This is a genomic window from Buchnera aphidicola (Macrosiphum euphorbiae) (assembly GCF_005237295.1).
Taxonomy (GTDB): Bacteria; Pseudomonadota; Gammaproteobacteria; order Enterobacterales; family Enterobacteriaceae; genus Buchnera; species Buchnera aphidicola_AP.
On the sequence record NZ_CP033006.1, the window covers coordinates 1 to 57,671 of the forward strand.

A 57,671-nucleotide genomic window follows, 5' to 3' on the forward strand; every position below is an offset into this window, starting at 1 on the left:
TTTTGTCTTTACTAATAATAATAATAATTAATATTATTTTTTTTATCTTTTGAATTTAAATCTTAAAGAAAAGAAAAAAGATCTTTCTTTTAAGATCTTATTTTTAATATTAACATGTGTTATCTTGAATGAAAGATGAATGTTATTTAAATATTTTTAAATTTTGAAAAAGGTTTTTTACATGTTGAACTTAAAAAATTTTGATGTCATTGTTATTGGAGCAGGACATGCTGGTACTGAGGCTGCGATGGCTTCAGCAAGAATGGGTTGTAAAACATTATTATTAACTCAAAAAATTACAGATTTAGGTGTGTTATCATGTAATCCAGCAATTGGTGGAATAGGAAAAAGTCATTTAGTAAAAGAAATAGATGCATTAGGTGGGGTAATGGCTGAAGCTATTGATTATTCAGGTATTCAATTTAGAATTTTAAATTCTAGCAAAGGTCCTGCTGTAAGATCTACTAGAGCTCAAGCTGATAGATTCTTGTATCATAAAACCGTTAAAAGAATATTGAAAAAACAGAATAATTTATTGATTTTAGAAGAGGAAGTTAAAGATTTAATTTTTAAAAATTATACTGTTATTGGTGTATTAACACAAAATGAAATTAATTTTTATTCAAGATCAGTTGTGTTAGCAACAGGTACTTTTTTAGGTGGTAAAATACATATAGGATTAAATAGCTATTCTGCTGGCAGAATGGGAGGGAAATCTTCTGTAGATTTATCTGTTCGTTTAAGAGAATTATCTTTGCAAGTAAATCGATTAAAGACTGGAACACCACCTCGAATTGATCTTAATAGTATCAATTTTGATGATTTATTTATTCAAAATGGTGATGTTCCTGTTCCAGTTTTTTCATTTATGGGAGATGCTTCACATCATCCTAAACAGATACCATGTTATCTGACACATACTAATGAAAAAACACATGATATAATACGTGAAAATTTACATAAGAGTCCAATATATAAAGGTTTTTTAAAGGGTTTAGGACCTCGTTATTGTCCTTCTATTGAAGATAAAGTTGTACGCTTTCCTGATAGAAAATCACATCAAATATTTTTAGAACCTGAAGGATTATCTAGTATTAAAATATATCCTAATGGTATTTCAACTAGTCTTCCATTAGAAATTCAAAAAAAAATAGTAAATTCTATAAAAGGTTTAGAAAGATCTAAAATTATAAGTCCCGGATATGCTATCGAATACGATTTTTTTGATCCAAAAGATTTAAATTTAACTTTAGAAAGCAAATTAATTAAAGGATTATTTTTTGCTGGTCAAATTAACGGTACTACTGGTTATGAAGAAGCGGCTTCACAAGGATTATTAGCAGGTTTAAATGCAGGATTAAATTCTATGAATTCTGAAGGTTGGTTTCCTAGGCGTGATCAAGCTTATTTAGGTGTTTTAATAGATGATCTTACAACTCAAGGGACGAAAGAACCATATCGAATGTTTACTTCACGTGCAGAATATCGATTAACATTAAGAGAAGATAATGCAGATTTACGTTTAACTGAAATTGGTTATAAGTTTGGTTTGGTAAATAATTTAAGATGGATTCGTTATAATGAAAAAGTATTAAATATTAAAACGGAAAAAAAGCGTTTGAAAAAAATGAAAATACGTCCTTTATCTTCTGATGCTCATACCTTAAATCAAGTATGTAATATCAATGTAATCAAAGAAACAAGTATAGTTGAATTATTAAAACGACCAGAAGTTAGATATAGCAATTTGCAAATTTTAAAAGTGTTCGAAATCGGCATTTCTGATTTAGAAGCTATAGAACAAATAGAAAATGAAATTAAATATGCGGGTTATATTAAACGACAATCAGAAGAAATTGAGCGACATTTAAAAAATGAAAATACTTTCTTGCCACTTACTTGCGATTACAATAAAATAAAAGGTTTATCTTCTGAGGTAGCTAAAAAATTGAATGATTATAAACCTGTTTCTATTGGTCAAGCATCACGAATTTCAGGTATTACACCAGCTGCTATATCAATTTTATTAATTTATTTAAAAAAAGAATCTTATAAAAATTTTTTATAGTATATAATTATTGAATGTGTATTTTTTAATCAATTTTACTATAATGTTTAAAAATTAAAATTTGATTTTAAGCAATTTAAAATACATAATAATTTTCCAAATTTGTTTTAAACCCTTAAATATTAACGGTTTGCTGAATGTATTTTTGTTATTGTATAATTTTTTTTAAAATTATAAAAATATGAGAGAACACTATGATTTTAGAAAAGATATCTGATCCTCAAAAATATATTAGTCATCATTTAAATCATTTACAGATAGATTTACGTTATTTTCAAATTGTTAAACCAGGCACGTTTTCTTCTCATTATTGGACTTTAAATATTGATTCAATAATTTTTTCTCTTGTGCTTGGCAGTTTGTTTTTAGGTGTTTTTTATATAGTAGGAAAAAAAATTACTAGAGGTGTACCAAATAAATTGCAAACTGCAATTGAATTAATTTTTGAATTTGTAAATTCAAATGTACAAAGCATGTATCAAGGTAAAAATTCTCTTATTGCACCTTTGTCATTAACAGTATTTGTTTGGGTTTTTTTAATGAATTTAATGGATTTAGTACCAATTGATTTTTTTCCATTTATTTCTGAAAAAGCATTTGATTTGCCAGCTATTCGAATTGTACCTTCTGCTGATATTAATATTACATTATCAATGTCACTTGGGGTTTTTATTTTGATTTTATTTTATACTATTAAAATAAAAGGATGTATGGGTTTTTTCAAAGAACTTACTTTACAACCTTTTAACCATCCTGTATTTTTTATTTTTAATTTCATATTAGAATTTGTATCATTGCTTTCTAAACCAATTTCTTTAGGATTGCGATTGTTTGGAAACATGTACGCAGGTGAAATGATTTTTATTTTAATTGCAGGTTTGCTTCCATGGTGGTCACAATGTTTTTTAAATGTACCATGGGCTATTTTTCATATTTTAATAATTTCACTACAGGCTTTTATTTTTATGGTATTAACTATTGTATATTTATCAATGGCTTCTCAATCTCATAGAGATTAAAATCTATCGTGATTTTATTAAAAACTGGAGTTTCTAATGGAAAATTTAAATGTTGACATGCTTTATATAGCAGTGGCTATAATGGTTGGATTAGCATCAATTGGAGCAGCAATCGGCATTGGGATTTTAGGTAGTAAATTTTTAGAGGGAGCTGCTAGACAACCTGATTTAGTTCCGTTATTAAGAACACAGTTTTTTGTTGTTATGGGATTAGTTGATGCGATTCCAATGATTGCTGTAGGTTTGGGTTTATATATGCTTTTTGCTATTTCATAATTTTTTTATTGTGATTTTTTTTGTAAAAAATATATTATATTAGATTACTATAATAAAATCTTTACGTTTTTTTAGATAACGTAAAGATTAATTTTTATCTTGATATAAAAGGTGCATTATTGTGAATCTTAATGCGACAATTCTTGGACAAGCTATTTCATTTGTTTTATTTGTCTGGTTTTGTATGAAATATATTTGGCCTCCTATTATTTTAACTATTGAAACTAGACAAAAAGAAATTGAAGAATCATTGATCAATTCAAAAAAAGCTCAGGATGAATTATGTATTCTTGAAAAAAAAATACAGAAAGATATCATTGAGGCTAAACAAAAAGCATCGAATATTTTAAACGAAGCAAATAAACAAAAAACGTTAATTTTAGAAGAAGCAAGAAAAGATGCTTTAGAAGAAGCTAAAAAGATTCTTTCAAATGCTCAGTCAGAAATCGAAATTTCTATTATGCATGCACGTAAAAATTTACATAAAGAAGTAGTAGATTTATCTGTTTCTATAGCAGAAAAAATCATTAAAAAAAATATTTCTAAAGATGATAATCAAAATTTATTAGATCAATTAATTGTTTCTTTATCACAGGTGAAAAATTAATGTCAGCAATAGATACTGTTTCTAGACCTTATGCTCAAGCAATTTTTGAAACTGCTATCGAAAATAATAAAATTGAAGAATGGAAAAATATTTTAATTTTTATTAAAATGATTGCTTCTTGTAAAAAAGTCAGAAATTTTTTATCAGGTTCGCTTTCGCCTCAATATTTATCATTAGTATTTATTACAATTAGTAGTGATGTAATTAATGAAAATGCAAAAAATTTAATAAAATTATTAGCTGACAATCAACGTCTTAAAATATTAGATAACATACTAGAACAATTTCTAAAATTAGAAGCGTGTCATAAAAAAATTATAATTATTGAGTTAAGATCGGCATTTTTTTTAAAAGAAAAACAAATTGTTAAAATAAGAAAAATATTAGAACAGTTCTTTTTAAGAAAAGCTAAATTAATATGTAAAGTGGAACCTGATATGCTTGATGGTATAATTATAAAGGTGGATGATACTGTTTTTGATCTATCTGGTCAAAACCATCTTAAACAATTATCTGATGCTTTAAATTTTTAAGAGAATAATAATACATGAGATTAAATTCTACAGAAATCAGTAAATTAATTAAAGAAAGAATAGCTCAATTTGAAGTTTTTAATCAATCATATACTGAAGGTTCTATTATTTCTGTAAGTGATGGTATTTTAAGAATAAATGGTCTTTCTGATGTCATGTTAGGAGAGATGATTTTATTGCCTAACAATGAATATGCGATTGCTTTAAATATAGAAAGAGATACAATCGGTGCCGTGGTCATGGGACCTTATGTTCATATTACTGAAGGAACTAAAGTACAGTGCACAGGGAAAATACTAGAAGTTCCGGTTGGTTATAATTTCTTAGGTCGAGTAGTAAATGCATTAGGTTTTCCTATTGATGGAAAAAGTGCTATAAAAAATGATTGTTATTTTCCAATAGAAGCAGATGCACCTGGTGTAATTGATAGGCAATCGATTAATGAGCCAATACAAACAGGTTATAAAGTTATTGACGCAATGATTCCTATTGGTCGAGGACAACGTGAATTGATTATTGGTGATAGACAAACAGGAAAAACAGCACTTGCAATAGATACAATTATTAATCAGAAAAAGTCAGGTATTAAATGTGTTTATGTTGCTATTGGACAAAAACTTTCTACAATTATTAATGTGGTTAGAAAATTAGAAGAAAATGATTCTTTATCTAATACAGTTATAGTAGTAGCTTCTGCTGCAGAAGCAGCAGCTTTACAATATTTAGCTCCATATTCTGGTTGTGCAATAGCAGAATTTTTTCGAAATCGAGGAGAAGATGCTTTAATTGTTTATGATGATCTTTCAAAACATGCAATAGCTTATCGTCAAATTTCTTTATTATTACGTAGACCACCTGGTAGAGAAGCTTTTCCAGGAGATATATTTTATCTTCATTCCCGTTTATTAGAAAGAGCATCTCGGATTTCTGCAGAATATGTACAAAAAATAACTAAAAATAAAATTATTGGAAAAACAGGTTCAATTACAGCTTTACCTATTATTGAAACACAATCTGGAGATGTTTCTGCTTTTGTTCCTACTAATGTAATTTCTATTACTGATGGTCAAATTTTTTTAGAATCAAATTTATTTAATTCAGGTATTCGTCCTGCCGTAAATCCTGGTATATCAGTTTCTCGGGTAGGAAGTGCTGCACAAAGTATAATAATTAAAAAATTGTCTTCTGGGATTCGTACAGCATTAGCACAATATCAAGAACTTGCAGCATTTTCACAATTTGCATCTGATTTAGATGATACGACTAGAAAACAATTAGATTATGGTCAGAAGATCACAGAATTATTAAAACAAAAACAGTATTCACCTATTTCTATAGCTGAACAAGGTCTGATACTTTTTGTTGCAGAAAACAATTTTCTTGATGATGTTTCTATAGATCAAATAACTAGATTTGAAAGAGAAATATTGATATATGCTAAGAACCATTATTCTGATTTAATAAGACGAATTAATAAAACAGGCGATTTTAATATTTCTATAGAAAAAGAATTTATAAAATTAATTACTGATTTTAAAAAAAATAAATTTTAAAAAAATATAATTAATAAGTTAAAAAGAGAAAATAGTGACTAGTACAAAAGAAATAAGAAATCAAATTATTAGTGTTATTAATACGAGAAAAATTACTAAAGCTATGGAAATGGTTGCAGTTTCTAAAATGAGGAAAACTGAACAAAGAATGAAATTTGGTCGACCATATTCTGATATTATTAGAAAAGTCATTGATCATGTTACACAAGGAAGTTTAGAATACAAACATTGTTATTTAGAAAAAAGAAAAACTAAACGTATTGGCATAATTGTAATATCTACTGATAGGGGATTGTGCGGAAGTTTAAATACTAATCTTTTTAAACAAGTACTATTTAAAATTCAAGAATTTGCTAGAATAAATATTCCATGTGATTTGATATTATTTGGTTTAAAAAGTTTATCTGTATTTAAACTATTTGAAAGTAATATTCTTGCAAAAGTAACTAATTTGGGAGAAAATCCTCGATTAGAAAAATTAATTAATTCTGTTGAAATTATATTAAAAGCATATGAATATAAACAGATTGATAAAATTTTTATTGCTTATAACAAATTTCATAATAAAATGCTACAGTATCCTAGAGTTACGCAGTTATTGCCATTTTCTAAAAAAAATGTTAATGATATAAGAAGTAATAATTGGGATTATTTATACGAACCGGAATCAAAATTAATTTTAGATACATTGTTTAATCGATATATAGAATCTCAAGTATATCAAAGTATTTTAGAAAATATAGCAAGTGAACAAGCTGCTCGTATGATTGCAATGAAAACAGCTACAGATAATAGTGGCAATCGTATTAAAGAATTACAGTTAGTCTATAATAAAGTTCGTCAGGCTAATATTACTCAAGAATTAACTGAAATTGTTGCAGGTGCATCAGCAGTTTCAATGGATTAAAATTAGTTAGAGGTTTTAAAATAATGGCTACTGGAAAAATTATCCAAATTATTGGTGCTGTAGTCGATGTAGAATTTAATCAAGATTCAGTGCCGAAAATATATAACGCCTTAGAAGTTAAAAATCAGCAATATAAACTAATTTTAGAAGTACAGCAACAATTAGGTGCAGGTGTTGTACGAACTATTGCCATGGGTTCGTCTAATGGTTTAAAACGAGGTTTAGTTGTTACTGATCTTGGACACTATATAAAAGTTCCTGTAGGAGAAGCAACACTAGGGCGTATAATCAATGTATTGGGTGAAACAATAGATAATAAAGGATCATTGAAAAATAAAGATTTTTCTGAAATTGAATATTGGGAAATTCATCGTTCACCTCCAATTTATAAAGAACAAGCTAGTTCTAGAGAAATATTAGAAACTGGAATAAAAGTCATTGATTTAATTTGTCCTTTTTCAAAAGGTGGAAAAGTTGGTTTATTTGGAGGGGCAGGTGTAGGAAAAACAGTTAATATGATGGAACTAATTCGGAATATTGCTGTGGAACATTCTGGTTATTCAGTTTTTACAGGAGTAGGTGAAAGAACTCGAGAAGGAAATGATTTTTATCATGAAATGAATGATTCTAAAGTTTTAGATAAAGTTTCTCTTGTATATGGACAAATGAATGAACCTCCAGGGAATAGATTACGAGTTGCTTTTACAGGTCTTACTATTGCAGAAAAATTTCGTGATGAAGGGAAAGATGTCTTATTATTCATTGATAATATATATCGTTATACATTAGCAGGTACAGAAGTTTCTGCCTTACTTGGTCGTATGCCATCTGCAGTAGGTTATCAACCGACTTTAGCAGAAGAAATGGGTCTTCTTCAGGAAAGAATTACATCAACAAAAAAAGGTTCAATTACTTCTGTTCAAGCTGTATATGTCCCTGCTGATGATTTAACAGATCCTTCGCCAGCAACAACATTTGCACATTTAGATTCTACAGTTACATTAAGTCGTCAAATAGCATCATTAGGAATCTATCCTGCTATTGATCCATTAAATTCAACAAGTCGTCAATTAGATCCTTATATTGTAGGAGACGAACATTATGAAACCGCATTAGGTGTACAGTCAATATTACAAAGGTATCAAGAATTAAAAGATATTATTGCTATTTTAGGTATGGATGAACTTGCAGAAAAAGATAAATTATTAGTATCACGAGCACGAAAAATACAAAAATTTTTATCTCAGCCTTTTTTTGTTGCAGAAGTTTTTACTGGTTCTCCAGGTAAATATGTTTCATTGAAAGATAATATTCGCGCTTTTAAAGGGATTATAGAAGGTGAATTTGATTCTTTACCAGAACAAGCATTTTATATGGTAGGTTCTATTGAGGAAGTGATAGAGAAAGCAAAAAAAATATAATTTTTTAAGATGAATAGGATATTTTATGGATTTTTATTTAGATATAGTGAGCGTAAAAAAACGTATATTTTCTGGTTTTGTAAAAAAAATACGAGTTTCTGGAAGTGAGGGAGAACTCGGTATTTATCCCGGACATACTCAATTATTGAGTATAATTAAACCTGGAATAGTATACATTTCTCATAAATCAGATAAAAAAGAAGAATGTCTTTATATATCAGGAGGTATATTAGAAGTTCAACCTTCTATTGTATCTATTTTAGCAGATGTTGTTATTCGTGCTGTTGATTTAGATCGGAACCGTATTTTAAAAACAAAAAAAAACGCTGAAAAATATATTAAAAATAAAGACATAAACATTAATAGAGATGACATTTTATTGCAAATTTCTAAAGAAATTGCAAAATTAAGAGTACTTGAAATGATGGATAAATTTAAATGACAAACAATCTTTCGCGGCTGGTTTTTTCCTGCCGCAAATATTTTAAAAATTTATATTTTAAATATTAAAAATCTTTTTAAACATCAATATTTTCTGCTTTTAAAGCGTTGTTTTCTATAAATTTTCTCCTAGGTTCTACTGCATCTCCCATAAGAGTATTGAATAAATTATTAGCAGAAACTGCGTCTTTAACAGTTACTTGAAGCATATTTCTAGTTTCAGGATTCATCGTTGTATTCCATAATTGTTCTGGATTCATTTCTCCTAATCCTTTATATCTTTGTATAAATACCCCGCGTTTAGATTGTTTAATTAACCACTCCAGTGTATTTTTTATATTATCTATTTTATAGAAATATCCTGATTTTTCCACTAGAACTTCATTTGAAAAATATTTTCTAAATTTTTCACCTAAATTAGTAATTAATAAGTATTCCTTGCTCTTTAAAAATTCTTCTTTAAATTCATATTTTTTATGGTATGCATATCTAGATATTTTTATAGTAGGTTCAAATATATTTTGATCAAAATTCTTTTTGATTTCTGTTGAATAATAACTATTACTTTTATCATTTTTGTTTAAATTTTCTGCTAGTTTTTTTATCCATTCTTCTACTATTTTAATGTCTTTTAAATCAGATAAATGAGTATGATAAATTAGTTCGTTAAATACTAATTTTGGAAAATAATGTTTACTTTTTTCCATAAAAATTTGCATAAAATGATATTCGGATATGATCTTTTTAAATTTTTTTAGGTTTTCATTAATATCAGAATTATTTTTGCTTTTTAAGGTAAGATCTTTTAAAGCATTTTTAATTTGATACTTATTCATCTCTGTATCGTTTTTGATATATTCTTCTTTTTTTCCTTTTTTTAGTTTATATAATGGAGGTTGTGCAATGTAAATATATCCTTTTTCAATTAACTCAGGTAATTGACGATAAAAAAAAGTTAAGAGAAGTGTACGGATATGTGCACCATCTACATCAGCATCTGTCATTATAATAATATAGTGATACCTTAATTTATCTATATTATATTCGTTTTTACCAATTCCACATCCTAATGCAGTGATAAGAGAAGCGACTTCTTGAGAGAGAATCATTTTATCGAATTTTGCTTTTTCAACATTTAATATTTTTCCTTTAAGAGGAAGAATAGCTTGATTTTTTCTATTTCTTCCCTGTTTAGCAGAACCACCTGCTGAATCACCTTCCACTAAATAAATTTCAGAAAATTTAGGATTATTTTCTTGACAGTCAGATAATTTTCCAGGTAAAGCACCTAGATCTAATATATTCTTTCTTTTGTTGATTTCTCTAGCTCGTCGTGCTGCATCTCTGATTTTAGCAGCATTAATAATTTTTTGAATAATAGATTTTGAGTCAGAAGGATTTTCTAAAAGATATTCAATAAGGTTTTCATTAATTAATGATTCTATGACTGATCTTGCTTCAGAAGAGACTAACTTATCTTTAGTTTGAGATGAAAATTTTGGATCAGGTATTTTAATTGATATAATAGCTGTTAATCCTTCACGTACATCTTCACCTATTATAGTAGTTTTACTTTTTTTATTATATCCTTCTCTTTCTATATGTAGATTTAATGTTCGTGTCATACCAGAACGAAAACCAGCTAAATGTGTTCCACCATCTTTTTGCGGTATGTTATTTGTAAAACACAATATATTCTCTTGATGGGAATTACTCCATTGCATAGCAATTTCTAGCTCTATTTGATCTTTTATAGATCGAAAATAGAATATGTGCGAATGAATAGGTGTTTTTTTTTTGTTTAAGAATTTAATAAATGCTTTGATACCTCCTTTATAGTGGTAGCAATTTTTAATATTAGTTCTATTATCTTCTAAATGAATAGCAATATTTGAATTAAGAAAAGATAGTTCGCGTAAACGTTTAGACAAGATTTCATATTGAAATTTAATATTATTGGTAAAAGTTTTATAGCTTGGCCAGAATCTTATATATGTACCTGTTAAATCAGTTGCTCCAATAGCAGAAAGAGGATTTTCCGGTTTTCCATTTCTATATATTTGTTGATATTTTTTTTTATTTTTATAAATTATCAATTCTAATTTTTCTGATAAAGCATTAACAACTGATATTCCTACACCATGTAATCCTCCTGATATTTGATATGAAGAATTATCAAATTTTCCACCTGAATGTAAGACTGTCATAATTACTTCTGCAGCTGAAATATTTTCTTCAGGATGAATATCTGTAGGTATACCTCTACCATTATCTTTTACAGAAACTGAATTATCTGAATGAATAGTTACTATTATTTCCTTGCAATAACCTGATAATGCTTCATCTATGGAATTGTCTACTATTTCAAAAACCATATGATGTAACCCACTACCATCATCTGTATCTCCAATATACATGCCTGGTCTTTTACGAACAGCATCTAATCCTCTTAAAATTTTAATATTAGAAGAGTTATATGTATTCTTCATAATTTTTCCTATGATCTTTTTAAGCAAAATAATAATCAATTAATTTTATATTGTTATAAAAAAGAAATGATATTGAAATTATTCTGAATTATTTTTTATATTTTACATGCAGTGTTTACAATATTTAACGTTTTAATAACATTACAACATATAATGTTGAATCATCATTTTCTGCTTCAATTTGTATTGAATTATTAGAATTATTTAAAAATAAAATAATATTTTCACTAGTAATAGAATTTAATATTTCTAGTATATAATACACATTAATTGATATTTCTACTTCATCTCCAGTATAATTTATATTAAATGTATCTTCTGCTGTTTCTTCTTCTTGATTATCAGATAATACTTTAAATTGATTATTTCTGATATGAATTTCTACTCCACAAAATTTTTCATGAGATAAAATAGCCGCACGTAATAGTGATTGTTTTAATAATTTAGAATTAAAGGTAATAAAATGATTTCTTGTTTGAAGCAAAACACTTTTATAATCAGGATATTGTCCTTCAATTAATTGTGCAGTAAAAATGAGATCTTCTATATATATTCTGATATTATTTTTTCCAACTAAAATTCGTATTAGTTGCGTTGGAATATTTAATAATCTATATAGTTCGATAACTCCTTTTCTCGGGATAATTATTGAAAAAGGAACTGTATTTTCTTGTAGAATGGTTTTTGAAATTCCAAGACGATAACCATCTGTAGCTACTGTATAAAGTGATTTATCTGTTATTTCTAATAACATGCCATTAAGGTAATATCGTACATCTTGTTTACCCATAGAAAATTGAGTTTTTTCTATCATTTCTTTTAAAACGTTTGAAGATATAAAAAATTCTGCAATATGATGAAAGTTATGATTATTTGGAAAGTTATCAGAAGGCAAGGTGGTTAATATATAACTGCTGTTATCAGAAATAATATGCATTTTATTTTTATTTAGTTGCATTTGTATATCTGATAAATCCAATGAATTTCGACAAATATCTAAAAGTTTTCGACCTGAAATTGTTGTGCTGCCTGCTATATAGTCTGTAGATAATTTAATAGTAGCAATTAATTCTATTTCTAAATTAGTAGCTGTTAATGATAAAATTCCATTTTTTACAGTAATTAATATATTTTCTAAAACAGGAAAAGAATTATTTTTTATAAGCAAGCGACTTATTTTTTGTAAATGTTTAATTAAAATATTTTTTTTTATAATAAATTTCATATGATTACACTGATAGAGTTCTGATTAAATTTAAAAAATCTTTTTTAATATCGTTACTTTCTTCTCGTAATTGTTCGATTTTACGACATGCATGTAGTACTGTTGTATGATCTCTACCGCTAAAAGCATCTCCAATTTCAGGCAAACTATGATTAGTTAATTTTTTTATCATTGCCATTGCCATTTGTCTTGGACGAGCTATTGAACGTGAACGTTTTTTCGATAATAGATCAGTAACTTTAATTTTATAATATTCTGCAACTGTTTTTTGAATATTATCAATGGTAATTAGTTTTTCTTGTAGAGCCAGTATATCTCGAAGCGCTTCACGAACAAAATCTACAGTAATAGCACGATGAGTAAAACGAGAGTTAACAATAACTCGATTAAGAGCACCTTCTAATTCTCGTACATTAGAACGTAAATTTTTAGCAATAAAGAAAGCTACTTCATTAGATAATGAAACATTATTTTCGTCAGCTTTTTTTATAAGAATAGCGACTCTTGTTTCTATTTCTGGTGGATCTATAGCAACAGTAAGACCCCAACTAAATCTTGATTTAAGACGATCTTCAACTCCATTAATTTCCTTAGGATAACGGTCAGAAGTTAAGATGATTTGTTGATTTCCTTCTAATAGAGCATTGAATGTATGAAAGAATTCTTCTTGTGAACGTTCTTTATATGCAAAAAATTGAATGTCATCAATTAATAATGCATCAACAGAACGATAATATAATTTAAATTTTTCAATAGCATTATTTTTTAACGCTTTTACCATATCTTGTACAAAACGTTCGGAATTCATGAAAATGATTTTAATGTCATATTTATATGCTAAGATTTCATTTCCTATAGCATGCAGCAAATGAGTTTTTCCTAGTCCTGTTGCACCATATAAGAATAATGGATTATAAGAATTTCCAGGGTTTTTTGCTGCTTGAAACGCTACAGATCGTGCCAGTTGATTAGATTTTCCTTCTATAAAATTTTCAAAATTATGTTTTTTATTAATATTAGAACGATAAGGAAAATTTTTACATGCTGGGATCTTAGACCAGATTAGTTTTTTATTAAAAGAATTCTTCGAAATATTTTTTTTTAGTTTTTTTTCTTTATAAATTTGATATATTTCAAATTTTATTGATGGAGAATTAGAACCGCAAACATCTTGCAGTATTTTTTTAAAGCGAATTAAGTATTTATCTTTTACCCAATCCAAAACAAATTTATTTGGAGCATATATTTCTAAAATGTTATTGTTTAGTTTGGCCTTCAGAGAGCGTATCCACATACTAAACTCTGTAGTTGGTAGCTCATTCTGTAACCGGTCAAGACACTGTTTCCAAAGACAAAGTGACACGGTAGACTCCAAGCGAACACAATTAATAAAAAATAAAATTTGAAAGTTATTGTTTTTTATACTTTTACTTTGATATACATCATCTTAATTTTATATAAGTTTTTATATAAAATTATATTTTTTTACATTAAAAGCTATACAATCTAAGATTGGTGAGTATAACGAAAAGGATATAATATATTTTTGAGATATTTTTTTATCTAAAGAAGTGATTTTTAGATCTACTGTTATATTTATAAATAAAATATAGTTATCATACCAGAATACAAAATTAAAAATATTTTTTTAGATAAGTCAATGTTGAATGTATTTTAATGAATAAATATTATTATTAATTTTTTTCCATATTTAATGATTTTAACAAAGTTCATTGACTATATCATTGAGAATAATTACTCTTAGTAAAAGTGAATCTTATAAATTATATTTAATATAAAATAGTCAGGTAAACATTAAAATGAAACGAACTTTTCAACCATCAGTATTAAAACGCAATCGTTCACATGGATTTAGAATTCGTATGGCAACAAAAAATGGTCGTTATATTTTATCACGAAGACGTGCTAAATTAAGAACTCGTTTAACTGTTTCTAGTAAATAGCAGGTTAATATTGTGCTTAATTATTTCTTTAAAAAAAAACTACGATTATCTAATTCCATAAATTTTCAAGATGTTTTTAAAAAACCTTTAAAAAAAAAAATACTTTAGAAATAAGTATTTTAGGACGTTTTAATTTATTAGGATATCCCAGATTGGGTCTTAGCATTCCCCGAAAAAATATTAAATATGCTCATAATCGAAATTTAATTAAACGATTAGTTCGAGAAACTTTTCGTTTATTGCAATACAAATTGCTTTTCATGGATTTTGTGGTGATAGCGAAAAAAAATATTCTTTGTTTAAATAATAAGAACATAATAGATATGCTGAATAGTTTGTGGGCGAATTATTATAGATAATTTGATTTTTATTCAATAGAAATTATCTCGGTATAAATATAATATAAAATTTTTTATTCTGTATATTTTGAGTATATTATTTAGTTTCAATGTAATTTTAATGATTCTATGGTAATTAAAATAACATCCTTTAGATATAGGTGAATAAAATTATTTACCTTTAAATATTAAAGATAAAAGTGAATATTAATTATGGAAGTACAACGTAATTTTTTTATTTTTGCTTTTTTATTTGTTTCTTTTTTACTTTGGCAAGCATGGCAAAGTCAATCATTTTTAAATAACAAAACAAATGAAAAAACAGTTCCCATGTTTCATTCTATTGATACCAAAAAAAATGAAAAGCAAATTTTTATTAAAAACAATGTAATCAGTTTAGTGGTTAATATGTATGGTGGAGACATAGAAGAAGCATCTTTACTTGCATATAAAGATAAACTACATTCATCTAAACCTTTTAAATTACTTGAAACTGCATCTGATTTTGTTTATCAGGCACAAAGTGGACTCATTGGAAAAGATGGTCCTGATAATTCAGTAAATCATAGTAGACCATTATATTTTTCTAATAAAAAATTTTTTTCATTAGAAGATAATAAAAAAGAATTACGTGTCCCTATAAAATGGGTGGGTAAAAATGGTGTGATTTATATAAAAACCTTTATTCTCAAACCCAATAGATATGATATAGAAATAGAATATGATATTTATAATTCAAGCAAAGAAACTTTGAAAGTAAATATGTTTGGACAGATAAAACAAACAATTAATCTGCCTAAAAAACGTAATATTTATAGTGGTAATTTCGCTCTTCAAACTTTTCGTGGAGCTGCTTATTCGAGTGTTGATAATAAGTATGAAAAATATAAATTTGATATGATTTCTAATAATAAAAACTTGCATATTATGACTGAAAATGGATGGATAGCAATGTTGCAACAATATTTTGCAGTTGCTTGGATTCCTCAAAATTTAGGTCAAAATACAATATATACCTCTAGTCTAGATCATGATATCGCTGCAATTGGATATAAGTCTCCTTCAATTAGTATCTTACCTAATACTAGATCTATTATAAAATCAAAACTATGGATTGGTCCTGAAATACAAAATGAAATGAAATCTATTGCACCAAATTTAGACTTGACAGTTGATTATGGTTGGCTCTGGTTTTTATCTCAGCCATTGTTTAAATTATTAACTATATTATATAATATTGTAGGGAATTGGGGTTTTTCTATCATTTTAATTACCTTTATTATGAAAGCTATAACTTATCCTCTAACAAAAGCACAATATATTTCTATGGCAAAAATGCGTGCATTACAACCAAAAATAAAGGAGATAAAAGAAAAATTTTCAAATGATAAACAACGTATTAGTCAAGAAATGATGCTTTTATATAAAAAAGAAAAAATAAATCCTTTGGGTGGATTTTTACCTATTTTTATTCAAATGCCAATTTTTTTATCTCTTTATTATATGCTTATAGGATCTGTTGAATTACGTCATGCTCCTTTTTTATTATGGATTCATGATTTATCGAGTCAGGATCCATATTATGTTTTGCCTATAATAATGGGTTTAACAATGTTTTTCATTCAAAAGACATCGTCTACTAATCACATTTCTGATCCATTTCAAAAAAAGATTATGAATTTTATGCCTGTGATTTTTACCGTATTTTTTTTATGGTTTCCTTCAGGATTAGTTTTATATTATATAATCAGCAATTTAGTGACTATTATACAACAAAAGTTTATCTTATCTAAATTAGAAAAAAATAGATAAATTTTTTAAATAATCATTGTTTAAACTTATTTAATTTCTAATCTACACGAAGAAAATATTTTATGATTTATAATGAAACGATTATTGCTCAAGTTACATGTCCAGGAAAAAGTGCTGTTGGAATAATAAGAATATCTGGTGTTCAAGCAAAGATAGTTGCTATAGAAATTTTAGGAAAAATGCCTTCAGCAAGATTTGCTACTTATTCAGATTTTTTAGATAAGGAGGGAAAAGCATTAGATAAAGGTATATCTTTATGGTTTCCTGCTCCTTGTTCATTTACAGGTGAAGATGTATTAGAATTACAAGGTCATGGTAGTCCAGTAATAATTGATTTATTAATGAAAAGAATTTTATCTATTAAAAATATTAGGATGGCTAAACCGGGAGAATTTTCTGAACGTGCTTTTTTAAATGGAAAAATGGATTTAATTCAAGCCGAGTCTATAGATGATTTAATTAATTCGGAAACAGAATTATCTATTCGAGCTTCATTAAATTCATTACAAGGGAATTTTTCTTTTTTTATTACAGAACTAATAAATTCAATTATTAAATTACGTATTAATATAGAATCTAGTATAGATTTTTCAGAAGAAGAAATTAATATTAATATTAAAAATATAGTTGATGTAAAATTTAGAAAAATACATAATAAGTTCGCAAAATTAAAAAATATAATTTTAGATGGAAGTTTATTAAGAGAAGGGAAAAAAATAGTAATTGCAGGTCTTCCTAATGCAGGAAAATCGAGTTTATTAAATATTTTATCGCATTCTGATAGAGCTATAGTAACTGATGTACCCGGAACTACACGAGATCTTCTTTATGAGCATATTAGCATCAATGGTATTGTTTTTGAATTAATTGATACTGCTGGTTTACGAAATACAAATAACAAAGTAGAAAACATTGGAATTATCCGTGCTTGGGAAGCAATCAGAAAATCTGATCATGTTCTTTTTGTTATTGATAAAACATTGAGTAAACGAAAAAGAAAAAAAATATGTGATGAATTTAGAAAAAATATTTCTAATGATAGTATTCCAGTAACGTTTATTTTAAATAAAAATGATTTAGTAAAAGATGAATTTGGCATAAAAAATATAGATGGTTTGTCGTTTATAAGTCTATCAGCACATACAGGTCAAGGTGTTGATATATTACGTGAGCATATTGCAAAAATTGAAAAAAATATAAACAAAGAAAGTGTTTTTATTGCTCGTCGTCGTCATGTTAAACAATTAGATTTAGCATATAACGAGTTCTTATTCGCTGAAAATAATTGGAAAATTTCTGAAAATATTGAATTGTTAGCAGAATCTTTAAATAGTATGAATAGATTTTTAGGTGAAATAACTGGTCGGTTTACTTCTGAAGATTTATTAAAAGATATTTTTTCTAGCTTTTGCATTGGTAAATAGACTATAAATTATAATATGCCCGGAGGCGGAATTGAACCACCGACACGGGGATTTTCAGTCCCCTGCTCTACCAACTGAGCTATCCGGGCTTTTTTTATATTAAATCATCAAATATAAAAGATTGTCAATGTTTTTTATTATGAAAATACTATAATTATTTTTTTATTTATATCAATTAATAATTAGTTTTTAAATTTTTAAAAAATAAATTTTAATAAACAAAACAATAAAAAAATAATTTTTACCCTTGAAAGTTTTAATAAAGATCCCTATATTTATAAGAGAACATATTAAATTAAAAAATAATTTTTAAAATAATTAAGGAAGATTATTCACAGGAGCATTATCATATGAAAATTCGTCCATTGCATGATCGTGTGCTTGTTAAACGTCAAGAAGTTGAATTAAAATCTGCAGGCGGTATTGTGCTAACAGGTTCTGCTGCAGGAAAATCGACTCGAGGAACAGTCACTGCTGTAGGGAAAGGTCGCGTTTTAGATAATGGAGAAATTAAACCATTAGATGTTAAAGTTGGTGATACTGTTATTTTTAATGAAGGTTATGGTGCAAAAACTGAAAAAATTGATAATGAAGAATTATTAATTTTGACTGAAAGTGACATTTTAGCAATTGTTGAATAGTAAACTATATGCTATATCCATTGAAAAATTTATTTAAGGGAATGTCAAATGGCCGCTAAAGATGTGAAATTCGGAAACGAAGCCCGAATTAAAATGCTTCGTGGAGTTAATGTTTTAGCAGATGCAGTTAAAGTAACTTTAGGGCCAAAAGGTAGAAATGTTGTTCTAGATAAATCTTTTGGAGCGCCTAGTATTACTAAAGATGGTGTATCAGTAGCTCGTGAAATTGAATTAGAAGATAAATTCGAAAACATGGGAGCTCAAATGGTAAAAGAAGTTGCATCAAAAGCAAATGATGCAGCAGGTGATGGTACTACAACAGCGACATTATTAGCCCAATCTATAGTAAATGAAGGCTTAAAAGCAGTAGCAGCTGGAATGAATCCAATGGATCTTAAACGTGGAATTGATAAAGCTGTTATTAGTGCTGTAGAAGAGTTGAAAAATTTATCTGTACCATGTTCTGATTCTAAAGCAATTACGCAAGTTGGAACTATATCTGCAAATGCAGATGAAAAAGTTGGCTCTTTAATTTCAGAAGCAATGGAAAAAGTTGGTAATGATGGAGTAATTACAGTAGAAGAAGGTACTGGTCTTCAGGATGAACTTGAAGTCGTTAAAGGTATGCAATTTGATCGAGGTTATTTATCTCCATATTTTATTAACAAGCCAGAAACAGGCATTGTTGAATTAGAAAATCCGTATATTTTAATGGCTGATAAAAAAATATCTAATGTTCGTGAAATGTTACCAATATTAGAATCTGTTGCAAAATCAGGAAAACCATTATTAATTATTTCAGAAGATCTAGAAGGTGAAGCTTTAGCTACATTAGTAGTTAATTCTATGAGAGGAATCGTAAAAGTAGCCGCAGTAAAAGCTCCTGGATTTGGTGATCGTCGGAAAGCTATGTTGCAGGATATTGCAATTCTTACTGGCGGTTCTGTTATTTCTGAAGAATTAGCTATGGAATTAGAAAAATCTACTTTAGAAGATTTAGGACAAGCAAAACGTGTTGTTATTAGTAAAGATACTACAACCATAATAGGTGGTGTAGGAGAAAAACACTCAATTCAAAGTCGTATTAGTCAAATTCGTCAAGAAGTTCAAGAAGCTACTTCTGATTATGATAAAGAAAAACTAAATGAGCGTTTAGCTAAATTATCAGGAGGAGTTGCAGTACTTAAAGTGGGTGCAGCTACAGAAGTAGAAATGAAAGAAAAGAAAGCTCGCGTTGAAGATGCTTTACATGCTACTCGTGCAGCCGTAGAAGAAGGAGTAGTTGCCGGGGGTGGTGTTGCATTAGTACGCGTAGCAGGAAAAATATCTAATTTACGTGGTCAAAATGAAGATCAAAACGTAGGTATTCGTGTTGCTTTACGTGCAATGGAAGCTCCTTTACGTCAAATTGTTTCCAATTCTGGTGAAGAACCTTCTGTAGTTACTAACAACGTTAAAGATGGAAAAGGTAACTATGGTTACAACGCTGCTACAGATGAATATGGTGACATGATAGATTTTGGTATATTAGATCCTACTAAAGTTACACGTTCTGCTTTACAATATGCTGCTTCTGTTGCTGGTTTAATGATAACAACAGAATGTATGGTAACTGATTTACCAAAAGAAGATAAATCTTCTGATTCCAATTCTTCTCCTGCAGGAGGAATGGGTGGCATGGGCGGAATGATGTAATAAAAAATTTATTTTATTAAAACAGTTTTGAATCAATTTTAAAGTATCTTTCCTCAGAATAACTATTCTGAGGAAAGTTTTTTGTTTTTACTTGATATAAAAGTTTTTAATTAAATAATTAGAAATTATTTTAATTTAATTCAAAGTTTGGTTTTATGTGATAAATTTTTTTCATATAAAATTAATTTTTAATTTTATTAAAAAAAAATCATTATTAAACAATTTGATAATTAAATCTAATTAATAACATGATATTATATTTTTTAAAACATAGTAAATTAATGTCTAAATTATTATTTATTTTTTCTCATTCTAAAGTTTATTTTTATTTTAAATCTTAGTATTAGTGTTTATTGTAATTTATAATATTTCTTGTTGTAAAATTTTTAAACATAACATCTATAATTCATGATATAATTTTTTTATGGTCAATAATATTTATATCGCCTTCATTTATATATTTTTTTAAATATAATAATTTATTTTTTATAAAAATATTTAATTAATTATTAAGTGTTTAAAAATTCTTTTTAGTTTTGACCTGTGCGTTATTTTTATAAAAATTTTGTATATACTGTGAAATTTTCAAAAAAACATGTGTTATACACAATAAAAAAATTTTATTTAAAAAATAATATTTTTTTATTAATATAAATTAATAATTTTATATATAAGTAGTAATCTTTTTATAGAAATAGAGGTTTCATGAGAGTTTATCATACTAATAATTTTCGTTCAGGTTGTAAAATTATTTTTGAATCTGAACCGTGTTTGATAGAGTCTAGTGAATTTGTTAAACCTGGAAAAGGTCAGTCTTTTGTTCGTGTAAAACTACGAAAACTATTAACAAAACAACTTATAGAAAAGACATTTAAATCTACAGATTTTTTAGAAGTAGCTGATATTAAAGAATATTTACTATCTTATTTATATAATGATGGTCGTTTTTGGTATTTTATGAATAATAATACTTTTGAAGAATTATCAGTAGAAGAAAAAATTATCGGGATTCATAAAAAATGGTTGTTAGAACAAGACACATGTACCGTGACTTTATGGAATAATCAACCAATTTCAATTACACCTAATAATTTTGTAAATCTTAAAGTTACAGATGTACAGGTAACTATTAAAGGTGACACTATCAATACCAGTGGTACTAAGTTGGCTACATTAAGTACTGGTGCTATTGTAAAAGTGCCTTTATTTATTCAAGTCGGTTCATTAATTAAAGTAGACACGAGATCAGGTGAATATGTATCTAGAATAAAATAAAAAATTTTCTTATCTATATTAATATTCATTCCCATTAACATATTGTCTGTAACTGTCCCATTCAAAAGTTAGCCATAAACTATTTCCTAAACGCATTCTATCGATAACTCTTTCACCTAATAAACTTTTCATTCCTTTATGGTCTAAATTAGATAACATGCCAGTAGAACGTTTAGATGACGATCTTCTATCAACTATTTGATTGATGATTACTTTTTCATAACGAGATTCAGTTTGCATACCAATTTCATCAATCATTAATAAATCAACACTGCTAAGATTATGTAATAAATTTTCTTCGGTAATATTACTAGTACCGCTAAATGTTCCTTTCATATTAGACATCAAATCTGCTACTGTTACAAGTAAAATGCTTTTTCCATGTAATATTAAGTAATTACCTATAGCGGATGCTAAATGATTTTTTCCCGTTCCAGGTTTTCCCGAAAAAATAAAACTAGCGATGTTTTCATTAAATTCTTCTGCATATCGTTTTGAAGCTTTCAGAACTTTTTTTTGGCCATCATGTTCAATTTTATAATTATCAAATGAGCAGTTCATGTATAATTCTCGAATACCAGATCTACCTAAAACACGTTGCATTTTCATTGCTTTGTTTTCACGTAGTATAGATTCAGAAGATAATCTTCCCTGTTCTTGGTTCCAAGCTAATAACGCTTCATCATTATCAAATTTAGGTTTAATGTTTTTAGGCATAAGACGTTGAAGACGTTTGAAGAATTCAGTATAAAATGTCATTATTTACCTCTAAATCCACTTGGTGTAGTTTGATCAGGTGTTGGAATATATGTAATATCTCGTTTTTTTTGTGACATGCAAATAATAGATCTGCTTTTTTGTAAACTTCTAGCTAATTTTTGTTGCCATTGTATATGATGAAAAAAACAACCTTCTGCTTGCCAATAAGAAATGAAAGATGCAAGTTCAGATTTTGATATTTCTTCAGTTAACATAATTCCCCATAATGCTGCTTGACGAATAAAATCTTTATCAGGAGTCCATTCTGGATGCATTGAAAATTTTTTTATAATTTTCTGTTGTATTGTATCGTGTTGCAATAAGCAATGATCAAGATCAAATATTTTTTTTAATAAATGAGGCGTAATTGCGTAAAAAATAGGAGAATTATTTTTTAGTACCGCTATAATTCCTTTATTAGATTTTTCTAAAATTTGCATCGGATTTTTACAAAATAAATCAAGGGATACATTATCAGAAACTAAAACTTTCATAAATATTTTTTCCTATTTTAATTTTCAAGAACTTATGTATTCTATATTATTAAACTTTTTAACACAAAATATTATAATTTTTATTGGTCTTATATATTAAAAATATATAGATAACATTGTATTTTATTTGTAATTTTTTTTTTATATAAAACCCAGTTTTTTGATAATGTCAGAGGTTGTTTTTTTTCTTGTTCTATATAAACGAAAGAATTTTTTTTAATCCATTTATTATTTTCTAACAAATCAATAGTTTTATTGATTAAACCTTCATGATAAGGAGGATCAATAAAGATTATATCATATGGTTTTCCAGGTTTTTTTAACCAATTAAGTGTGTTAGTACGTATAATTTCTACATTACATATTTTTAATTCTTTTATATTTTTTTTTAGATTAAAAAATGTTTTTTTTTCTATTTCTAGTAAAGTTGAAAATGCAGCATGGCGAGATATGGATTCTATTCCTAATGCGCCACTACCTGCGAAACAATCAAGACATCGCGAGTTTTTAATGTATTTAGATAACCATTCAAATAGTGTTTCTCTTATTTGATTAGTAGTAGGACGCAAGTTTGAGATGTTACTAAAAGATATTTTTCTTCCTTTAAGTTTTCCAGAAATAATATAAATTTTGCCATTTTTTTTAAAAAAAGAATTATTCATTTTGTTAGATTATTTGTGTTAGTGATATAATTTATTTAAATATTAATATTAATAAAAAATTAAATAAATATTTTTTAATGATTAATTTTTAAAAAATATATTTTTTATTTATAAACTATAAGGTAAATAATATGACAGATAGCAAAAAAAATGGTTTTTTTTCTTGGTTAAGTTCTAAAATAAAAAAAAAGAAAATAACAGATGTAATACAAAATAATCAAGAAGAAAAAAATAGTTTTAATAATAAAACAGAAGATACTTCAGAAACTATATTAATTAAAAAAGATAATATAGAAATATTAAACAACTCTAGTAATAATATAGAAAAAAGACAGAATACAAAAAAAAATTTTTTTTCACGTTTAAAAAAAAGTTTAAAAAAAACACAGAAATTTCTTGGTGAGGGAATTAGTCATATTTTTTTATCTAAAAAAATCGATAGTGTACTTTTCGAAGAATTAGAAGAAAAAATGTTACTTGCTGACATTGGAATTAATACCACTAATCGAATTATTAGTGATTTAATTAAAGATGTTAATCGTAATGATTTAAAAAACTCTGAAAAACTATATTTTTTGTTAAAAAAAAATATGTATAACATTCTAAAAAAAGTGGAAGTGCCTTTAGAAATATCTAATCATACTCCTTTTATAATTTTAGTAGTAGGAGTTAATGGTACAGGAAAGACTACAACGGTTGCTAAACTAGCACAGAAATATAAACTAGAAGGAAAATCGATAATGTTAGCTGCTGCAGATACGTTTAGAGCTGCAGGTATAGAACAATTACAAGTATTAGCAAAATTAAATAAAATACCAGTAGTAGCACAGCGTTCTGGTTCAGATCCTGCAGCAGTAATATTTGATGCAGTTAAATCAGCAAAATCAAAAAAAATAGATGTTTTAATTATTGATACAGCTGGTAGATTACATAATAAATCACATTTGATGGAAGAGTTGAAAAAAATAATTAGAGTAATTAAAAAAATAGATTTATCTGCACCGCATGAAAAAATATTAATTATCGATTCCTGTAATGGACAAAACACAATACAACAAACAGAAATATTTCATAAATCATTAGATTTAACCGGGATTATAATTACAAAATTAGATGGAACAGCAAAGGGAGGAGTTGTTTTTTCTTTAGCTGATCAATTTAAAATTCCTATTCGTTATATTGGAATTGGTGAAAAAATACAGGATTTAGGTGTTTTTAATAGCCAAGAATTTATTGAGTCTATATTTACATAAAAAAGAAAATATCATTAAACATTAATTTAATAAAATTATTAAGAATAGATGAATTATTTTATATAAATCTTTGATTTATATTTTTAATTAAAGTATTATAGATGTGTCCCACATGTTAATAATTCAGTATGTATAATTCATTGATGCGGGAATTAAAATGATTAACAAAGTACAGATTTTATCTGTAACACCACCAGGTAATTTAGATGCTTATATTAGAATAGCTAACTTATGGCCGATGCTATCCATCGAAGAAGAAAAAATACTCACTAAACGATTACGTTATAATAGCGATTTAGATGCCGCAAAAACTTTGATTTTATCCCATCTCCGTTTTGTAATCCATATTTCACGCAACTATTCAGGATATGGTTTGCTTCAAGCTGATCTTATACAAGAAGGTAATGTCGGATTAATGAAAGCAGTTCGTAGATTTAACCCAGAAATAGGAGTTCGTCTTGTTTCTTTCGCTGTACATTGGATTAAATCTGAAATACATGAGTACGTTTTACGTAATTGGCGTATCGTCAAGGTTGCAACTACTAAATCTCAAAGAAAACTATTTTTTAATTTGAGAAAAACCAAAAAAAGATTAGGTTGGTTTAATGAGGAAGAAATTCAAATAGTTGCTAGAGAGTTGGGAGTGAGCAGTAGAGATGTAAGAGAAATGGAATCTCGTATGTCCGCTCAAGATATTACTTTTAATCCATTACCAGAAGAAGATTTTGATGGTAAAGTAAACACCTGTTCTATACAATATTTGCAAGATAAAAAATCAAATTTTGCTAGTGGTGTTGAGCAAGATAATTGGGAAGAACATGCTGCAAATAAACTAAGCAATGCACTGTTAAGATTAGACGAACGTAGTCGTCATATTATTTATGCGCGTTGGCTAGATAAAACTAAAAAAAACACTTTGCAAACTATAGCAAACAATTATGGCATTTCTGCTGAACGGGTTCGACAATTGGAAAAAAATGCAATGAAAAAGTTAAAAATAGCCATAGAAGCTTAGATGAAAATGTGAGTTTTAGTGTTATATAATTTAGTTTTATTAAAAAATGTTTATATAGAGTATGAGATTAAGTTTTATTAAATTGAAGACTCATACTCTTTTTTAAATTTAATATATAAAATTTTATTCTACTGTTACTGATTTCGCAAGATGTCTTGGTTGATCAATTTCTTTTCCTTTTTTTAATGCGATATAATAAGCAAGTAATTGTAAAGGTATTATGTAAAAAATAGGTGCTATTAGTTCTTCCACATATGGAAGTTTGATAACATTCATATTATCTTCATGATCAAATTCTTGATCTGAAAAAACATAAATTAAACCTCCTCTAGAACATATTTCTTTAATATTTTTTTTATTTTTCTCCAATAATGAATTTTTAGGAGCGATCATAATAACTGGTATATTTTTATCAATGAGTGCAAGAGGGCCATGTTTAAGTTCTCCAGATGGATAAGCTTCAGCATGAATATAAGCAATTTCTTTTAATTTTAAAGCTCCTTCCATTGCAATTGGATACTGATTACCTCGTCCAAGATATAGCATATTTTTTTTGTTAGCTAATATATTAGCCACGCTTTTTATTATATAATTTTTTTTTAAAATTTTTTCAATTCTCATAGGTAACAGATTTAAGGTTTGCACAATTTTTTGTGATATGTTGTTGTTTTCTTTTTTTAAATTTATTATTTTAGCGACTAACATAAGTAAAACAGTTAGTTGAGTTGTAAAAGATTTTGTTGAAGCTACTCCTATTTCTAAACCTGCTTTAGTTAATATATAGAAATCAGATTCTTTCACTAAAGATGAACTTTCCATATTGCATATAGTTAAACTTCCTAGGTATCCAAGTTTTTTAGAGTATCTTAATGCTAATAATGTATCCGCAGTTTCACCTGATTGCGATAAAGTAATTAGTAAACTTTTTTTTCTTACAGTTAATTTTCTTGAAGAAAATTCAGATGCAATTTCAACATCGCAAGGAATGTTAGCAAGTGATTCAAACCAATGTTTAGCAACCATTGCTGCATTATATGACGTACCACATGCAACTATTTGAATATTTTCTGTATTGTAAAAAACATCATTTGCTTCTAATACTAATTCAGAAAAATATACTTTATTTTTATTTTTTAAACGGTTTTTTAAAGTGTTGAGAATTGATGTAGGTTGTTCATATATTTCTTTTTCCATATAATGACGATACTTTCCTTTTTTTACTGATTTATATTCTGTATTAGATATAATTTCTTTTCGTTTAATAAAAAAATTGTCTTTATTGAAGATATTAATTTCTTTTTTTTTAACAATGGCAATATCACCTTCTTCTAAGTATATAAAACGTTTTGTTACATGTAATAATGCGATTTGATCAGAAGCTATGAAATTTTCTTCTATTCCCAATCCTATAATTAATGGACTTCCAGAACGTGCAGCTATTAATTTTGAAGGATTATTTTTATCGATTACAACCATACTATAATTACCATCTAACTGTTTTATACTGTTTTGTATAACTTTTTTAAGTGAATCTTTTTTTTTGTTTTGTTCCCAGTGTAATAAATGTGCAATTACTTCTGTATCAGTATCAGAAGAGAATATATATCCTTTTTTTTGTAAAAAAAGACGTAATACGGAATTGTTCTCAATAATTCCATTATGTACAACAATAATATTTGAAGAAATATGTGGATGAGTGTTTTCTTTTGAGACTTTTCCATGAGTAGCCCATCGAGTATGAGCTACACCAATATTACCAAGTATTGTTTTTTTATTTGTTTTTTTTATAAGTTCATTGACTTTTCCAACACAACGAATTCGAATAATATTATTTTTATTATCTATTACTGCTAATCCTGAAGAATCATATCCTCGATATTCTAGTTTTTTGATGCTGTTGATAAGAAAATCAGCAATATTACGTTGTGTTACTGCAGCAACAATACCACACATATTGATACCTTTTATTTTTTATTAAAACATTTTATTTTAAAAGTAAATATATTAGTTTAATAAATCATAACAATTATTTTTGATTAATTTTATGAGGCCGTATCCAGTTTTTTTTATATTTTTGTTCTTTAGTATTATAAACTAAACAGGGTGTGTTCACATCTTTAGTTAAGGTGGTCCCTGCTGCAATAGTTGTATTTTTTACGATTTTTATAGGTGCAACTAATTGTGTATTAGAACCTACTAAAACATTATCACCAATAATAGTTTTGAATTTATTTGTCCCATCATAATTACATGTGATACTACCAGCTCCGATGTTTACTTTCGAACCAATTTCAGAATCACCAAGATAACTTAAGTGTTTTACTTTAGATTTTGTTTTTATGAAACTATCTTTAATTTCAACAAAGTTACCTATATGAACATTTTCATCTAATAAAGTATTTGAACGTAAATGAGCAAAGGGACCTATAATGCAATTTTTTCCTATTTTAGCATTTTCTATAATTGTATATGCTTGAATGTTAGTTTGACTATCAATAATACTATTTCTAATAATACAACCAGGACCAATTTTAACATTATCACCTAAAACAACATGATTTTCTAAAATAACTCCTGTATCTATTTCAACATTTTGACCGTGTTGTAATGTTCCTCTAAGAAAAAAATGAGATGGATCTTTTATTATGACTCCATTGATAAGTAAATTTTCAATTTGTTTTTTTTGAAAAATATTTTCTAAAATAGATAATTGTAATTTATTATTTATTCCTAATATTTCTTCATAATTTAAGGGCTGTACTGTTGAAATAAAATTACTTTCAAGATAAGCTAAAGAGACAATATCTGTTGCATAAAATTCTTGTTTTTTATTTTTTTTATCAATTTTTTCTAACCATCTTTTTAAATTTTTTCTTTTTGCTATAAAAATTCCTGAATATACTTCTTTAATATCTTTTTGTTTATTAGTTGCATCTTTTTCTTCTATTATACCGATAACTTTTCCTTTTTTTCGTAAAATACGTCCATATCCATTAGGATTTTTTATTTTTGTAGTTAACAAACTAATTTTTGATGTTTTTTTAGATTTTTGTAGTTTTTTTATTGATTCAAGTGAAATAAACGGTACATCGCCATATAGAACCAGTACATTTTCATCATCTGAAATATTTTTTATTGCGAGCAATAAAGCTTGTCCAGTTCCTTGTGGTTTTTTTTGTATGACCCATTCAATTGGTATGTTATATATATTAGAAAATACAATTTTTTTTTGAGAACTATAAACTAGTATAATTTTTTTAGGTTTTATAGATTGTGCAGTTTGTACTACATGTTCTAAAATTGTTTTTCCTCCTAAAAAATGTAGTACTTTAGGGTAATTAGATCTCATTCTAGTTCCTTTTCCAGCAGCAAGTATTACTACAATTACATCTTGTGTTAACATAAATACCCTTTTTGAAATATGTTATTAAATACAATATTTTTAATTAAATAGTTCTAATTTATTTAAATTATTTTTTAATCTATTTATCTTATAAAATAAAATTTTTATATATTAATTTATATATATATAATATGTTTTTATAATAAAATACATTATATTTTTTAAGGTTTTTTATGAGTTATATTATTGCAGTAGATTTAGACGGTACTTTGCTTTCTTCAGAGAATAAAATAACAAAATATACTCAAAAGATTATACAATTATTAATAAAAAAAAATTTTTATTTTATTTTTGCTTCAGGTCGTCATTATATAGATGTTATGGAAATTAGAGACAGTTTAAAAATAAAGATTTTTATGATTACTTCAAATGGTGCTAAAATTTATAATTTAGATGATGAACTAATATTTAGTGATAATTTAGAAGCAAATATTGCTTCTACACTTTGTAGAATGGAATATTTAGATACAGAAATTATCACGCAAGTATATCAAAATAATAAATGGTATATAAATAACAATAAAATAGATAATAAATTTTGTTCTGCTCTTTCGTCATTAAAATATCAATATTTTCATCCAGACGATTTAGATTTTAATAATATTAGTAAAATTTTTTTTACAAGTAGAAATTTTCAAAAATTATATATTCTTAAAAGAAAAATTACTGATTGTTATGGTTGTAAAGTACATATTAATTTTTCAGTTCCAGGTTGTCTTGAAATTGTATCAGGAACTACTTCAAAAGGTCATGGATTAAAATTAATATCTAATTTATTAGGCATTCCCTTAAATAATTGCATTGCTTTTGGAGATGGAATGAATGATCAGGATATGTTAGATATTGCTGGAAAAGCATATATTATGCAAAATGCAGATTCACGTTTAAAAGACATATTACCCCATATTGAAATTATTGGCAGTAATAATAATGATGGTGTTGCAAGATGTTTAAATAAAATTTTTATAGAAAATAATAAAAATATATTATAAGGTTAATAAAAAATTAACATTTTTTAATAAAAATATTTTTTTTTAATACACTACGAATAAACTGTAAATGAGTGGAGACGTGTAAACGTATAGAATGAACAAAATTTTGGATAACTAGTTCTTTTTGTTCACCATTACGTATAGCTGCATATAATCGTCCCCATATTCCATTTCCTATTCTTTTTGTTATGATTAAACCTTGACGTTCAAAATTCTCTACCACCCAATGTGGTAGTGCAGCAATTCCCATTTTTGCGGATACCATTTGAATTAAAAGTAATGTGTTATTAACATTTTTAAAAATAGGCATAATTCCAGATGGTTGTAAAAAATATTTCCATATGTCTAGTCTATCTCGTTGAACAGGATAAGTCATTAATATTTCAGATGCAAGATCTTGAGGTGTGATATTATTTTCTTTTAACACAAGAGGATGATCAGGAGATAGTACTAGACGTACTTCAAAATCAAATATTGGCATATAAAATAAATTACTTCGAGGTAATACTTCTGAAGTAAGTACAATATCAAGCTTTCCTTGTTGTAGAAATGTTTGAGGATTAAAATTCATATCAGAATAAAAATCTATTTCTATTTTTGGACATTTTTTTTGAAAAACTTTTAGTGCTGGAGTTAACCATTGAATGCAGCTATGACATTCAATTGCTAATCGAATTCTCATATAATGAGAATCTGTACATGATTGTATCGCTTTTTGTATTTTAGGTAATATTTCTTCAGATAATTGAAGTAAAATTTTACCTTTAATTGTAAATATTATAGGATTGCTTTTTCGGATAAATAATTTAAATCCTATTTTTTTTTCTAATTGGTTACATTGATGTGATATTGCTGATTGCGTTTGATGTAGTTGGATTGCTGCTGCACTTAATGAACCATTGTTCTTTAACGCTTGTAATGTTCGAAGATGTTTTATTTCAATCATGAGATTCCTTCATATCAATAATTAACTATTTACGCTTGATAATTTTCTTTAATACTAGAATTATAGAATATATATTTTATATAAAGCAATTATAAATTATTTTCAAACTAAAAATCTCATTTACAAAAGATAAGGTATTTAAAATGACAATTTTAAATCATACTCTTGGCTTTCCAAGAATAGGTTTGAACCGCGAATTAAAAAAAGCTCAAGAAAAATATTGGTCTGGTGAACTTGCACTTGAAGATTTGTTATCAGTTGGTTGCGAGTTGAGAAAACAACACTGGCAAAAACAAAAAGAGTCTGGAATTGATTATATCCCAGTTGGTGATTTTGCTTGGTATGATCATGTATTAACGACTAGCATGATGTTAGGAAATATTCCAGAAAGACATAATAATATTATTAATACTATTGATTTAGATTGTTTATTTCGTATTGCAAGAGGTTGTTCTCCAGATATTTCAGCTTCAGAAATGACTAAATGGTTTAATACTAATTATCATTATATTGTACCTGAATTTTATAAAAATAAAGTTTTAAAATTTTCTTGGAAACAAATTCTAGATGAAGTTGATGAAGCGTTATTATTAGGACATAAAGTTAAACCTATACTTTTAGGTCCAGTTACATATCTTTGGTTAGGAAAAGTAAAAGGAGAAAATTTTGATCGTCTTGATCTTTTAAAAGATATAATTCCAATATATAAATATGTTTTAACAGAATTATCTAAACGTGGTGTTGATTTCGTCCAAATTGATGAACCTGCATTAGTTTTAGAATTACCAAAAAAATGGAAAGATGCTTATTTTTATGTTTATAAAGAACTATTTGGAATCACAAAATTATTACTTACAACATATTTTGACAGTGTTGAACACAATATAGAATTTATTCGTGATCTGCCAGTTCAAGGCATTCATATTGATTTGATTTTTGGAAAGTATAATTTAAAACGTTTTATTTCTAAAATATCACCAGAATGGATCTTATCTTTAGGAGTGATTAATGGTCGAAATATTTGGCGTTCTGATCTTTTAAAATGGTTTAAAATTATTAAATCAATTTCAAAAAATCACAAAAGAATACTCATTGGTTCATCCTGTTCTCTTTTACATACACCAATTGATTTAGAAAAAGAAAAAAACTTAGATAAAGAAGTAAAAGAATGGTTTTCTTTTTCCGTGCAAAAATGTATAGAGTTAGGGTTATTATCAAATGCTTTAAATAATAATAATATTGATGCAATTACGAAATGGAGTTTACCTATTCATGAGCGTAAATTTTCTAAAAGAGTACATAAAATTGAAGTAGAAAACCGTTTATCTAATCTTTCAATTAATACATATAAACGTTTAAATTCTTATAACATTCGTTCTATAGAACAGAATAAAAAATTTAATTTGCCTATTTTACCTATTACTACCATTGGTTCTTTTCCTCAAACTATTGATATAAGGAAATTACGTCGTAATTTTAAATTAGGATCAATAACTAAAGAAGAATATGCAAAAGAAATTAAAATACATATTAAAAAAGTTATAAGAATACAAGAAGAATTAGGTATAGATGTTTTAGTTCATGGTGAAGCTGAAAGAAATGATATGGTAGAATATTTTAGTGAACATTTAGATGGTTTTGTGTTTACAGATAATGGATGGGTACAGAGTTATGGTTCACGTTGTGTGAAACCACCTATTATTATTGGAGATATTAGCCGTCCAAAACCAATTACTATAGAATGGTCTAAATATGCTCAATCTTTAACTGAAAAACCAGTTAAAGGGATGTTAACAGGACCAGTTACAATTTTATTGTGGTCTTTTCCCAGAGAAGATGTTTCGTTAAAAAAAATTGCAACACAAATTTCTTTGGCATTATATGATGAAGTTTTAGATTTAGAAAAACAAAAAATAGAAATAATTCAAATTGATGAACCAGCATTACGAGAAGGCTTACCTTTGCGAAAAAGTTCTTGGCATGAATATTTATCTTGGTCTGTTGATGTGTTTCGATTAAGTTCTTCAGGTGTTAAAAATACTACACAAATTCATACACATATGTGTTATTGTGAATTTAATGATATTATAAATGCTATTGCTTCATTAGATGCCGATGTAATTACAATTGAAACAGCTCGTTCAGATATGGAATTACTAGAATCGTTTAAAAAATTTAGCTATCCTAATGAAGTTGGTCCGGGAGTATATGATATTCATTCTCCTAATATACCAAGTGCAAAATTAATTACTATACTTTTAAATAAAGCAATGAAATATATTCCTATAAAACGTCTTTGGGTAAATCCAGATTGCGGTTTAAAAACAAGAAATTGGAACGAAACAATATTAGCTTTGAAAAATATGGTTGAAGCAACGAAAAAAATAAGAGAAAAAATTAAAGAAAGTGATCTTAATTAAATTCATTTATTTTTAACTTTTAGAATCTAATTTTATTATTAAATCATCTTTTAGATTATTTACAAAAATCTAAATGATGATTTAATTGTTATAAATTTTTACGTCCTTTGTAAATCAAAAAACAATTAATGTTTAAAATGACGCTTATTAGTAAAAATCATTGCTATATTATGTTCATTTGCAGCTTGAATGATTTCTTTATCGCGTATTGAACCTCCTGGTTGAATGATACAACTAATACCAACAGAGGCGGCACTGTCTATTCCATCTCTAAAAGGGAAAAAAGCATCAGAGGCCATAGTTGCACTAATAACATTAAATCCTTGATCTTTTACTTTTATATTAGCTAATTTAGTCGAATAAATTCTGCTCATTTGACCGGCCCCTATTGCAATAGTAACTTCATCACGACCATATACGATCGCATTTGATTTTACAAATTTAGCTACTTTCCAACAGAAGACAGCATCTTTTAGTTCTATTTTTTTTGGACTTCTTTTTGTAACAAAACTCCATGATTTATAATTTGTATTATAAGAATCATGTTCTTGTACAATTAATCCATTAGTAATTTTTTTTAAATCCAGACCCATTTTATTTTTTTGTAACTTTCCAGTAACAAGTACTCTTATATTTTGTTTTTTTTCTAATATTTCTACTGCTAAATCATTTATTTCAGGAACAATAATAACTTCGACAAATTGTTGATCGATAATTTTTTGAGCGGTTTTTTCATCGAGTATATAGTTAAAAGCAATTATGCCTCCAAATGCTGAAATAGGATCAGAATGGTATGCTAATAAATATGATTTTGAAATATTATCACTTACTGCCACACCACAAGGATTTCCATGTTTTACAATAACACAAGCGGGTTTACTAAACTCTTTTACACATTCTAATGCTATATCAGAATCTGATATATTATTATATGATAAAGTTTTTCCTTGAATTTGATGTGCTGTACTAATTGTGCCAGATTGGAATATATTTTTTTCTATATAAAAAGATGCTTTTTGATGATAATTTTCTCCATATCTTAAGTCTTGTTTTTTTATGAAAGAAAAGTTTATTTCTTCAGGAAAAAAATTATTTTTGTCATTTTGATGAAAAGTATTTTTTTTTGTAAAATATTGTGAAATAACTTTTTCATAGGATAATGTGTATTCAAATGCTTTAGATGCTAAAAAAAATCTTTTTTCCCTATTCATGGTATTATTATTAATAGAATTAATAACAAATTGAAAATCACAAAGATCTACTATAATTATAACATTCTTATAATTTTTTGCAGAAGCACGTACAAGTGTGGGTCCACCTATATCAATATTATTTATAATATGATCTATGTTATTTTTATCTATATTTTGTATTTTTTCAAATGGATAAAAATTTACGATAACTATATCTATTGGACAAATATCATATAATTTCATAATTTTTTTATCTTTATCTTTTCTTCTTAAAATACCGCCCATAATTTTAGGATGTAATGTTTTAATTCGTCCATCCATTATTTCAGGAAATTTTGTATAATCTGAGATTTCGGTAACAAGTATATTATTTTTTTTTAAGATTTGAGCAGTTCCTCCTGTGGAAAATAAATTAATTTTATTTTTTATTAGCGTTTTTGCTATTTCTAAAATATCTGTTTTATCAGAAACGCTAATTAACGCATTTTTTATAAGATGATTAGATGGCATAATATATTTTCTTATTTTTAAAAAAATTAAATATTTTTTTATATTCAGACTATTTTAAATATATAATTATTTTTATTAAAATAATTATCAATAGAATATTTATTTAGTGAGGGGCATTATGCCCCTTAAAATGTGTTTGTGAGTTGCAATTATTTAATTGCATTTTTTAATGTTTTACCAGATGTAAAACTAGTAACTTTAGTAGCGGGGATCTGTATTTCTTTTCCTGTTTGAGGATTTCGTCCTATACGAGATGATCTTAAATTAACTTTAAAAGTACCAAATCCAACTATTTGTACAGGTTCGCCTTTTTTTAAAGAATCAATAATAGTTGACAATGTTGTTTCTAAAGTCAATTTTGCTTGTATTTTAGATAAATTAGATTTCTTAGAAATAACATCGATTAATTGAGTTTTATTCATTATTTTTCCTTTTTTTATTTAAATGTAAAAATTAATAATTTATTTAGATATTATTTTTATAAATTTAGATGGAAAAATTTATATTAAAATTATATTTTTTTATAGTAAGTTTTTATATACATTTTTTATATAAAAGAAGAAACATATTTCTTCATATTATATAATTTCTTATTAATTAAAAATTTTTATATTTATCAAAAATAATATAAAAAGAAAGAAGAATTAGGTTAAAAATTCATTTTTGAAAGAAATTTAAATATTTAATATATCTGAATATTATTAATAAAGACACTATATGAAAATTGTATATTTATTTTAAAAAAATTATTTTTTAAAAAATATTAAAATTAAATAATCTTGTATTTTTTTGCTAAAATTGTCTTGTGTATTCTTATTAGATTTAATAATTGTTTTAATGTATAAAATAAAACATCTTTTTTAAGATAGTAAGAATATCAGAAAATATTATAACTATGTTCAGGAAACAATTTCTTAAAAAAATGATTATTTTTATAAAGTAGTTTAATATTATTATATAATAATATAAAATTATCATATTTTTACTGTGGCTGCTTTTAAGAGCAGCCATAATTTAGATATATAAAAATATTAAAGATCATTTATTTTTCTATAAGAGCAGAATTTAATAATTCTGAAAGACTAGCAGAAGCTTCTTCAGCGCTGATTTGAGAACTGCTAACTGTTGGATTGTTATGTTTTTTTTGACGACGATTAAAACGTTCTTTATGATATGCATATCCCGTTCCTGCAGGAATTAAACGTCCAACAATTACATTTTCTTTTAATCCTCTCAATTCATCTTTTTTTCCTGCTACTGCAGATTCAGTTAACACTCTTGTAGTTTCTTGAAAAGAAGCGGCAGATATAAAAGATTCTGTTGCAAGTGATGCTTTAGTAATTCCTAATAAATCTCTTGAAAAAGTAGCTGTTATTTTCTTTTTTTTCTCTAATGTTCGATTTGAAATTTTTATACGAGAAAATTCGACTTGTTCACCTTCCAAAAAATCAGAATCTCCTGATTTGATTATCGTCGCTTTGCGCAGCATTTGTCTTATGATTACTTCAATATGTTTATCATTAATTTTTACACCTTGTAGACGGTATACTTCTTGTACTTCATTCACAATATATCTAGTTACAGCTTGAACTCCTCTTAATCGAAGAATATCGTGTGGCGATTCTGGTCCATCAGATACGACATCTCCTCTTTCTACCCTTTCTCCTTCAAAGACATTTAATTGTCTCCATTTTGGAATCATTTCTTCATAAGAATCATTACCATTTACTGGTGTAATAACTAATCTTCTTTTCCCCTTAGTTTCTTTTCCAAAAGATATAATACCACTGATTTCGGCTAAAATTGCTAATTCTTTCGGACGTCTAGCTTCAAATAAATCTGCAACTCTTGGTAGTCCACCAGTTATGTCTTTAGTCCCTCCAGATTCTTGTGGAACTCGAGCTAATGTATCACCAGAACTAATTTGGACTCCATCATTAAGTTGAACGATTGCTTTTCCGGGTAAAAAATATTGTGCAGGCATGTCTGTTCCTGAAATAAGAACATCTTTTCCATTGCAATCAACAATTTTTAATGCTGGTCTTAAATCTTTTCCAATTGACATTCTTTCGGCTGTATCTAATATTACTATAGAAGACAAACCTGTCAATTCATCTGCTTGCCTTGTAATACTTTGACCATCAATCATATCTAGAAAACGAACGAAACCATTAACTTCGGTAATAACTGGCATGGTATGTGGATCCCATTTAGCAACAGTTTCTCCAGAGTTGACTTTCTCACCATCTCCTTTAGCCATAATAGCCCCATAAGGAACTTTATAGCTTTCCTTTGTTCTTCCGAAATTATCAATAATATTAAGTTCTACATTTCTTGAAGTAATAACTATTTTACCACTAGAATTAGTTACAGATTTTGCATTATTAAGATTTATAATACCTTGATTTTTTATTTGAATACTAGATTCTGCTGCAGCTCTTGATGCCGCACCTCCAATATGGAAAGTTCTCATAGTTAGCTGTGTACCTGGTTCTCCTATAGATTGAGCGGCGATTACTCCAATAGCTTCTCCTTTATTAACTAAATTTCCTCGAGCTAAATCTCGACCATAACAATAAGCGCAAACACCAAAATCAGTATCACAATTTACTACTGATCTTACTTTAACATTGTCTATAGAATTATGTTCTAAAAGATCACATAATTGTTCATTCAACAATGTATTTCTTTTAATTAATGTATTTTTAGTATTCGGAATGATAATATTTTCTGCAGTGATCCTGCCTAAAACACGTTCTCGTAATGGTTCTTTTACATCGCCTCCTTCAATTAACGGAGTCATTAAAATTCCTTCATGTGTTCGACAATCATCTTGTGTTACAACTAAATCTTGTGCCACGTCTACTAAACGACGTGTTAAATAGCCAGAATTGGCAGTTTTTAGTGCTGTATCTGCTAATCCTTTACGCGCTCCATGTGTAGAAATAAAGTATTGTAAAACATTTAAACCCTCTCGAAAATTAGCTGTAATGGGTGTTTCAATAATAGAACCATCAGGTTTTGCCATTAATCCTCTCATCCCAGCTAATTGACGAATTTGTGCAGCAGAACCACGTGCTCCGGAATCAGCCATCATAAATATACTATTAAAAGATATTTGTTTTTGTTTTTCACCTTTTTTATTAATAACAGACTCTGTAGATAAGTTTTCCATCATAGCTTTAGCTACTCGTTCATTTGCTGCCGCCCAAATATCAATAACTTTATTATATCTTTCACCTGCTGTGACTAATCCAGATTGGAATTGTTCTTGTATTTCAGCTACTTCTATTTCTGCTTCATTGATAATGTTTGCTTTTTTTTCTGGTATTACCATATCATCAATACCAACTGAGGCTCCTGATCTTGCTGCATAAGCGAAGCCAGTATACATAATTTGATCAGCAAAAAATACAGTAGGTTTAAGTCCTAAAATACGATAACAAGTATTAAGCATTTTTGAAATATCTTTTTTGCCTAAAGTGTGGTTAACAATATCAAAGGGTAGTCCTTTGGGAATAATCATCCATAAAATCGCTCGACCTATAGTAGTAGTAACGATTTTTTTTATTGTGCTAAAACTTTGATCTTCATTTTTTTGATATTCTACTATTCGTACTTTCACTATTGAATGAAGTTCTGCAATGCCTAAACGATAAACTTTTTCCGCTTCATTAGAACCATTTAATAACATCCCTTCACCTTTTCCATTTATTTTTTCACGAGTCATATAATACAACCCTAGAACAACATCTTGAGAAGGTACAATAATTGGTTCTCCATTAGCTGGAGATAAAATATTATTAGTTGACATCATTAAAGCTCTAGCTTCTAACTGTGATTCTAGAGTTAATGGAACATGTACAGCCATTTGATCTCCATCAAAATCGGCATTGTAAGCTGCACATACTAGCGGATGGAGTTGAATTGCTTTTCCTTCTATAAGAACTGGTTCAAATGCTTGTATTCCTAATCTATGTAAAGTAGGTGCGCGATTTAAAAGAACTGGATGTTCACGAATTACTTCGTCTAAAATATCCCATACTACAGCTTCTTCTCTTTCTACCATTTTTTTTGCTGCTTTAATGGTAGTTGCTAAACCACGAACTTCTAATTTTCCATATATAAATGGTTTAAAAAGTTCTAATGCCATTTTTTTAGGTAAACCACATTGATGTAAGTGAAGATAAGGCCCTACAGTAATTACTGAGCGACCAGAATAATCTACACGTTTTCCTAGAAGATTTTGACGAAATCGGCCTTGTTTTCCTTTGATCATATCAGCTAATGATTTAAGAGGTCTTTTGTTCGATCCTGTTATTGCTCTTCCTCTTCTGCCATTATCTAATAATGCATCTACTGCTTCTTGTAACATTCTTTTTTCATTACGTACAATTATATCTGGAGCAGCTAAATCTAATAAACGTTTAAGACGATTATTTCTGTTGATAACTCGGCGATATAAATCATTTAAATCTGATGTTGCAAATCTTCCTCCATCTAATGGTACTAATGGTCTAAGATCAGGTGGTAATACTGGCAATACATTTAGAATCATCCATTCGGGTTTATTATGAGACTGTATAAAAGATTCTAATAATTTAATTCTTTTAGTTAGTTTTTTTCTTTTAGTTTCAGAATTAGTTTCATTTAATTCTATCCTTAATTTATTACATTCTTGAACTAAATTGATATCTTTTAATAGAAATTGAATTGCTTCTGCTCCCATTGTAGCATGGAATTCATCTCCAAATTCTTCTAGCGAGTCTAGATATTGTTCTTCAGTTAAAATTTGACGTTTTTCGAGATTAGTCATTCCTGTTTCTATAACAACATAAGATTCAAAGTATAGTACTCTTTCAATATCTCTCAAAGGCATATCTAATAATAAACCTATTCGTGATGGCAAAGATTTTAAAAACCAAATGTGAGCTGTGGGTGAAGAGAGTTCTATATGACCCATTCGTTCACGTCTAACTTTACTTTGTGTCACTTCAACTCCACATTTTTCACAAATTACACCTCGATGTTTTAATCTCTTATATTTACCACATAAACATTCATAATCTTTTACTGGACCAAAAATACGTGCACAAAACAATCCATCTCGTTCCGGTTTAAATGTACGATAATTAATAGTTTCAGGTTTTTTAACTTCACCAAATGACCAAGATCTAATCATATCAGGTGAAGCTAATGAGATTTTAATAGCGTCAAAATCTTCATTTTTAGTTTGGGATTTTAGAAATTTTAGTAAATCTTTCACACATTAGCTCTCGTTAGAGTTAAACTTTTAAGGTAATAAAGATATAAATATTTTTTATTATATTTTTGATATTGTTATTCGCTTTCTAGTTCAATGTTAATCCCTAATGATCGAATTTCTTTTAAAAGTACATTAAAAGATTCCGGCATTCCAGGTTCCATTTGATGATTTCCGTCTACAATATTTTTGTACATTTTAGTTCTTCCATTTACGTCATCGGATTTAACAGTTAACATTTCTTGTAATGTATAGGAAGCTCCGTACGCTTCTAATGCCCAAACTTCCATTTCACCAAAACGTTGTCCACCAAACTGAGCTTTTCCACCTAGTGGTTGTTGAGTTACTAAACTATAAGAACCAGTAGAACGAGCATGCATTTTATCATCTACTAAATGATTTAATTTTAACATGTACATATAACCAACAGTAACAGGTCTTTCAAATTTTTCTCCTGTTCTTCCATCGAAAAGTGTAATTTGTCCAGAAGTAGGCAAACCTGCAAATTTTAACATTTTTTTTATTTCATTTTCTTGTGCACCATCAAATACTGGTGTAGCAATAGGCATGCCATTTTTTAAATTTTTAGCTAAATGTAATATTTCTTCATTTGAAAATGCGTCTAAATTTACTTTTTGACGTAAGTTATCTCCTAAGTTAAAAGCTTTTTGGATAAATTTACGTAAATTGGATATTTTTTCTTGCATTTTAAGCATATGATTTATTTTATCACCAATACCTTTTGCTGCCATGCCTAAATGTGTTTCTAATATTTGTCCAATATTCATACGAGATGGAACACCTAATGGATTTAAAACAATATCGACTGGTATACCATTTTTATCATAAGGCATATCTTCAATAGGATTGATTTTAGAAATTACTCCTTTATTACCATGTCTTCCTGCCATTTTATCACCAGGTTGAATTTGACGTTTAACTGCTAAATATACTTTAACTATTTTTAAAACACCTGGAGCAAGATCATCACCTTGTGTGATTTTTCGACGTTTTATTTCAATTTTTTTATTGAATTCTTCTTTTAAATCACTGTGTTGTTTTGCAAGTTTGTCCACTTCTTTTTTTTTGTCTTTTTGTTTAATTTCTACAGAAAACCATTTTTCGAAAGGTAGTGTATGAAGTTGTTCTGTTTCAATGTTTAAAGATTCAAAAGTTTTTTTAATATGAGCGAATAAACTCGATTCAAATATTTTAAACTCTTCAGTTAAGTCTTTTTTAATTTTTTTAATTTGCATATCTTCAATTTCTAAAGCTCTTTTATCTTTTTTTACACCATCTCTTGTAAATATTTGCACATCTATTACAGTCCCTGATACTCCATTAGGAACTCGTAATGAAGAATCTTTTACATCTGATGCTTTTTCCCCAAAAATAGCACGTAATAATTTTTCTTCTGGTGTTAATTGAGTTTCTCCTTTTGGAGTGACTTTTCCGACTAGTATGTCTCCTCCAGTTACTTCTGCACCAATATAAACAATGCCTGATTCATCTAATTTGCATAATGCCGCTTCACCTACATTGGGTATATCTGAACTAATTTCTTCTGCTCCTAATTTAGTATCTCGTGATATACATGATAATTCTTGAATATGAATTGTAGTAAAACGATCTTCTTGAACAACTCTTTCTGATACAAGGATTGAATCTTCAAAATTGTATCCATTCCAAGGCATAAATGCCACACGCATATTTTGTCCTAATGCGAGTTCTCCTAAATCAGTAGATGGTCCATCTGCTAGAACATCACCTTTTTTAATTTTTTCACCTAAATTGACACAGGGTTTTTGATTGATGCAAGTATTTTGATTTGATCGAGTATATTTAGTTAAATTGTAGATATCTATTCCAGCTTCCCCTGAGTACATTTCTTTTTCATCGATTTTGATTACTATACGTGAAGCATCTACATATTGAATAAAACCACTTCTTTTAGCTACTGCCGTAACGCCAGAATCTACTGCTACTGCTCGTTCCATTCCCGTTCCAATTAAAGGTTTATCTGCTTTAAGAGTAGGTACTGCTTGACGTTGCATATTAGCACCCATTAATGCTCTGTTTGCGTCGTCATGTTCAAGAAAAGGAATTAAAGATGCACCAACAGATACAATTTGTTGAGTAGAAACATCCATATAATTTACTTGATCACGATTAAATAAACTAGATTCACCTTTATGTCGACAAGTTACTAAATCATCAGTAAAAAAACCAGTTTTATCAATATTAGTATTAGCTTGTGCAATAATATAATTACCTTCTTCTATAGCAGATAGATAGTTGATTTCTTCAGTTACTAAACCGTTTCTAACTTTTCGATAAGGTGTTTCTAAAAATCCATATGAATTTGTCTGAGCATATACGGATAAAGAATTAATCAATCCAATATTCGGACCTTCTGGTGTTTCTATGGGACATACACGTCCGTAATGAGTAGGATGAACATCCCGAACTTCAAAACCTGCTCTTTCTCTAGTTAAACCACCTAAACCTAATGCTGAAATTCGTCTTTTATGTGTGATTTCTGATAAAGGATTGTTTTGATCCATGAATTGTGATAGTTGACTAGAACCAAAAAATTCTTTAACAGCAGCTGATATTGGTTTGGCATTAATCATATCTTGTGGCATAAGAGTATCTAAATCACCGATAGATAATCTCTCTTTAACTGCTCTTTCTACTCTCACTAAACCAATTCTAAATTGATTCTCTGCCATTTCACCAACAGATCTAACACGTCGATTGCCTAAATGATCAATATCATCTACTTCTCCTTTTCCATTGCGAATGTCAATAATTTTTTTTATGACATCTATAATATCTTCTTTATTTAAAGTACCTGAACCTTCAATTTCTTCACGCAAAAGAGATCTATTAAATTTCATTCTACCAACAGAAGATAGATCATACCTATCTTCAGAAAAAAATAAATTTTCAAATAAGTTTTCTGTTGCTTCTTTAGTAGGCGGTTCTCCAGGTCTCATAACCCGATAAATTTCTATTAAAGCGCTCATGCGATCATTAGCTGAATCTATTCGTAGTGTTTCAGATATATATGGACCATGATCTAAATCATTAGTAAATAGTGTTTCGATATCATGAAAACCTGATTTTTTTAATTTCTCCAATATTTCTAAAGACAGTTCTGTATTGGACAAAATAATTATTTCGCCTGTTTTTTGATCTATATAGTTTTTAGATACAATTCTTCCTAAAATGTATTCAACAGGAACTATAATAGATTTAATCTTGTTTCTTTTTAGTTCTTGAATATGTCTAGCAGTAATACGACGTCCTTTTTCTATATATATTCTTCCATTTTTTTTAATTTCAAACGATGCAGTTTCACCGCGAAGTCTTTCAGGTACTAATTTCAATTTAATTTCATTATTTTCTATTTTGAAAATATTTTTTTCAAAGAAGATATTTAATATTTCTTCTGTATTATAATTAAGAGCACGTAAAAGAATACTTACTGGTAATTTTCTACGTCTATCAATTCTAACAAATAAATTATCTTTTGGATCAAATTCAAAATCTAACCAAGATCCTCGATAAGGAATAATTCGGGCATTATAGAGAACTTTTCCTGAAGAATGTGTTTTACCTTTGTCACTATCAAAAAAAACTCCAGGACTACGATGTAATTGAGAAACAACTACTCTTTCCGTCCCATTTATTATAAATGTTCCATTATTTGTCATTAAAGGGATTTCACCCATATAAACTTCTTGTTCTTTAATATCTTTAACAGTAGCTTCTAGTATGTCACGTTCATAGATAACTAAGCGTAATCTTACTCTCAATGGTGCTGAATAAGTAGCACCTCTTATTTGACATTCTTTCACATCAAATATCGTTTCTCCTAAACGATAACTAACATATTGAAGTTCAGAATTTCCATTGTAACCACGAATAGGAAACACAGAACGAAATGCTGCTTCTAATCCGTATTGACCTTCTAAATCTGGTTGAATAAATTTTTTAAAAGAATCTAATTGAATCGAAAGCAGATATGGTATATCTAAAACTTTAGGACGTTTGCCAAAATCTTTACGAATACGTTTTTTTTCGGTATAAGAGTAAACCATGGGGTTCCTAAGCTCGTTGACAGATAAGTTAAAAATTAATTTATCTTTTTATCTGAAGGGGAGACAGTTGTAATTTTGTTTTAAGAATTTTAATTATGTTTTATAATTTTTTTATTAAATATTTTTAGAAGATTATTTGAATTTTTTTTTTGATCAAAAAGGCTGGTGAATTAAAATCACCAGCCATACTTTAAAATTAATTAAATTATAAAATTTAATATTTTTATTTAATTTCGATTTCGGCACCCACATCTTCCAATGTTTTTTTAAGTGATTCCGCATCTGCTTTGCTAAGATTTTCTTTTAAAACTGTTGGAGCAGATTCGACTAAGTCTTTAGCTTCTTTTAGTCCTAGACCAGTTGCACTTCGTACAGTTTTAATTACTGATACTTTGTTTGGTCCAATAACTTTTAAAAAAATATCAAATTCTGTTTTTTCTTCATGTGAATCTTTTTCATTCTGATTGCTGCTATTAATAGACATATTAGCAGAAACGCCAAATTTTTCTTCCATTGCCGCAATAAGATCTACGACATTCATAACAGACATTTCTGATACAGCTTCTAAAATTTGTTCTTTAGTAATAGACATAACAATAATTCCTAATAACAATTAGAATTATTTTAGATGTTATTAATACATCAAAAATAATAACCTTTAAGAGGTTTCTTTTTTTTGTTTTATAGCAGATAATGTATAAACAAGTTTTCCAGCAACTGATATCTTCAATACTAATAGAAGTTTAATAATTGCTTCTTCATAAGTAGGCATATCTGCAAGTTGATTTATTTCTGAAGTCGAGAGTAATTTTCCTTCAAAAGCTGCTCCTGTAATTTTAAAATGGGTATTTTTTTTTGAAAATTCTTTAAATAACCTAGCACCACTACCTGGATGTATCATAGAATAAGCGATAAAAGTAGAACCTTTTAATTTTTTTTTTAAACATTCAAAAACAGTATTTTTAATCGCTAAAGAGAGTAGAGTATTTTGAACAATACTCATTTTTACTCCTGTTTCGCGTCCGGATTTTCTTAATTCATTTATTTTATTTACGCAAACACCTTGAGAATCTGCAGTAACAGCTGATAATGCCGTATTAGAAATTTTATTAATTTTAGAAACAATTAATTTCTTATTATGAAGATTTAATGCCATTTATTGAATTCTCCTTATTGTTCTAGAGAGAAATAATTTAAATTAATTTTTAATAAAAATACTAACTATAATAATAGATTTTTGTAAAATATATTTTTATTTTTTTTCACTCTATGACTATAAAAAAATTATTAAATAATAAATTTTAGCATTAGAATCAGATTATTTTTTAGGTGTTTTTAACTAAAAAGATTTAGCTGATAATTAAAAAAAGGGATATCATTATAAATAATTTTTATTATAGCGTAAAGTGAAAATCATTGTGTTAAAGAGACAAAGTAGATTGATCAAGAATTAATCCTATACCCATAGTTGTTGATAAAACTATTTTTTTTATATATATTCCCTTTGATTGTGGCGGTTTTGATTTTTTTATAGCTTCTAAAAATATATTAAAATTTTCTTTTATTTGATTTTTATTAAAATTGATTCGACCAATTGTAGCATGAATAATTCCGTTTTTATCATTTCGATAGCGTACTTGTCCTGTTTTCGCATTTTTAATTGCTTCAGCGATATTTGTAGTTACTGTTCCTAATTTAGGATTAGGCATTAAATTGCGAGGACCAAGTATTTGTCCTAACTGTGTTACTACTTTCATTGCGTCAGGTGAGGCAATGACAACATCAAAATTAACACCTTCTTTTTTTATTTTTTCAGCTAAATCTTCCATTCCTATTAATTCTGCACCTGCATTTTTAGCTATTTCAACATTATTTCCTTGTGTAAATACAGCTACTCGAATAAAACGTCCAATACCATTTGGTAATACTATTGAACCTCGAATATTTTGATCTGATTTTTTAGAATCTATTCCTAAATTAATAGCGATATCAATACTTTCATTAAATTTTACTTTAGATAATTTTTTTAATAAGTTTATCAGATCATCTATGTGGTATAATTTTTCAAAATTAATATTTTTTTTAATATTTTTTATACGTTTAGCTGTTTTTTTCATTGTTATTCCTCAATAATTAGACCCATAGATTTAGCAGTACCTTCAATAGATCTCATCATGCTTTCAATATTAGAACCAGTCATATCATTATTTTTGATAGTTGCTATTTCCTTGATCTGTGAATTTTTAATTGTTCCTATTTGTTCTAATTTAGTTTTACTAGAACCCTTTTTAATTCCAGATAGTTTTTTCAATAAAATAGAAGCAGGAGGTGTTTTTGTGATAAATGTGAATGAACGATCAGAATAAACTGTAATAATTACTGGTATTGGCAATCCTTTTTCTATATTTTCTGTTTTTTTGTTAAACAATTTACAAAATTCCATAATATTAACACCTTTTTGACCTAAAGCAGGTCCAATCGGTGGACTAGGATTAGCTGTACCAGCTGAAACTTGTAATTTAATATATGATTGTATTTTTTTAGCCATTTTTTTCTCATTTTATATTGATATGTATCAGTGTGTTAATTTTTTTCAACTTGCCTAAAATCTAGTTCTACCGGAGTAGATCTTCCGAAAATAGAAACAGAGACTTTTAGTCTACTTTTTTCATAGTCCACTTCTTCTACAACACCATTAAAGTCTGCAAAAGGACCATCATTAACACGAATCATTTCTCCTGGTTCAAATAAAGTTTTAGGTCTTGGCTTGTCACCAATCTTACGCAATCGATTAATAATAATTTCCACTTCTTTATCACTAATAGGAGAAGGTTTGTCTGATTTCCCTCCTATGAAACCTAAAACTCTTGGAATATTTCTAATTAAATGCCAAGTTGAATCTGTCATTGTCATTTGGATTAAAACATATCCAGGAAAAAATTTGTATTCACTTTTTCTACGCTGTCCACCTCGAATCTCAACAACTTCTTGAGAAGGAACCATAACTTCTCCGAATAAATCTCCCATTTCATTCAATTTTATATATTCTCGTATTGATTGTGCCACGCGACTTTCGAATCCAGAAAAAGCTTGTAATACATACCATCTTTTTTTTTGACTCTCATGCATTTTTAGAACCTTAAACTAATAATAAATGCTATTAAATGGAATATTATACTATCTACACCCCACAAAAGAAGAGACATGAGAATTGTTACAGAAATAACAATCAATGTAGTATATAAAGTCTCGTTATATTTAGGCCATATTATTTTTTGCATCTCCTTTTTTGACATAATTATATATGATAATATGTATTCGCCTGTTTTTGTGTACATTAAAGTTACTATCGCACACAGAATTAAAAAAGATATAATAAATATACGAACAAATAGTTGTTCTTTATAAAAATAGCAGTTAATAAAAAAAGATAGAATTAAAAATATAGATATAGATAACCATTTTATTTTCTCTAAGATTTTAAACTTGTTGCGGTTGTAATTATTTTTATTCATAATTTCTCCTAAAATTATAAAATAATATAGAAAAAATATGTTAATAAATTAAATATCTTGTTCTTTTTTTATTTATAAAAATTATATTTTTTAGATGAAAAATTTTTCGTTATTTTTTAAAATTAAAAACTCTTGAAATAAACTATTTATTTTTAAAATAGATCAATTCGTTATGAAGTAAGTGTAGAAGTTTCAAAATATAGAATATTTTAAAATAAAGTATTAGGTGAGATTTATGATAAATGATTTGAAAATATTTTTTTAAAAAATTACCTGCTTAATGAAAGAATGTTACGAATATATTTATTAACTAAATCTTTTTAGTTATGCTGATACCCAGGATTGAACTGGGGACCTCACCCTTACCAAGGGTGTGCTCTACCTACTGAGCCATATCAGCAATTTTAATTTTTTAGCGGACAGCGGGAATCGAACCCGCGTCATCAGCTTGGAAGGCTAAGGTAATAGCCATTATACGATGTCCGCATTTTATGGGATTTATATTTTTTATTTTGGTGGGAGAAGGATTCGAACCTTCGAAGTCTATGACGGCAGATTTACAGTCTGCTCCCTTTGGCCGCTCGGGAATCCCACCTAAAAATAATTTTTATGCCGGCTACCGGAATCGAACTGGTGACCTACTGATTACAAGTCAGTTGCTCTACCTGCTGAGCTAAGCCGGCTTTTTTTACTAAAAATAGTAATAAATATTAGAAGATTAGTTTTAAACAAATTATATTATATAATTTTTCATTCGTATTGCAAGTTTTTTTATTAAAATAATCTTGCTTTCGGGCAATATCATCTTCTTTTAAAATGATATAACTTTTATTTTTTTTGACATTTAAAAATATCTGATGATTTTACTTTTCCGATTCGTCCAATAAAGTCTATTTCTGGTTCTAACAATACACCAAATTTTTTAAAAACACATATATGTATTATTTTCGCTAATTTTATAATATCTTTAGGAGTAGCATTTTTTTTATTGATGATTATTAGTTTTTGTTTTTTATGAATACTTGCATCACCAATCTTAATATTATTAAATTTATAATTTTCGATTAACCAAGCGCCAGAAATTTTTACTAAACCATTTTTTTCTGGATAATATGGTATTTTATATAAATATTGAAGTTTTTGTGCTTTTTCTTTTTTAATAATAGGATTTTTAAAAAAACTACCGGCATTACCAGTTTTTTTTGGATCAGGAATTTTTTTTTCACGTATTTTACATATTATATTAAAAATATTACATGCAGTTATATTTATAGGTTTAATATAACTTTCTAATGAAGAAAAGATTATTGGATGCCATTTTTTTGATAGTTTTATTCCAACCCCAATAATAGCATAATCATGATTATATTGATTTTTAAAAATACTATTTCGATAAGAAAATTTACAAGATTTTTTATTAATTCTTTTTGTAGTATTATTTTTTAAAGATAATACATCGACATATTCACATACATCTTTAAATTCTAAGCCGTATGCACCAATATTTTGAATTGCCGCAGATCCTATACAACCTGGAATTAATGCTAAATTTTCTAATCCAAAAATCCCTAAATTTAAAGTTAACTTTACTAAATCATGCCATTTTTCCCCTGAAAATACATACAATAACCAAGTGTGTTTTTTTTCTGTTATTTTTATTCCTTTAATTCGATTAATAATTACTATTCCTCTATAGTTTTCTAAAAATAATATATTACTTCCTTCTCCTAAAATTATATAAGGAATATTAGATAATTGGCAGATTTTCGATATATTAATTAGTGATTTAATTGATTTTACGAAAATAATTTTTTTTGCTGTTACATCTATTGCAAATGTGTTTAAATCTTTTAATGATTGATTAGAAAGATCTTTTTTTTTACACATGGAATATTAGATAATAATAATGTTGTTTGTTTATTTTATACTATAAATAAATTTTTTAGCATATATAGTAATTTTTATATGAAATTATGTTAATGGAGTTTAAAAATGAATTTTTTTTCCGAATATCATCAAGATATAATGAATCAAAAATTAGAAAATATTCGAAATAGTATACATTGTTCTTTTGAATTTTTTCCACCTAAAAATTCTGCTTTAGAAGAAAACTTATGGTCTTCAGTTAAACGTCTGAGTAAATTAAAACCAAAATTTTTTTCTGTTACTTATGGTGCAAATTCTGGGGAACGTGAAAAAACATATGATATTGTAAATAAGATATATAAAAAAACAGGTATTATTACAGCAGCTCATTTAACTTGTATTGATTCTACACCTGCTGAATTAAAAAAAATAGCAGAGAATTATTGGAATAACGGTATCAAAAGTATTGTTGCACTAAGAGGGGATACATCAAAAAAAGATTATAAACATAAGATGTATGCTTTAGATTTAGTTGTTTTATTAAAAAAAATCGCTAATTTTGATATTTCTGTAGCTGCTTATCCTGAACTACATCCAGAATCAAAAAGTTCTAAATTAGATATCCTTAATTTGAAAAAAAAAATTGATGCAGGTGCGAATAGGGCAATTACCCAGTTTTTTTTTAATATTGAAAGTTATCTGCGTTTTCGAGAGAATTGCATTAAAAATAGAATAAATGTTGAAATTATACCTGGTATTTTGCCTATTTGTAATTTTAAGCAATTACAACGTTTTTCAAAAATGACTAATATTAAAATTCCTCAATGGATGTTTGAGATGTTCAATGGTTTAGATAACGATTTAGTTACACAGAAAATAATAGGTTCTAGTATAGCAATAGATATGGTAAAAAAACTATCTTTTGAAGGAGTAAAAAACTTTCATTTTTATACTTTAAATCAATCTGATATCACTTATGCCATTTGTCATATTTTAGGTTTATAAAAATATTTAATTTAATAACAAAATTTATTTATTAATTTACTGATAATATTTTTGGTTGGTTGAATAAAAAATTTATCTAAATATTCATCTGGCTGATGTGCTTGTTCAATAGAACCTGGTCCTAGTATTAAGGTAGGTGCAATTTTCTCTAGAAAAGGAGCTTCTGTACAGTAATTTACTGTTGTACTATTTAATTGACATAATTTTTCTACTGTTTTAGTGATATTATCTTTATGAGAACATTCATAGGAAGGAACAGAAGAAAAAAGTTTTTTTATAAAAATACGATTATCAGACCATTTTTTTATGATTAATTCTAATTTTTCTTCAATTAAAATTTCAATTTGTGTTAAAGTCAGCCCTGGTGTAGGTCGTATTTCAAAATTTAATACACATGAAGAACAAATTCGATTAATTGCATTACCGCCATGTATAGAAGATAAATTCAAAGTTGGATATGGAATAGAAAAATCTTGATGTCGATATTTTTGTTTTAAATATTTCTTTAAAAGTAATAACGCCTTAATAACATCATACATAATTTCAATACTGTTAATGCCATAATCAGGATTGCTAGAATGTCCAGTATTTCCAATAACTTTAATTGAATAGGACATGTGTCCTTTATGTGCATTAATTAATTTTAAAGATGTCGGTTCTCCAATTATTATACAATCTGGTTTAATATTGGTAGATTTTATAAAATATCTAGCTCCAGACATATCTGTTTCTTCATTAGCAGTTGCAAGAATATAAATTGGCTTAGTGATCTTTTTTGTATTTATGGAAGATATTACATCTAATATAAAAGCAAAAAAACCTTTCATATCTACTGTTCCTAATCCATAAAATCTATTATTAGCTTCAGTTAATGTGAAAGGATCTTTTGTCCATTTTTTTTCGTCAAAATCTACTGTATCTGAATGTCCAGATAATAGAAGTCCTCCAGTTCCTGAACCAATAGAAGCTAACATATTGAATTTATTAGTATATGGAATTTGATAATTTTTTATAGAAAAATTTAAATCAGAAAAATAATTAGATAATAAATCAATAAAATTTTTATTGCTTTGATCAAGAGATTTATTGTCACTACTAACTGTAGGAATTTTGATTAGTGACTTATAAACTTCAATAAAAGAAGGTGTTTTTTTCATCATATTAGAAATTTTTAATTGCATATTATTGATTAAATTTAAAATATTTTATTCGCAAATGGATAATTGATCAATGTATTAATAATATAAAATATATTTTTTATAAAATTTAATACATTATTTTATCTAAAAATAGTAATTCTTTGTTTAAGGTTTATTAATTTTATGTTGAATGTATTAATTGTTGGTGCTAGTGGATATGCTGGTGCAGAATTAGTTAACTATATAAATCGTCATACGTTTGCTAATATAAAAAAAATATTTGTTTCAAATAATAGTTTAGATGTAGGTAAGTTATTTTCAGATGTTCATCAACAATTTAAAAATATTATAGATCTACGGTTTGAAGCTATAGGAAATTCTACTTTAATTGACAAAAATATTGATGCTGTTTTTTTAGCAACAGATCATTGTGTTAGTCATACTCTTGTTCCTTCTTTTTTATCTTTAGGTTGTGTTGTTTTTGATCTTTCTGGTGCTTATAGGTTTAAAAAAAGCACGTTATATTTGGATTATTATGGTTTTGCGCATCAATATAAAGAACTTTTAAAAAAATCTGTTTATGGATTAGCAGAATGGAAAGAAAGAAAAATTAAAAAAGCAAATCTAATTGCAGTACCTGGATGTTATGCAACTTGTGTTCAATTAGCATTAAAACCCCTTATTGAAGAAAACGTTCTTTGTGATACAAATATGCCGATTATTAACGCTATAAGTGGTGTAAGTGGTGCTGGTAGAAAGACTAATTTAAAGAATAGTTTTTGTGAAGTTAGTTTGCAACCATATAATATTTTTACTCATCGTCATACTCCTGAAATTATAGAAAAATTAGGTATTCCAGTAATTTTTATTCCACATTTAGGTTCTTTTTCTCGAGGTATAATTGCTACTATCACATGCAAACTAAAATATAATGTTAAATCGATGGATATATATAATATTTTTTATAAATTTTATAGGAACAAACCATTAGTTCGTATATACAAAAAATATTTACCAAGCATTAAATCAGTTGAAAAACAACCATTTTGTGATATTGGATTTGTAATAAAGGATAATTATATAGTAATTGTAACAGCAGAAGATAACTTATTAAAAGGTGCTGCTGCCCAAGCAGTACAGTGTTTTAATATTCGTTTTGGTTTTTCTGAAACGGAATCAATTATTTAATTAATGATGAGTATGTATGATGAATCCTTTAGTGATTAAATTAGGTGGAGTTCTTTTAGAAAGTGATAATGCTATGATGCGTCTATTTGAAGCTTTAGTTGATTATCGGAAGTCTTATAAACGTCATATGTTAATAATTCATGGAGGAGGTCGTTTAATTGATGATTTGATGAAAAAACTTTCTCTTCCAGTTAAAAAAAAGAATGGTCTACGTATTACTCCAGCTGAACATATTAATATTATTACGGGTGCATTAGCTGGAACTGCTAACAAAACTCTACTTGCATGGGCGTTAAAATACAATATAAATGCTGTTGGATTGTGTTTAGCAGATGGAAAAAGTGTCAACGTAGAAAAGTTAGATCAAGATTTAGGTCATGTTGGAAAAGCATTTCCAGGATCACCTTTTTTTCTAAAAAAACTTTGTGAAGAAAGTATTTTACCAATTATTAGTTCTATAGGAATTACTAATGATGGTTTGTTAATGAATGTAAATGCTGATTTAGCAGCAACAGCTTTAGCAACTACTTTACAAGCTCATTTAATTTTATTATCTGACATAAGTTCAATACTAGATGGAAAAGGACAGAGAATTAAAGAGATTAATAGTATTAAAGCTCAACGATTAATTGAACAAGGCATTATTACTAATGGTATGATTGTTAAAGTGAATGCAGCTTTAGAAGCTGCACGTGTTTTACATCGCCCCGTAGACATAGCAAGTTGGCAAAATACAGAAGATTTAAAATTATTGTTTAATGGTATAAACATTGGGACTCGAGTCTGCATATAATTGTATAATAAATATAATTTGTATAATAAATATAATGGATTTAAAAAATGATTAGAAAAAAAAATAATAAAGTCGTTTTAGCATATTCTGGTGGTTTAGATACTTCAGCTATTATTCCATGGCTCAGAGAAAATTATAATTTTGAAGTTATTGCTTTTGTTGCAGATATAGGACAATCTAAAAAAGATTTAAATGGTATTGAAAAAAAATCACTAGATTCTGGTGCATCTAGTTGTCATGTTTTTGATTTAAAAGAAGAATTTATAAAAGATTATGTTTATCCTGTTTTAAAAACTGGTGCTTTATATGAAGGCAGTTATTTATTAGGAACAGCTATGGCTAGACCTATTATTGCAAAAAAACAAGTGGAACTAGCATTAAATATTGGAGCAAATTCATTATGTCATGGTGCTACTGGAAAAGGAAATGATCAAGTTCGATTTGAAATGGCTTATGCAGCATTAGCTCCAGATTTAAATGTAATTGCACCATGGCGAGAATGGAATCTTAATTCAAGAGAATCACTATTAAAATACTTACATGAAAGAAACATTCCTACAACTGCAACATTAGAGAAAATATATAGTAAAGATGAGAATTCCTGGCATATTTCAACAGAAGGAGGTTTACTTGAAAATCCTTGGAATCAATCTAATGCAGATTGTTGGAATTGGACCGTAGACCCAGAAGATGCACCAGAACAACCTGAATATATTTCATTAACATTAAAATCGGGCTCAGTGGTGTCTGTCAATAATAAAAAATTAAACCCTCTACAATGTGTAGAGGAATTAAATAATTTAGGTTCTAGACATGGTATTGGTAGAATTGACATTGTTGAGAATAGATTAATTGGCATGAAATCTAGAGGATGTTATGAAACGCCTGGTGGAACTATTATTACTACAGCTATAAAAGCAATTGAACAATTAGTATTAGATCGTGAAAGTTTCAAATGGAGAGAAAAAATAGGTTTAGAAATGTCATCTATTGTTTATGATGGACGTTGGTTTTCTCCAATACGTAAATCCTTACAAGCTGCTTCTGACTCATTATCATCGGAAATAAATGGAGAAGTTATATTAAAATTATACAAAGGTACTGTAATAGCTATTCAAAAAAAATCTCCTAATTCATTATATTCTGAAGAATATGCTACTTTTAGTGAAGATCAAGTATATAAACAATCTGATGCAGATGGATTTATTCGTCTTTTTTCCTTGTCTTCAAGAATACGCGCACGCAATGGATTAAAATAGTTTTTAAAAAATTTTAAAATACATTCATAATACAATGTTACATTTAATTTTCTTTTTGCAGTTTTTTTATAGAGACGATATATGACACTTTGGGGTGGACGATTCATTAATGAATCTCATAAATTATTTAAAGAATTTAATAAATCTTTATCTTTTGATTATATTTTGGCAGAAGAAGATATCACTGCTTCAGTCGCTTGGTCTAAAACGTTAATGAAAAGCGGTATTATTACTAAAAAAGAACAAATAATAATAGAATCTGCACTTTGTGAATTACTAATAGAAATCAAAGATAATGTTCAAAATATTCTCACAAGTAATTGTGAAGATATTCATAGTTGGGTAGAAGAGAAGCTTATTAATAAAATTGGCAAATTAGGGAAAAAGTTACACACAGGTCGAAGTAGAAATGATCAGATTACAACTGATTTAAAATTATGGTGTAGAAATAGAATTAACATTCTATTAGAAAATCTAATTGAATTGCAAAAGAGTTTTATTATAAGTGCGGAATGTAATCATAGTGTTATCATGCCAGGATATACTCATCTACAACGAGCTCAACCTATTACTTTTTCTTATTGGTGTTTAGCTTATGTCGAAATGTTAAGACGAGATGTTGGTCGCTTAAAAGATGTTTTAAAAAGATTAAATACGAGTCCTCTTGGGTCTGGTGCTCTTTCTGGTACGGCATGGAACATTAATCGTGAAGAACTTGCTTTGTCTATGGGTTTTAGTTCTGCGACTAACAATGCACTTGATAGCGTTTCTGATCGAGATTATGTTGTGGAAATATTATCATCTGCATCAATCAGCATGATGCATTTATCACGATTTTCTGAAGATATAATTTTTTTTAATTCTGGTGAAGCTAATTTTATTGAGTTATCCGATTCAATTACATCAGGTTCATCATTAATGCCTCAAAAAAAAAATCCAGATGCATTGGAACTGATTCGTGCTAAATGTGGTCGTGTTCACGGATCATTGATTTCTATTTTAGTTATATTAAAATCTCTTCCTTTATCTTATAATAAAGATATGCAAGAGGACAAAGAAGGTTTATTTGATGCAATAAAAACATGGAATGATTGTTTATGCATAGCAACGTTAGTATTAAAAAATATTAAAATAAAAAATAAATCATGTCGTAAAGCTGCAGAAGAAGGATACTCTAATGCAACAGAAATTGCAGATTATTTAGTGAAAAAGGGTGTAACTTTTCGTGAAGCACATAATATATCTGGTCAATTAGTATTAAAAGCAATTAGTGAAAAAAAATCTTTAAATAATTTAGAATTATCTACGTTTCAAATGTATAGTCAACTGATTCAAAATGATATATATGATAATATTACCTTAGAATCTTGTCTTGAAAAGAGGCTGTCTAAAGGTGGTGTAGCACCATATCGAGTTTATGAAGAAATTATAAAAGCAAAAAAAAGATTGAATATATTTTAATTAGTATAAAATTTTTATATTATTTATCGTTATTAACTAGCATTTAAAAATCATTTAAATGCTGAGTTAATAATTTTTTAAAATATAAAACATAGGAAATGTAATTTATGCAGAATATAGTATTTTTTATTAGTGAACATATTATACTTTTTAGTATATGGTTGTTATGTCTTATTGCATTAATTTCTTTTGTGATTAAAAATATATTTTTACAATCTAAAACAATTAACAATTTTCAAGCAATAAAGTTAATTAATAAAGAGAAAGCTGTTGTAATCGATACTCGTTCTCCAGAATTTTTTAAAGAAGGGCATATTATTAATTCTATTAATATTCCATTAAAAAACATTTTCTTAGGAGAGATGCAAGAAATACAGACGTATAAACATACTCCTATTATTCTTGTATTAAATGAAACATATAGAGATAGTGCGTGCATTAAAGAATTCTTTAAACATGGATTTAAACATATTTATATTTTAAAAAATGGTATATATTATTGGAATATAAATCATCTTCCACTTACTACTAAAGATAAATAATTTAGAAAATTACGGAATAATTTTTTAAAAAATTAGATAAATTAAAAAATATTAAGTTATATGCATTTATTATGTTTTGGGATATGTTATGTCAAAAGAAAAAAAAAAACAAGAATCCTTTGAAATTCAACGTATTTATATAAAAGATGCTTCTTTTGAAGCACCGAATACACCAAATATTTTTCATATTAATTGGACA

At 27.3% G+C, this 57,671-nt stretch carries 48 protein-coding genes and 5 tRNA genes (1 of these 53 running past the window's edge); 27 read left to right on the forward strand and 26 right to left on the reverse strand.

Annotation, left to right across the window (positions count from 1 at the left end; genetic code table 11):
- Nucleotides 1-181: 181 nt before the first annotated feature.
- From mnmG to D9V71_RS00045, 9 genes are all read left to right on the forward strand, one after another.
- Nucleotides 182-2,068, forward strand: a complete 1,887-nt coding sequence (gene mnmG, locus D9V71_RS00005) for a tRNA uridine-5-carboxymethylaminomethyl(34) synthesis enzyme MnmG (protein ID WP_158340358.1) — start codon at nucleotides 182-184, stop codon at nucleotides 2,066-2,068.
- A gap of 194 nt (nucleotides 2,069-2,262) precedes the next feature.
- On the forward strand, nucleotides 2,263-3,087 hold the full coding sequence (gene atpB / locus D9V71_RS00010) for a F0F1 ATP synthase subunit A (RefSeq protein WP_158340359.1): 825 nt from the start codon (nucleotides 2,263-2,265) through the stop codon (nucleotides 3,085-3,087).
- Between the two features lie 36 nt (nucleotides 3,088-3,123).
- The gene (atpE, locus tag D9V71_RS00015; protein ID WP_158337861.1) at nucleotides 3,124-3,363 is read left to right on the forward strand and encodes a F0F1 ATP synthase subunit C; all 240 of its coding nucleotides are present in this window, start codon (nucleotides 3,124-3,126) and stop codon (nucleotides 3,361-3,363) included.
- Nucleotides 3,364-3,484: 121 nt separating this feature from the next.
- Nucleotides 3,485-3,970, forward strand: coding sequence for a F0F1 ATP synthase subunit B (locus tag D9V71_RS00020; protein WP_158340360.1), 486 nt, complete (start codon nucleotides 3,485-3,487; stop codon nucleotides 3,968-3,970).
- On the forward strand, nucleotides 3,970-4,503 hold the full coding sequence (locus tag D9V71_RS00025; protein WP_158340361.1) for a F0F1 ATP synthase subunit delta: 534 nt from the start codon (nucleotides 3,970-3,972) through the stop codon (nucleotides 4,501-4,503). The genes D9V71_RS00020 and D9V71_RS00025 overlap by 1 nt, the downstream gene beginning before the upstream one ends.
- A 14-nt stretch (nucleotides 4,504-4,517) precedes the next feature.
- Nucleotides 4,518-6,056, forward strand: coding sequence for a F0F1 ATP synthase subunit alpha (gene atpA, locus D9V71_RS00030; RefSeq protein ID WP_158340362.1), 1,539 nt, complete (start codon nucleotides 4,518-4,520; stop codon nucleotides 6,054-6,056).
- Nucleotides 6,057-6,090: 34 nt separating this feature from the next.
- Nucleotides 6,091-6,963: a F0F1 ATP synthase subunit gamma gene (atpG, locus tag D9V71_RS00035; RefSeq protein WP_158340363.1), complete on the forward strand. Its 873-nt coding sequence runs from the start codon at nucleotides 6,091-6,093 to the stop codon at nucleotides 6,961-6,963.
- A gap of 23 nt (nucleotides 6,964-6,986) precedes the next feature.
- Nucleotides 6,987-8,384: a F0F1 ATP synthase subunit beta gene (gene atpD / locus D9V71_RS00040; protein WP_158340364.1), complete on the forward strand. Its 1,398-nt coding sequence runs from the start codon at nucleotides 6,987-6,989 to the stop codon at nucleotides 8,382-8,384.
- A gap of 25 nt (nucleotides 8,385-8,409) precedes the next feature.
- A complete protein-coding gene (locus D9V71_RS00045; RefSeq protein ID WP_158340365.1) occupies nucleotides 8,410-8,826 on the forward strand; it encodes a F0F1 ATP synthase subunit epsilon in 417 nt (138 codons plus the stop codon).
- 76 nt (nucleotides 8,827-8,902) lie between these two features.
- Here the strand turns inward: D9V71_RS00045 and gyrB are convergent, their stop codons facing one another.
- From gyrB to dnaA, 3 genes are all read right to left on the reverse strand, one after another.
- Entirely contained in the window at nucleotides 8,903-11,314 is a 2,412-nt protein-coding gene (gyrB, locus tag D9V71_RS00050; protein ID WP_158340366.1) for a DNA topoisomerase (ATP-hydrolyzing) subunit B, read from the reverse strand.
- A 124-nt stretch (nucleotides 11,315-11,438) separates the two neighbouring features.
- Nucleotides 11,439-12,539 (reverse strand): DNA polymerase III subunit beta, encoded by a 1,101-nt coding sequence (dnaN, locus tag D9V71_RS00055; protein ID WP_158340367.1) that lies wholly within the window; start codon nucleotides 12,537-12,539, stop codon nucleotides 11,439-11,441.
- Nucleotides 12,540-12,543: 4 nt separating this feature from the next.
- Nucleotides 12,544-13,902, reverse strand: a complete 1,359-nt coding sequence (gene dnaA / locus D9V71_RS00060; RefSeq protein ID WP_158340368.1) for a chromosomal replication initiator protein DnaA — start codon at nucleotides 13,900-13,902, stop codon at nucleotides 12,544-12,546.
- Nucleotides 13,903-14,359: 457 nt separating this feature from the next.
- On the opposite strand from dnaA, the gene rpmH reads away from it, so the two are divergent.
- The 4 genes from rpmH (at nucleotide 14,360) to mnmE (ending at nucleotide 18,077) form a co-directional block, all read left to right on the forward strand.
- Entirely contained in the window at nucleotides 14,360-14,503 is a 144-nt protein-coding gene (rpmH, locus tag D9V71_RS00065) for a 50S ribosomal protein L34 (RefSeq protein ID WP_025368677.1), read from the forward strand.
- Nucleotides 14,504-14,619: 116 nt separating this feature from the next.
- The gene (gene rnpA / locus D9V71_RS03120) at nucleotides 14,620-14,862 is read left to right on the forward strand and encodes a ribonuclease P protein component (RefSeq protein WP_347877305.1); all 243 of its coding nucleotides are present in this window, start codon (nucleotides 14,620-14,622) and stop codon (nucleotides 14,860-14,862) included.
- Nucleotides 14,863-15,054: 192 nt separating this feature from the next.
- On the forward strand, nucleotides 15,055-16,653 hold the full coding sequence (gene yidC, locus D9V71_RS00075; RefSeq protein WP_158340369.1) for a membrane protein insertase YidC: 1,599 nt from the start codon (nucleotides 15,055-15,057) through the stop codon (nucleotides 16,651-16,653).
- 62 nt (nucleotides 16,654-16,715) lie between these two features.
- A complete protein-coding gene (gene mnmE / locus D9V71_RS00080; protein ID WP_158340370.1) occupies nucleotides 16,716-18,077 on the forward strand; it encodes a tRNA uridine-5-carboxymethylaminomethyl(34) synthesis GTPase MnmE in 1,362 nt (453 codons plus the stop codon).
- A gap of 16 nt (nucleotides 18,078-18,093) precedes the next feature.
- Here the strand turns inward: mnmE and D9V71_RS00085 are convergent.
- Nucleotides 18,094-18,166: transfer RNA gene (locus tag D9V71_RS00085), tRNA-Phe, on the reverse strand.
- 261 nt (nucleotides 18,167-18,427) lie between these two features.
- Here D9V71_RS00085 and D9V71_RS00090 point away from each other — a divergent pair.
- The 3 genes from D9V71_RS00090 (at nucleotide 18,428) to efp (ending at nucleotide 21,688) form a co-directional block, all read left to right on the forward strand.
- The gene (locus tag D9V71_RS00090) at nucleotides 18,428-18,718 is read left to right on the forward strand and encodes a co-chaperone GroES (protein WP_158340371.1); all 291 of its coding nucleotides are present in this window, start codon (nucleotides 18,428-18,430) and stop codon (nucleotides 18,716-18,718) included.
- Nucleotides 18,719-18,766: 48 nt separating this feature from the next.
- Nucleotides 18,767-20,413, forward strand: a complete 1,647-nt coding sequence (gene groL / locus D9V71_RS00095) for a chaperonin GroEL (RefSeq protein ID WP_158340372.1) — start codon at nucleotides 18,767-18,769, stop codon at nucleotides 20,411-20,413.
- Between the two features lie 705 nt (nucleotides 20,414-21,118).
- Entirely contained in the window at nucleotides 21,119-21,688 is a 570-nt protein-coding gene (gene efp, locus D9V71_RS00100) for an elongation factor P (protein ID WP_158340373.1), read from the forward strand.
- 18 nt (nucleotides 21,689-21,706) lie between these two features.
- Here efp and dnaC read toward each other — a convergent pair whose 3' ends face one another.
- The 3 genes from dnaC to rsmD form a co-directional block, all read right to left on the reverse strand.
- Entirely contained in the window at nucleotides 21,707-22,447 is a 741-nt protein-coding gene (gene dnaC, locus D9V71_RS00105) for a DNA replication protein DnaC (protein WP_158340374.1), read from the reverse strand.
- Nucleotides 22,447-22,941: a primosomal protein DnaT gene (gene dnaT, locus D9V71_RS00110; protein WP_158340375.1), complete on the reverse strand. Its 495-nt coding sequence runs from the start codon at nucleotides 22,939-22,941 to the stop codon at nucleotides 22,447-22,449. Before dnaT ends, dnaC begins: the two co-directional genes overlap by 1 nt.
- 89 nt (nucleotides 22,942-23,030) lie before the next feature.
- Nucleotides 23,031-23,603, reverse strand: a complete 573-nt coding sequence (gene rsmD, locus D9V71_RS00115; protein ID WP_158340376.1) for a 16S rRNA (guanine(966)-N(2))-methyltransferase RsmD — start codon at nucleotides 23,601-23,603, stop codon at nucleotides 23,031-23,033.
- 131 nt (nucleotides 23,604-23,734) lie between these two features.
- Between rsmD and ftsY the strand changes: the two genes are divergently transcribed.
- Both ftsY and rpoH read left to right on the forward strand, forming a co-directional pair.
- Nucleotides 23,735-24,856, forward strand: a complete 1,122-nt coding sequence (gene ftsY / locus D9V71_RS00120) for a signal recognition particle-docking protein FtsY (RefSeq protein ID WP_158340377.1) — start codon at nucleotides 23,735-23,737, stop codon at nucleotides 24,854-24,856.
- 157 nt (nucleotides 24,857-25,013) lie between these two features.
- The gene (gene rpoH / locus D9V71_RS00125) at nucleotides 25,014-25,871 is read left to right on the forward strand and encodes an RNA polymerase sigma factor RpoH (protein WP_158340378.1); all 858 of its coding nucleotides are present in this window, start codon (nucleotides 25,014-25,016) and stop codon (nucleotides 25,869-25,871) included.
- Between the two features lie 123 nt (nucleotides 25,872-25,994).
- On the opposite strand, the gene glmS is transcribed toward rpoH, so the two are convergent.
- Both glmS and glmU read right to left on the reverse strand, forming a co-directional pair.
- The gene (glmS, locus tag D9V71_RS00130; protein WP_158340379.1) at nucleotides 25,995-27,824 is read right to left on the reverse strand and encodes a glutamine--fructose-6-phosphate transaminase (isomerizing); all 1,830 of its coding nucleotides are present in this window, start codon (nucleotides 27,822-27,824) and stop codon (nucleotides 25,995-25,997) included.
- 73 nt (nucleotides 27,825-27,897) lie between these two features.
- The gene (glmU, locus tag D9V71_RS00135; protein ID WP_158340380.1) at nucleotides 27,898-29,274 is read right to left on the reverse strand and encodes a bifunctional UDP-N-acetylglucosamine diphosphorylase/glucosamine-1-phosphate N-acetyltransferase GlmU; all 1,377 of its coding nucleotides are present in this window, start codon (nucleotides 29,272-29,274) and stop codon (nucleotides 27,898-27,900) included.
- Nucleotides 29,275-29,447: 173 nt separating this feature from the next.
- Between glmU and D9V71_RS00140 the strand changes: the two genes are divergently transcribed.
- Nucleotides 29,448-30,266, forward strand: coding sequence for a Cof-type HAD-IIB family hydrolase (locus D9V71_RS00140; RefSeq protein WP_158340381.1), 819 nt, complete (start codon nucleotides 29,448-29,450; stop codon nucleotides 30,264-30,266).
- Between the two features lie 13 nt (nucleotides 30,267-30,279).
- Here the strand turns inward: D9V71_RS00140 and metR are convergent, their stop codons facing one another.
- Nucleotides 30,280-31,212: an HTH-type transcriptional regulator MetR gene (metR, locus tag D9V71_RS00145; RefSeq protein WP_158340382.1), complete on the reverse strand. Its 933-nt coding sequence runs from the start codon at nucleotides 31,210-31,212 to the stop codon at nucleotides 30,280-30,282.
- 143 nt (nucleotides 31,213-31,355) lie between these two features.
- On the opposite strand from metR, the gene metE reads away from it, so the two are divergent.
- A complete protein-coding gene (gene metE, locus D9V71_RS00150; protein WP_158340383.1) occupies nucleotides 31,356-33,632 on the forward strand; it encodes a 5-methyltetrahydropteroyltriglutamate--homocysteine S-methyltransferase in 2,277 nt (758 codons plus the stop codon).
- Between the two features lie 125 nt (nucleotides 33,633-33,757).
- Here the strand turns inward: metE and purH are convergent, their stop codons facing one another.
- From purH to murB, 15 genes are all read right to left on the reverse strand, one after another.
- A complete protein-coding gene (purH, locus tag D9V71_RS00155; protein ID WP_158340384.1) occupies nucleotides 33,758-35,335 on the reverse strand; it encodes a bifunctional phosphoribosylaminoimidazolecarboxamide formyltransferase/IMP cyclohydrolase in 1,578 nt (525 codons plus the stop codon).
- Between the two features lie 149 nt (nucleotides 35,336-35,484).
- Nucleotides 35,485-35,757, reverse strand: coding sequence for an HU family DNA-binding protein (locus D9V71_RS00160; protein ID WP_158340385.1), 273 nt, complete (start codon nucleotides 35,755-35,757; stop codon nucleotides 35,485-35,487).
- 620 nt (nucleotides 35,758-36,377) lie between these two features.
- The gene (gene rpoC / locus D9V71_RS00165; protein ID WP_158340386.1) at nucleotides 36,378-40,601 is read right to left on the reverse strand and encodes a DNA-directed RNA polymerase subunit beta'; all 4,224 of its coding nucleotides are present in this window, start codon (nucleotides 40,599-40,601) and stop codon (nucleotides 36,378-36,380) included.
- 74 nt (nucleotides 40,602-40,675) lie between these two features.
- Nucleotides 40,676-44,704 carry a DNA-directed RNA polymerase subunit beta gene (gene rpoB, locus D9V71_RS00170; RefSeq protein WP_158340387.1) on the reverse strand — a complete coding sequence of 1,343 codons (4,029 nt, stop codon included), beginning with the start codon at nucleotides 44,702-44,704 and terminating at the stop codon, nucleotides 40,676-40,678.
- Nucleotides 44,705-44,927: 223 nt separating this feature from the next.
- The gene (gene rplL, locus D9V71_RS00175) at nucleotides 44,928-45,296 is read right to left on the reverse strand and encodes a 50S ribosomal protein L7/L12 (protein WP_158340388.1); all 369 of its coding nucleotides are present in this window, start codon (nucleotides 45,294-45,296) and stop codon (nucleotides 44,928-44,930) included.
- A 66-nt stretch (nucleotides 45,297-45,362) separates the two neighbouring features.
- The gene (gene rplJ / locus D9V71_RS00180) at nucleotides 45,363-45,860 is read right to left on the reverse strand and encodes a 50S ribosomal protein L10 (protein WP_158340389.1); all 498 of its coding nucleotides are present in this window, start codon (nucleotides 45,858-45,860) and stop codon (nucleotides 45,363-45,365) included.
- Between the two features lie 265 nt (nucleotides 45,861-46,125).
- Nucleotides 46,126-46,821, reverse strand: a complete 696-nt coding sequence (rplA, locus tag D9V71_RS00185) for a 50S ribosomal protein L1 (protein WP_158340390.1) — start codon at nucleotides 46,819-46,821, stop codon at nucleotides 46,126-46,128.
- A 2-nt stretch (nucleotides 46,822-46,823) separates the two neighbouring features.
- On the reverse strand, nucleotides 46,824-47,252 hold the full coding sequence (rplK, locus tag D9V71_RS00190) for a 50S ribosomal protein L11 (RefSeq protein WP_158340391.1): 429 nt from the start codon (nucleotides 47,250-47,252) through the stop codon (nucleotides 46,824-46,826).
- Between the two features lie 35 nt (nucleotides 47,253-47,287).
- Entirely contained in the window at nucleotides 47,288-47,833 is a 546-nt protein-coding gene (gene nusG, locus D9V71_RS00195) for a transcription termination/antitermination protein NusG (RefSeq protein WP_158340392.1), read from the reverse strand.
- A gap of 2 nt (nucleotides 47,834-47,835) precedes the next feature.
- Nucleotides 47,836-48,219 (reverse strand): preprotein translocase subunit SecE, encoded by a 384-nt coding sequence (secE, locus tag D9V71_RS00200; protein ID WP_158340393.1) that lies wholly within the window; start codon nucleotides 48,217-48,219, stop codon nucleotides 47,836-47,838.
- A 327-nt stretch (nucleotides 48,220-48,546) separates the two neighbouring features.
- Nucleotides 48,547-48,619, reverse strand: a tRNA-Thr gene (locus D9V71_RS00205).
- A gap of 14 nt (nucleotides 48,620-48,633) precedes the next feature.
- Nucleotides 48,634-48,705 (reverse strand) — tRNA-Gly (locus D9V71_RS00210).
- A gap of 27 nt (nucleotides 48,706-48,732) precedes the next feature.
- A tRNA-Tyr gene (locus tag D9V71_RS00215) sits at nucleotides 48,733-48,814 on the reverse strand.
- Between the two features lie 15 nt (nucleotides 48,815-48,829).
- A tRNA-Thr gene (locus tag D9V71_RS00220) sits at nucleotides 48,830-48,902 on the reverse strand.
- Between the two features lie 145 nt (nucleotides 48,903-49,047).
- Nucleotides 49,048-50,106, reverse strand: coding sequence for a UDP-N-acetylmuramate dehydrogenase (gene murB, locus D9V71_RS00225; RefSeq protein WP_158340394.1), 1,059 nt, complete (start codon nucleotides 50,104-50,106; stop codon nucleotides 49,048-49,050).
- Between the two features lie 105 nt (nucleotides 50,107-50,211).
- Here murB and metF point away from each other — a divergent pair, with 105 nt between their 5' ends.
- Nucleotides 50,212-51,090: a methylenetetrahydrofolate reductase gene (gene metF, locus D9V71_RS00230; RefSeq protein ID WP_158340395.1), complete on the forward strand. Its 879-nt coding sequence runs from the start codon at nucleotides 50,212-50,214 to the stop codon at nucleotides 51,088-51,090.
- Nucleotides 51,091-51,101: 11 nt separating this feature from the next.
- Here the strand turns inward: metF and argE are convergent, their stop codons facing one another.
- On the reverse strand, nucleotides 51,102-52,250 hold the full coding sequence (gene argE, locus D9V71_RS00235; RefSeq protein ID WP_158340396.1) for an acetylornithine deacetylase: 1,149 nt from the start codon (nucleotides 52,248-52,250) through the stop codon (nucleotides 51,102-51,104).
- Between the two features lie 162 nt (nucleotides 52,251-52,412).
- On the opposite strand from argE, the gene argC reads away from it, so the two are divergent.
- The 6 genes from argC to secB form a co-directional block, all read left to right on the forward strand.
- A complete protein-coding gene (argC, locus tag D9V71_RS00240; RefSeq protein WP_158340397.1) occupies nucleotides 52,413-53,417 on the forward strand; it encodes an N-acetyl-gamma-glutamyl-phosphate reductase in 1,005 nt (334 codons plus the stop codon).
- Nucleotides 53,418-53,436: 19 nt separating this feature from the next.
- Complete coding sequence (gene argB, locus D9V71_RS00245; protein WP_158340398.1) at nucleotides 53,437-54,210, forward strand: acetylglutamate kinase; 774 nt, start codon at nucleotides 53,437-53,439, stop codon at nucleotides 54,208-54,210.
- A 47-nt stretch (nucleotides 54,211-54,257) separates the two neighbouring features.
- Nucleotides 54,258-55,469, forward strand: a complete 1,212-nt coding sequence (locus D9V71_RS00250) for an argininosuccinate synthase (RefSeq protein ID WP_158340399.1) — start codon at nucleotides 54,258-54,260, stop codon at nucleotides 55,467-55,469.
- An 81-nt stretch (nucleotides 55,470-55,550) separates the two neighbouring features.
- Complete coding sequence (gene argH / locus D9V71_RS00255) at nucleotides 55,551-56,930, forward strand: argininosuccinate lyase (RefSeq protein ID WP_158340400.1); 1,380 nt, start codon at nucleotides 55,551-55,553, stop codon at nucleotides 56,928-56,930.
- A gap of 107 nt (nucleotides 56,931-57,037) precedes the next feature.
- On the forward strand, nucleotides 57,038-57,472 hold the full coding sequence (locus tag D9V71_RS00260; RefSeq protein ID WP_158340401.1) for a rhodanese-like domain-containing protein: 435 nt from the start codon (nucleotides 57,038-57,040) through the stop codon (nucleotides 57,470-57,472).
- Between the two features lie 88 nt (nucleotides 57,473-57,560).
- Nucleotides 57,561-57,671, forward strand: partial view of a protein-export chaperone SecB gene (gene secB / locus D9V71_RS00265; protein ID WP_158340402.1) — the 5' portion only. 339 nt of this gene lie beyond the right edge of the window; only the first 111 of its 450 coding nucleotides appear in the window; the start codon lies at nucleotides 57,561-57,563; its stop codon lies beyond the right edge, outside the window.

Bases quoted from the DNA above. Each gene is read 5' to 3' on its own strand.
- purH (WP_158340384.1), bottom strand. From the start codon at position 35,335: ATGCCATCTAATCATCTTATAAAAAATGCGTTAATTAGCGTTTCTGAT.
- atpA (WP_158340362.1), top strand. From the start codon at position 4,518: ATGAGATTAAATTCTACAGAAATCAGTAAATTAATTAAAGAAAGAATA.
- gyrB (WP_158340366.1), bottom strand. From the start codon at position 11,314: ATGAAGAATACATATAACTCTTCTAATATTAAAATTTTAAGAGGATTA.
- D9V71_RS00025 (WP_158340361.1), top strand. From the start codon at position 3,970: ATGTCAGCAATAGATACTGTTTCTAGACCTTATGCTCAAGCAATTTTT.
- D9V71_RS00260 (WP_158340401.1), top strand. From the start codon at position 57,038: ATGCAGAATATAGTATTTTTTATTAGTGAACATATTATACTTTTTAGT.
- argB (WP_158340398.1), top strand. From the start codon at position 53,437: ATGAATCCTTTAGTGATTAAATTAGGTGGAGTTCTTTTAGAAAGTGAT.
- rplK (WP_158340391.1), bottom strand. From the start codon at position 47,252: ATGGCTAAAAAAATACAATCATATATTAAATTACAAGTTTCAGCTGGT.
- glmU (WP_158340380.1), bottom strand. From the start codon at position 29,274: ATGTTAACACAAGATGTAATTGTAGTAATACTTGCTGCTGGAAAAGGA.
- metR (WP_158340382.1), bottom strand. From the start codon at position 31,212: ATGATTGAAATAAAACATCTTCGAACATTACAAGCGTTAAAGAACAAT.
- atpB (WP_158340359.1), top strand. From the start codon at position 2,263: ATGATTTTAGAAAAGATATCTGATCCTCAAAAATATATTAGTCATCAT.
- dnaC (WP_158340374.1), bottom strand. From the start codon at position 22,447: ATGACATTTTATACTGAATTCTTCAAACGTCTTCAACGTCTTATGCCT.
- argH (WP_158340400.1), top strand. From the start codon at position 55,551: ATGACACTTTGGGGTGGACGATTCATTAATGAATCTCATAAATTATTT.
- metE (WP_158340383.1), top strand. From the start codon at position 31,356: ATGACAATTTTAAATCATACTCTTGGCTTTCCAAGAATAGGTTTGAAC.
- secE (WP_158340393.1), bottom strand. From the start codon at position 48,219: ATGAATAAAAATAATTACAACCGCAACAAGTTTAAAATCTTAGAGAAA.
- argE (WP_158340396.1), bottom strand. From the start codon at position 52,250: ATGATGAAAAAAACACCTTCTTTTATTGAAGTTTATAAGTCACTAATC.
- D9V71_RS00160 (WP_158340385.1), bottom strand. From the start codon at position 35,757: ATGAATAAAACTCAATTAATCGATGTTATTTCTAAGAAATCTAATTTA.
- murB (WP_158340394.1), bottom strand. From the start codon at position 50,106: ATGTGTAAAAAAAAAGATCTTTCTAATCAATCATTAAAAGATTTAAAC.
- argC (WP_158340397.1), top strand. From the start codon at position 52,413: ATGTTGAATGTATTAATTGTTGGTGCTAGTGGATATGCTGGTGCAGAA.
- D9V71_RS00090 (WP_158340371.1), top strand. From the start codon at position 18,428: ATGAAAATTCGTCCATTGCATGATCGTGTGCTTGTTAAACGTCAAGAA.
- D9V71_RS00140 (WP_158340381.1), top strand. From the start codon at position 29,448: ATGAGTTATATTATTGCAGTAGATTTAGACGGTACTTTGCTTTCTTCA.
- rpmH (WP_025368677.1), top strand. From the start codon at position 14,360: ATGAAACGAACTTTTCAACCATCAGTATTAAAACGCAATCGTTCACAT.
- glmS (WP_158340379.1), bottom strand. From the start codon at position 27,824: ATGTGTGGTATTGTTGCTGCAGTAACACAACGTAATATTGCTGATTTT.
- nusG (WP_158340392.1), bottom strand. From the start codon at position 47,833: ATGCATGAGAGTCAAAAAAAAAGATGGTATGTATTACAAGCTTTTTCT.
- atpD (WP_158340364.1), top strand. From the start codon at position 6,987: ATGGCTACTGGAAAAATTATCCAAATTATTGGTGCTGTAGTCGATGTA.
- D9V71_RS00045 (WP_158340365.1), top strand. From the start codon at position 8,410: ATGGATTTTTATTTAGATATAGTGAGCGTAAAAAAACGTATATTTTCT.
- mnmE (WP_158340370.1), top strand. From the start codon at position 16,716: ATGATTTATAATGAAACGATTATTGCTCAAGTTACATGTCCAGGAAAA.
- atpE (WP_158337861.1), top strand. From the start codon at position 3,124: ATGGAAAATTTAAATGTTGACATGCTTTATATAGCAGTGGCTATAATG.
- yidC (WP_158340369.1), top strand. From the start codon at position 15,055: ATGGAAGTACAACGTAATTTTTTTATTTTTGCTTTTTTATTTGTTTCT.
- rplJ (WP_158340389.1), bottom strand. From the start codon at position 45,860: ATGGCATTAAATCTTCATAATAAGAAATTAATTGTTTCTAAAATTAAT.
- ftsY (WP_158340377.1), top strand. From the start codon at position 23,735: ATGACAGATAGCAAAAAAAATGGTTTTTTTTCTTGGTTAAGTTCTAAA.
- rsmD (WP_158340376.1), bottom strand. From the start codon at position 23,603: ATGAATAATTCTTTTTTTAAAAAAAATGGCAAAATTTATATTATTTCT.
- efp (WP_158340373.1), top strand. From the start codon at position 21,119: ATGAGAGTTTATCATACTAATAATTTTCGTTCAGGTTGTAAAATTATT.
- rplA (WP_158340390.1), bottom strand. From the start codon at position 46,821: ATGAAAAAAACAGCTAAACGTATAAAAAATATTAAAAAAAATATTAAT.
- rplL (WP_158340388.1), bottom strand. From the start codon at position 45,296: ATGTCTATTACTAAAGAACAAATTTTAGAAGCTGTATCAGAAATGTCT.
- mnmG (WP_158340358.1), top strand. From the start codon at position 182: ATGTTGAACTTAAAAAATTTTGATGTCATTGTTATTGGAGCAGGACAT.
- rpoB (WP_158340387.1), bottom strand. From the start codon at position 44,704: ATGGTTTACTCTTATACCGAAAAAAAACGTATTCGTAAAGATTTTGGC.
- groL (WP_158340372.1), top strand. From the start codon at position 18,767: ATGGCCGCTAAAGATGTGAAATTCGGAAACGAAGCCCGAATTAAAATG.
- dnaT (WP_158340375.1), bottom strand. From the start codon at position 22,941: ATGAAAGTTTTAGTTTCTGATAATGTATCCCTTGATTTATTTTGTAAA.
- rpoH (WP_158340378.1), top strand. From the start codon at position 25,014: ATGATTAACAAAGTACAGATTTTATCTGTAACACCACCAGGTAATTTA.
- metF (WP_158340395.1), top strand. From the start codon at position 50,212: ATGAATTTTTTTTCCGAATATCATCAAGATATAATGAATCAAAAATTA.
- dnaN (WP_158340367.1), bottom strand. From the start codon at position 12,539: ATGAAATTTATTATAAAAAAAAATATTTTAATTAAACATTTACAAAAA.
- D9V71_RS00250 (WP_158340399.1), top strand. From the start codon at position 54,258: ATGATTAGAAAAAAAAATAATAAAGTCGTTTTAGCATATTCTGGTGGT.